We start from the raw sequence: 57671 nt of genomic DNA on the forward strand, positions 1-57671 counted from the left end.
AGGGCCAGGCCAGCCGCAACGATCAATCGGTTCGTGTTGCTTTCCCACCAATGTTCGGTGAACTTCAACAGAGGAAGCACCGCAATCGCTCCTAGCAGCAGCACAAACGGGGCCACAGCCCAAACATGTGGTAGAGGATGACTGCCATGACCACCGTGGGCTTCTGCCGCATGGGGGTCGGCATGTTCATCGTGATGATCCGCAGCGTGCGTCGCATCGTGAGCGGCCTCGGCAGCGGCATGCGAACTGGAGGCGGCCTTAGGCGACGCCGTGAATCCGGCGACCGAAGCCACCGCGTATGCAATCAGAATGACAACGATGCCGATCAGCAAAGGTTTGTCCGAACCTGAGCCGTTTGAGTGATGATCGCTCACCGCCTGGTGCCCTCCGAGAATCCCGTTAATTTCCGTGGATGTGATTCCAGCCTGGCCCATGCTTGGTCACCTTTGATTGCCGTTTAAGGTGTTTCACGATATACCGGTGTCCATTCATGCAATCCAGGCAAACGACGCCAGATTGCGGGCATGGTATGTGTGCCAAACGTTAGGTTATGCTGAAGCGATTTAGGCTATCAGAGCAAGGTTTTCGTGCCAAGGTGGCACGCTGGCGGATACTCGATGCGGATTATCGCGGATTTGCCGTTGATACCGCCAAACGGCCCGATTTGACGATTTGCTGCTTATCTCATCGAATTCATTATTTCCTTAAGAAACAATCAATTGCATGCAATTACTGGTCAGCGTACGTAGCGTCGAAGAAGCCAATCTCGCCGGCAAATTGGGGGTTGATCTTCTTGATCTGAAGGAACCACACCTCGGTTCCCTGGGAGCGACCTCCCCAGGAATTTGGCAGGCCGTCGTTGGCAAGTGGCACACGCAAACCCGGGTCAGCCTGGCCCTGGGAGAACTGCCGCAAGCATCGTCCATCGATCAGGTTCCGCGCAGGACAGATAGCGTAAAGATCGGTCTCGCCGGATGCGGCTGCCTACCTAACTGGCGAGAAAAACTCGCTGCTCTCTTCGATCAGCTTCCCAGTGGGGTACAGCGCGTCGCCGTGCACTACGCCGACACGCACCTGGCGAACTCGCCCCCTTTAGATGATGTAATGCGTGTGGCCCAGGAACTCAATTGCCAAACTTTCTTGGTCGATACCTACGACAAGTCGGCAGGGGATGTTTTCCACCACATGTCCATAACGCAGCTAAAGAATCTGCGGAGTCAACTCACGGTTGCAGGGCTTCAATTTGCGCTTGCTGGTTCTCTCCAAAGTCAACACTTACCAGCAGTGGCGAAAATCCAACCAGACATCGTGGCAGTAAGGGGCGTCGTTTGTCATCGTGATCGAACCGGGGAAATCGATGCGGCGATGCTTCAGACGTTTCGCCAGCAGTTGAAACTCGCTTTCCAACTCGACAGGCACAAAGTTCTTTCCAGCAGCTAAACATTTCGGTGCCCCGCTGGTGGAGGACTTGCCTCAAAAGTCGCGACAAGTTGCTTGACTTTTGCATTTTGGGTTTCGATACTGGCGAATCGTTCTGTGCCGGCTTCTCAGCTTAGTCAGAACGCCGATATGTATTTCGCGCTTCGCTTGCCTTGCAAGGAGAAATCGACCGTGCCAAGTTCCGTTCTCGACGCGATTCGCTTAGGTATTTGGGATTACGAGCCGGAGAAAGTGGAGTCGAATCGATTTGATCCAACGGGTGCACTTCCTGGATCGAACGAAAAGTTAGATATCTTGGCTCGTCGACTTGCAAACGGTCTTCCCTTGTGGCATCCCCAAGATCGTCGCTCCTACGACGACACCGTCAGGGCAGAAGAATAACCTGAGCCGCGTAACTCTTTATCCACGACTTGCATTCCTGGTCTAATTAACGAAGATTGGACTAGTAACATCGCAATTCGACTTCTTTAACGAAGAGATACATCATGCCTGGCTTCAAGGTTGAAGTTCCCCACCCCCTTGGTCAAGAAGAGGCCGCAAATCGCGTCAAAACGCTGTTGGATCACTTGCGGGGTCGCTTCGAGGGACAGATCAAGGATATGCAACAGACCTGGACCGAAGATGACGTGATGCAGTTTTCGTTCAAGACGGCCGGCCTGGTCATCAAAGGCGAGATGGACGTACAGCCCAATTCGGTAATCGTTCACGGCGATTTGCCATTTGCCGCGATGCTTTTCAAAGGCCGCATCGAAAGCTCGATCAAAGACGAACTCGAAAAGTGCCTGAGCCATCCGGCTTAGTTATTCGAGCCAGACCTTCACCTCGCGCTGAGGATCGGCGAGTTCAAACACACTTCCCGGGACGTACCCGCTTCGGCGAACGTCCCTAACAATTTCCACCAGATCGATTCTTTCTTCCTGGATCCGTCGCAGCGTCTCGTCATCGAGAAAGTTTTCCAGGCGATCGATTGCCGCTGCCGCCAACGTAACGCTGGCTTTCAATTGGCCATCTCGCAAGACCTGCACCTTCAAGTGCTTGGCCAACGTGTTGTAGTCTGGCGTCGGCAGATGCGGCGGCCGAAGCTTTTCAATTGCCTGACGATGCTTTGCTACGTGCGATTGCACGGCGCGGTACCACAGCACTTTCGCCTCGAGACCACCAAGATACATAATCATCGCGTGGAATGACCGGAGCAGGTAAATCAAGTTCGGCGGCCCTGCCATGCGGAAGTTCATTCGTTCGGCTCCGAGCAAATCGTTCAATCGTTCGCTCAATCTCCAATGATTGGTGTCGTAAGGATGGTCTACGCAAAAGGGTTCCAGCAACACACGACTGAGTGCCGGCAGACGACTTGCCAGCGGTTCGAGCAGGTCCAGGCGAAACCCAAGCTCGACCAACAAGGGGAGGGGAGATTCGCTTTGGTCTCGCGTTGACTGAATGAATCGCAACAGCGTTGTTCGCTCGGTCATGTTCATATGACAGACCGAACCGAAGTCGTACAGAACAATCTTCGGGCCGTCACTGGTTCGCAGAAAGCGAATGTTTCCCGGGTGCAAATCGGCATGGATTTGTCCATGTTCAAAGAGGCTCTCTAGAAACCAGAAGAGCAATCGTCGTCCCAACTCTGACTTCTCGTCACGACTCCAATGCGACTGAACCTCCTGCCACGAATCGCCATCGACCCACTGAGAGACGAGAACATTTTCGCTGGAAAGTTCTTGATCGACCTGCGGAACGATCACCCATGGGCTTCGCCCAGGTCCGTCAGCAAACGCGACTTGCGAGTTTGCTTCAAGGCGGTAATCAAGTTCGCTCTTCAGCCCTTCGAGGACCGTATTGCGATATCCTTCCAGGTCGAACCCGCTGGACAAGTTGCCGAACGGTTTAGCCAGCCAACCAATCGCCGACAGGTCGGACATCACGGCATCGTGAATACCGGGGTATTGGATCTTGATTGCTAGTTTTCGTCCATCATGGAGCGTTGCGGAGTGCACTTGCCCCAGAGAAGCAGCTTTGCCGTTGGGATCGATCTCTTGAAAGAGGGTGTCGGGATCGACATCCCAAGCTGCCTGTAAGATCGGCCGCATGACAGACCAGGGGAGGGGATCGGCCGACTCATACAGTACGCCGAACGCATCTTGCTTGGCCTGGTCGCGCGAGAAGGCCATCATTTGGCCAACCTTTTGCGGCAGGCCTCGCATACGCCCAAGACGCTCAGCCACAAGTGTTTGGGCTGCCTGCTTCGCTTTATCGTCGTGCGACCAACGAACCTTGGCCGTGTCCTTGGCAAGTTGAGCGTAGTTCCAGGTACGGCGAATCGACTCGACTGGCATGGCAGGCCCCACATTCGGTCATCAGAAGAAAGAGCCTCGCAATAGCGGGCCCTGTCAACTCCATCGTCTCAGCTTCCTGCCTACGTGAGCAAGCAGGAAACAATTCCGATTATGTGGCCAGTGACGACAACTACGTCGCCGTGCGAAGTGTTTTTCGCATCTTCGGATCGGGCACGAACAAGATATTCCAGTTCAACTTTTCGCTACCCTGCAGAAAGGTTGTCTGGCAAATCAATACATCCATGGCCTCTTGGGCCTGCTCCATCAGGGCCTGCTCCAGCACACAGACGCCGTAGTCTTGCAGAAACGTCGGTGGGGAAGGCACAAATTCGCAATTCACCAGGCGAGCAATCGCATTGAAGTATGCACAGCCGAGGATGTTGCCGGTTTCGTTCAAGGCCGAGCGTTCCAGCTCGGACCACTCGGGATCGGTCAAGACTTCTTGCCGGAGCAGCGTCGCAGCCAACCGTCGACCGTTTTCCTCATCGAAGGTAAGGATCATCGTTCCACCGATATCCCCCTCGATCGTCAGTACGACCATCGTTAGCAGGTCCATCCCCAGATCACACTCCTGGGTCACCATTTCTAGTGGCATTTCGCGAACACAATCCAACGAAAGCGAGATCTCTCCGCCTGTCCAGACGCTCATGGCCTGGGAAGCTTCTTCGGTAGCCGCCCCGAGAACGTTCTGGAGCATCTGAAGCTGCTGATCATTGGTGCTAGTAGTCATTTCCATGGGACGAATCCTAACAAACGGTTGCTTCCATTGGGCTGCGGACAGCCAGATCAATCACGGCTGCAGGGTCAAGGATCAGAGCAACTCGGCCGTTACCCAGCACGCATGCGCCGGCAATGCCTTCGACGTTCTGATAGTTCTCGGCCAGCGACTTCACCACGACATCTTCTTCACCCAGAATCCCATCCACCACAAGCCCCATCTCTCGGCTGTCGTTTCGGATGATGATCATGGTGACGTCCCCTTGCGACACAGACCGCTGAGTCGGCTGGCTCCAGTGGAACGTATTGTGCAGTTCAACTACGGAAACAGGGCGACCGCGAACCATCGCAGTTTCTTTGCCATGCACGGTTCGCAGTTCCGTACGTCGCAGGCAAACAATCTCGACGATCGATTCGACCGGAATCGAGAACAAGTCGCCATCGATGCGTGCCATCAGGCTTGGCAGAATCGCCATGGTCAAAGGCAACTTGATCGTAAAGACCGTTCCTTCGCCATGCTTGCTATCGACTTCGACAACACCGTTGATCGATTCGATCTTGGCACGAACGATATCCATCCCCATACCGCGGCCCGAGATCTCGGTAATCGCTTCGGCGGTGCTGAAACCTGGTTCCCAGATTAACTGGTAGATCTGCTGATCGCTCATACGATCGAGATCTTGCTGGGTTACCAGTCCCTTTTCGAGGGCCTTCTTCGAGATCTTATCACGGCTCAAACCCCGACCATCGTCGATGGCTTGAATGACGATGCTGTTGCCGCGATGGAACGCGTTGAGCGTAATGGTGCCACATGGGGCCTTTCCGGTCTTGATTCGATCCTCAGGCGATTCGATGCCATGATCGGCAGAGTTGCGAACCATGTGAATCAGCGGATCCCCTAACTCGTCAATCATGCGTTTGTCGAGTTCGGTTTTTTCGCCATTGATCTCCAGCGTGATCTCTTTCCCGTTGGTTCGCGAAATGTCTCGGACGACGCGACGGAAACGCCCAAACAGGGGCCCAATCGGTACCATGCGTGTATCCATAATCGTTTTCTGGATACCGTCGGTCACGCGATCCAACTGGTGAACGGCATCAAAGAAGCTGGTCATGCCAGTGCGAATGGAGTCCATTCGACGCATTTCCTTGGTAATCGCGGTCAGGTTCTGCTGAATCTTGCGAACCTGAGCGTGGACCTCGGCCAGTTCTTTCGATTCCTTCTTCGATTTGCCTGCGGTATTGCCGAGCAGCTTTTCACACATGAGCTCGGTCGAATCAAGCCATTGCTGACACTGTTTATGCGGCACCGCATCTCGCAGGTTTTCACCCAACTGATTGAAGCGAGCCTTGCTGATCACCAACTGGCCGGCCAGGTTCATCAACTGATCGAGCCGCTCGATATCGACACGCAGTGTTTCGGCAGGCTTGGCATGATTCGCCTCGGCTGGCTTGCCGGCGGACGCGGCAACCGGTTTTGCCTCAGGCACTTTGGCTTCAGAGACCTCAGCGGGCTTGACATCCTGCTTCGCAACCGGTGCTTCCACCTTTTCGGCTTTGACTGCAACCGGAGGAGCTTGGACAGGCGTGGCTTCCACCACTGCTGCAGGAACCTTCGATGTGGCGTTCAAGTCTCGTTTGAGTTGTTGAATGCTTACTTCCCGAACCCCAGACACGTTGACGATACTGTGGATTACAGAATCTTCCAACTTCGTTACAAAGCCGATCAGGACCTCAGACAATTCACTGATGGTATCAAGCTCACTTCGCTTAGGATTCGTCAGCAGAACGGTCCCTTGTCGGGCCAGTTTCTCGCAAAGCAGCTGCGCCTTGAGCCCGACCAGGGGGATATTGCTTGTCAACTGAACCCGGATTAGCAGCAGACGCGAAGCTTCGTCTTCAAAGTGGCTGACCGCAAGTTGCTGAAGCTCTTGTGTATCGAGTGACCGCGGCTGTTCACTTACGACTACCTCTTCTTCGGTCGCAGGCTCTTCGGCCTCTTCGCTGCTCGAGAGGCAGTCCGCTTCGACCGCAAGTAGTTCACTGGCACAGCTTACGAAGTCAACGTCTAGCGTCTCACCACTTCGCAGCCCCTTTAAGTAGACTCGCAGGGCATCGACACATCCCAGTAGAGCGTCGACCAGAAACGGATCCAAGGTCTTCTCAGCATCGCGATGACGCTGAAGTACGTCTTCCATCATATGAGCCAACTTGGCTGGCCGATTCAGACCGATGGAAGCTGCCGATCCCTTGATGCGATGCGACGTGCACATCAGCGTTCGGACCGACTCTATCTGGGTCGCAAGATTTGAATCGAGCAACAGGTCGGTCATCTCATCCAGCGACAGTTCGGTTTCGTCGAGGAAGATCGCCATGTATTTTGCCGGAACTTCCGCTTCGTCGCGAACCTCGGCGAACATTTCCGTGCAGTCAAACGGATCCACGAGCGGCGAATCTTTGGCTGGTTCCACGATTGATTCTTTCTCAGTCTGTGTTGTTGGCTCGGATAGTGCTGGAGACACAGAGCCGCCGAACGCATCGTCGACATCCCCCTGTGCGCCTTGCTCTTTCAAGGCTCCGCCTGCAACGAGCACCTCGGTGATAGCCGCAATTTGCGTTTCACAGTCCAAGTCATCCGACTGCGTATCACGAAGGTGATCGATCAATTCACTCAAACGATCAACCGATGCATAAACAACGCCAACCACATGTCGCTCGATCGTCAACTGACCTCGTCGGGCAGCGTCGAAGACATTCTCGATATTGTGGGTCAATCCATTAATACGGGGCAGGCCGAGCATCGCGGAAAGTCCCTTGATGCTGTGTGCCGAACGAAACATGTCGTTCAACAAAGCCTCGTCGATGACAACTCCAGAGCTGGCTTCATCCTGAACCCACTGCTCCAACTCCATCAGGCGTTCATTGATTCTTTCGATCAGCTGGGTCGATTCATCTAGAAAATCGGCCAGCAAATCGTCCGAACAATCATCTCGCATCGCTGTGCTGTCGCTCATTGTCCTGCCCCAAGTTTGCAAAACCAAGTTTTGCGTCGTTATGAACTCATTAACCTGCTATTTCCGCAGATAGAGCCACGGATGAATTCGCTCGAACCCATCCATCAGGTCGCTAATCCCCTCGGCTGCGCCTGCCACCAGGTAGCTCCCCGGCTTCATCACCTGTTCCACATTCCGCATGACTCGCTTCTTGGAATCAGTATTGAAGTAAATCAATACATTCTTCAAAAACACGAGATCAAACGGCGACTCCGCAAGCCGATCCAGCAGGTTGTGCTGTCGAAACTTTGTCATCGCACGAAGTTTTGCGTTGGGCTCCCAGATCGAAGCTCCACCCATCTGGCTGAAGTACCGACGCTTCAAGTCATCGGGTACCAAACGCATGGCCCGTTCGTTGAACTTTGCGTCATTGGCCTCTTGAACGGCTCCGACACCAATATCGGTACCGACAATCTGAATCCTCGTGGCCGATAGATTGCGAACACCATCGGCAATGCAAGTGGCGATCGAATACGCCTCGTCACCCGTGCTACAAGCTGCCGACCAGACTCGCAGTGAGCTCTTGCCATTCTTCTGAAACTCTGGCAAAAACGTTCCTCGCAGCCACTTCCAATTGGAATCATCGCGAAAAAGATAGGTTTCGTGGGTTGTTACCTCTTGCAGAAACCCATCCCACTCCGCATGCGAAATAGGAAGTTTCTTCAGAAAGTTGTAATATTGCTCGAAGTCAGCAATCCCCGATTCCTTCAAACGTCGTCGAATGCGGTTGGAAAGAAGTTGTTTCTTTGCCAGTGAGATTTCGATTCCGGCAACGTCGTAAATCATTTTCGCATAACGCCGCATCTGGTCGTCGGTGACTTGTGCGGTGACGGCTAGTGAGCTCATTCTCTTTTCCCTTCATCCATCTTTTCTGCCCATGACGGTGTCGCCTCGTCTCGCGGCGTCTTACCGCGAGACGAGTGACCGTATTTACCTGCTCGCTTAGATGCGGAAGCGGCTGACCAACTCGCGAAGCATGGTGGCCTGAGCACCCAATTCTTCGCTGCTGGAAGCCATTTCTTCCGAAGCGGCTGCCGACTGCTCGGTGACACCGGAAACCTGCTGAATTGCTCCAGCGACTTCGTTGGCGTTCTGAGCCTGCTCCACAGTTGCGGTGGCGATTTCCGAGATCTTGTCGGCAGTCGAACTGACTCCGGCGATGATCTTTTCCAGTGCGGCACCCGTTTGAGCACTCAGCGTGGAACCATCTTGGACTCGTTGCGTCGACTCTTTAATGAGCGACGAAATCTCTTTGGCGGCTTCGCTCGAACGTTCGGCCAGCTTGCGAACTTCGTCGGCCACCACGGCAAATCCCAAGCCATGTTCGCCGGCACGGGCAGCTTCGATCGCTGCATTGAGTGCCAACAGATTGGTCTGGCTGGCGATTTCCGAGATCACCTGAATGATTTCGCTAATCTGTTCCGAGGAAGTCTTGATCCGTTCCATCGCTTCGATCGACTTCTGAACGGCGTTACCACCTTCTTCCGCCATCGTGCTGGTGTCGCCAGCCATGCGATTGGCTTCGCTGGCATTGTCTTTGACCGAGTCGATGCTGCGGGTCAGTTCTTCAATCGAAGCACTCATTTCTTCGACCGAAGCACTCTGGGTCTGAGCACCCTGAGCCAGGTTCTGCGAATTTTCGGCAATCACCGAGGCACCTTCAGCGAACTGCATGCCGCTGTCGACAACCTGACCGATGATGTCACGCAGGTCGGCGATCATACGATCGATGCCTTCGGCCAGTTTGCCAATTGCATCGTCACGGTTCAGATCGATACGCTTGGTCAAGTCGCCTTCGGCAGCGGCTTCGACAACTGCCAGGATCTGATCGACGTTGCGGAGAAGTTCGGCCTGCTCTTCGCGTTCGCGTTCCAGACGTGCTTCTTCGGCTTGTTTGGCTTTGACTTGATCGGTAACCAGCGACCAGGCCACCATCGGACCAGTGAAGTGACCTTCTTTGTCATAGATGGCACTGGCCTGCAGATCGAGGTATTCACCTTCGATTTCAATCTGAGTATTGATCGGCAGATTGCTCGGATCGCCCAGCAGACGACGCTGATGAGCAGGATTCTTGTGGAAGATGTCGTACGAAGCACCAACAATCTTGGAAACGGGAACCGGCAAGATGTGCTCGATGCTACGCAGCGTCTTTTCCGAAGCTGGGTTCATGTAGGTGATCGTGCCATTCAGGTCGGCCAACAGGATGTTGATCGGGGCGTTTTCGACGATCGCCGTCTTTTCAGCAGCGGAAGCTTCCAGGCGACGCTTTTCGGTCACGACTTCCCAGGTAACCATCGGGCCGAGGTATTCGCCCGCTTCGTCGTAGGTAGCCGAAACCAGCAAGTCGGCCGTTTGATCGCCGAGTTCGATGTTGGTTCGGACTGGGAGATTTTGAGGATTGCTAAGGATGCGGCGTTGGTAGGCCGGATCTTTGTGGAAGATATCGATCGACTGGCCGACAACGGCTTCCGGCTTACAGGGAATATAAGCAGCCAGGGTACGTAGCGTATCCAAGCTGGCCGGATTAACGTAGGTGATCGTAAGGTTCTTATCGGCCATCATGATATTGATGGGCGAGTTTTCGCTCATGGCTTTCGCTACCGAAAGCTCGTTGCGAAGGTTTTGTACGTTTGCGTTGGCCTGAGATGTTTTATTAGCGGTCATGGTTATATAGCTCGTTAGTTCAATCGTCTTGTAAGTAAAACTGCCCCTCCGGTGAATTCCGCGCGCTCCTGCAAGGTCGGTTATCCGCTTCATCGGGGAAGCCGGACTTTCCTGTTGACATGGTTCCGAGACGCAACTCGGAGGCGGCTTAGCCGATTCGAGCTTCGATTTGCTCGACTTCCGATTTGCCCAGAATCTTGTCGATATCCAGCAAGATCAAAAGACGCTTGTCGAGTTTCACCAAACCGGTGAGATACTCACGCCCGAGACCAGCCACGGTCGGAGGTGGCGAGGAAATCTGATCCTTGGAGATACGCAGGACCTCGCTGACGGCGTCGACAATAATGCCGACCGTCTTGCCACCGACATTCATGACCATAATGCGGGTCTCGTCAGTGGACTCTTGTTCTTGAAGACCAAACCGCAAACGCAAATCCACGATCGGAATGACCGTGTTGCGAAGATTGATCAGGCCTTTGATATAGATAGGGGTCTGAGGCACGCGGGTGATCTCACCCATCAGGATGATTTCCTGAACGCGGGTGATTTCGATTCCGTATTCCTCTTTGGCCAATTGAAAACTGACCAGTTGCATGGAATTGAGCCCTTCTCGACGCTGCGATTCGTGGCTCGAACGCTCTTCCGTCTTTAAATCTTCAGTAGTTACGGACAAAACTCTGTCTCCCGATCAGTGCTGGAACGAATTATCGATCCGCTGCCCCGAGATCCTCGGGCGGGACGGCCATGTCCGCGATTTGTTTTCCTTTACCATCGGATAAACGCTCTGTGCCAGGTGCATCCAGCCCACGCATGCCTGCGGCGTTCACGTATAAAGGTCGGTCAATAAAAACGAAAAAGTTTCGTCCGACTGCACATTTTCACTCATTGTTTGAGACCGCCCCTCTGACCTAGGCGAAACAAACGGAACAACCCCACCTCATTTGGGGAATCCCTAGAGACACGCACCAACCCGCTGAAGTTGCCGACACGTTCTCAGGCGACTAATAACACTCAAATCAGCAATGTCCGCTGGATTGCGGCTGGGCGCGAAAAGGGGAATTTTCTCACTTGCAATTTGACGGTCAGAGAGCGCGACCTATCGTTCGGTAGAAATTTTTAATTTCCCACAAGACCATTCTCCACCGGCCGACTCAGGCCGAGCGGGCAGGCTAAACACAGGAGCATTACAAAAATGTCCACACGCGTACTCGTTGCCGACGACTCCAGCACTATGCGAAAGATCATTCTCCGTTCCCTTCAAGCAGTCGGTGTTCCAAACGCAGTTGAAGCCGCCGATGGAGAAGAAGCTGTTAAGCTCTTCAAGCCAGGCGAGTTCGACCTCGTTCTGACCGACTGGAACATGCCCGGCAAGAGCGGCCTGGAAGTGATTCAAGAGATTCGCAAGGTTGACGCCAACGTGAAGATCATGATGGTCACCACCGAAGCGGAAAAGTCGCGTGTCATGGAAGCCATCCAGGCCGGTGTTTCCGACTACCTGGTCAAGCCATTCACCGCCGATACGCTTCGCGAAAAGCTGGAAAAGCACGGCTGCTAAGTTCCGCGACTTGCAGAACGATATTCAAATCGAATGAGACGACAAAGCCCAAGACGGGCGATGTCGTCTTTTTTTTGCGCCAGAATCGAAGCGACCTCCGTTAGGGCTTCTTCGAGATGACGATCTTCTTCTCTTGAATCTCGTAAGTAAGATCGGTCCCTTCAAATACCGCATCCAGCAAGCCCTGCATGTTGGCAGTCTTCACACTGAAGGAGATTCGCTGCGTCAATGCTTGCTCCATGTCGTCGGGCACCTCAAACTCCATGCCCAGTTGCTGCTCGAGCGCGTTGAGAACCGGTCCCAGCGGAAGCTGCTCGACGTTGAGCGTATAGCGTTTCTCGCCTGGCGTGACTACGGTATTGCGCGCCGTTCCTCCGCGCAACAACTTAGCCACTTGGTCTTGAACTTGCTGCGGCCCAGTCACTGCCAGTTTCCGCTTACCGTCTGACTGGACCTTGGCCTCGGGAAACAGCTGAGTGATCTTTTCGATTGCTTCATCGTGGTTGCCAGCATAAGGATAGACACGCGTCAGCGAGAGTTCATCCGGAATGGGAATCAACTGAAGCTCGACACCGTCGTCGGTCTTGTTAAACCGGTACGACGCATGGTAGCCAGCCAGGACCAGGGAAAGGTATTCGGTCGTTTTCATCGGGGGAAAATCGACCGCCGGCCATAGGTCGTGCTTGATGACGACATCCAGATTATTCCATCGCATGGCATGACTAGCGGCAACGTCGTTCAGAATCTCTTCAGGGGTCGAAAGCTTCGGCCAACCATACTTCTTCCGGTCGAGCAGTTTGACCGCTTCCGGGTATCCACTTGATTTCGCGAACTGTGCTTGAAGTTCGGCCACCGTTGGTAAGCGCCTGGCTGTCTCTTGCGGGCCAAGATAGATGACGTCGCCAACGCGAGCCATGCCAATCCCAAGCTGAGCAGCGATTCGCTGCAGCCCGAGTTCGAGCCGCTCGTCGGAAAACTTCATCTTGATGGGCTGATCAGGATCGACGCGCCGATCCAGGAATATGGCAACCCGCTGCGTTTGCGCCAGTCGCATCAGTCCATCACGAAGAGGGACATCTTCCCAAGTTAAATCGAACGTCGATTGAAGCTGTTTCTCGAGATCTGCTTCGGTTCGCCAGTCGATAGCCTCTTGCGCTTGAGCCAGGCTTCCTAATAGCAAAAACTGGACTGTCAATACTCCCATGAGAAGCTGGGTAAGATTGCGCACTAACGATCGCATGGATTATTTGCTCCGGGGTTACCGCGTGATTACACTCGGACATTGTTCAATGGATTGACCATAATGGATTTTCGATCTCAGGACGAGAGAAATACACTTTGATTGCCGTAAGGCCAACTTGTGAGCCACTCCCCCGAGCGTCATCCCGTACTGCTTTCGATCTTCCAGAAGTACCTTTCGGAAGAAAATACTGCGGCGTTTATTCATCGCGTGGCAGCGGTTTATACGTGCGGTACGCTGGAGCGTCTCTCTCAACACGGTACCGCTGAAGTACGCCGAGCGGCAGTGATGGCCTTGTGCTTTGTCAGCGATTATTCGTCGAACCACACCGTCGGCATGGCCCTGAACGATGCCGACCGGGGGGTTCGCCTGATTGCCGAGAATGGCATTCGTTCTCTCTGGATTCGTGCCGGCACACAAAGCCAGCGGCATCGCTTACGCAAAGTGATGACGCAAATCCAAGGCAACTCATTGGATTCGGCCCTGCAGGAAGCCGACTCGCTGATCGTCGATGCCCCCTGGTACTCGGAAGCCTATAACCAACGCGGGCAGGTTTACTTCAAGCGGCAGAACTTCGAGCGTTCCCTGCGTGATAGTCACCAGGCGTTAGAAATTAATCCCTATCATTTCCCCGCGGCTATCTCGATGGGGCAGTGCTACCTACGCCAGGGCGAAAACGTCATGGCGCTCGATAGCTTCCGCCGCGCCTTGCGACTGAATCCCAACCTCGAATCCATTCGCACGCAGATTAGCTACCTGGAGCGGCAACTCGAAGAGATGTAAGCTACGGGTGCTGGCCTTATCGTTTCGCCACAGCAAGGACTGCGAGCATGGCACAAAATCTCAACCCCGTTCTCATCCTGGGAGCCGGCATCAATGGTGCGGCTCTGGCGCGAGAACTCCTGCTTAATCATGTACCGGTTGTCCTGGTCGACCACGCCGACATTGCCTCAGGCACAACCAGTTGGTCTTCGCGCCTGATTCACGGTGGACTCAGGTATCTCGAGCACGGCGAGGCTTCCCTGGTTTACGAGTCGCTCGCCGAGCGGGAACGCTTTTTGAGCAATTCGCCCGAGCATGTCTCTCCGCTCGAATTGATGATTCCGGTCAAGTCGCAATTCGCAGGACTCATCTCATCGGCTGCGGGATTCTTCAATTTACCATTTCTGAAATCTACCAATCCGTCGCGTGGTTCCTGGGCCATCCGTAGCGGGCTCACCATGTACGACTTTCTGGCCGGAAGCCAGAACCTGGGCTCGCACCGGCGCATGACCGAAAAGCAATGGAAGCCGATCGGTTTCGATGCCAGCTTTGTCGACGTATTCAGTTACTACGATGGGCAGATCGAATTCCCCGAACTGTACGTCTCGACCCTGATTCACGATTGCCAGCTAATCGCCGATCAACACGGTATCCGCTTTACGCTGCGCACTTATCGACGCCCCAAACTGAACGGCAAGCATTTCGAGTTCGAGAACCTTCTCGACTTCGACGCGGCGATCGATCCGCTGGAACCTTCGGCACTTGTCAACGCTTCGGGTCCATCAGGGGATGAAACACTTCAGGAATTAGGCATTCGGTCCAATCGCCTCTTCGGCGGAACGCGTGGGTCACATTTGATCTCGCACAAACCGGCCCTGAAAGAAGCCCTGGGCCCGCGAGGCATCTACGCCGAGGCATTCGACGGCCGACCAGTCTTTATCTTACCGTGGAACGGTGGCGTATTGATCGGCACGACCGACATCCGACACGAAGGCGACCCTGAACAGGCAACCGCCAGCCAGGAAGAAATCGCCTACTTACTGAAGTGCGTTAATTCGGTACTGCCAGGCGTCGAACTTAAGCACGAAGATCTTGCCCAGCATTACAGTGGCGTTCGTCCGCTTCCTTTTGTTCCCGAAGGTTCCACCGCTTCTATCCCGCGCGGCCATTGGCTGCACGAACACAGTTCCACGCCGTGGCCATGCTACACGATCGTCGGGGGCAAGCTGACTACGTGCCGTTCACTGGCCGAACACTCCGCGAAGACAATACTCAAACAACTTGGCCGCGAAGTCGTTGGCGATTCCAAAACTCGCAAGACGTACCAGGGAGATCCTCCCCAGTTCGAGCCAGGGCAGCGTGCTCGGTTTATCTTGCAGCACCTAACCGGCGTCGACCGTGGAGCCGATATCCAAACACTTGCCGCAGCGACGATTACTCAACTTCATGCGAAAACGCTGGCCGATGTTGTCGAACGCCGCTTGATGCTGGTTTTCGATCCTAGTCTTTCGCGTTCGCACCTGAGCGAGGTTGCCGATGCCCTGATTGCCGATGGCAAGCTCGCGATTGACACGAAACAGGAAGCACTGGACGCCTACACCCAAAGATTACAATCGCGTTTCGGAAAGCAGGTCCTTCCTGACTAAACGCCACTTGCAGGACTTCTCACCATGCCTCAGTACATACTAGCCATCGACCAAGGCACCACCTCCAGCCGCTCGCTCTTGTTCGATCACGATGCCCGGATTGTTTCGGTCGCCCAAGAAGAGTTCCGCCAGATCCTGCCGGCACCAGGGCAAGTCGAGCACGACCCAGAAGATATCTGGAACAGCCAACTGAACACCATTCATGGGGCACTGGGCAAAGTTGCCTTGGACGCAGTAGCAGCGATCGGCATCACCAATCAGCGAGAAACGACATTCGTTTGGGATAAACGAACTGGCAATCCGATTCACAACGCCATCGTCTGGCAAAGCCGTGTTTCGAGCTACCTTTGCGATCGACTGCGCAAAGAGGGGCTCGAAGAGACGATCCGCCAAAAAACAGGTCTGGTCCTCGATGCCTATTTCTCCGCGACCAAACTAATGCACTTGCTGGAGACCATCGATGGGGCACGCCGGGCGGCAGAAGAAGGGCATCTCCTGTTCGGCACGGTCGACTGTTACCTGGTCTGGAAGCTAACCGGAGGCAAGCGGCACGTAACCGACGCGAGTAACGCATCGCGCACCATGATGCTGAACTTCGAAACGCTCGACTGGGACGATGAACTTCTGGCCGCTTATAATATCCCTCGCGGTATGCTACCTGAGATCGTCGACTGCAGCGGCAAGTTTGCCGAAACGGATCCTGCGATATTCGGAGCATCGATTCCAATTGCCGGCATGGCCGGTGACCAACAGGCCGCTTCCTTCGGTCAGACCTGCTTTGATCAGGGGATGGTGAAAAACACCTACGGGACAGGGGCGTTCGCGCTGATGAATATCGGCGACAAGCCGGTCCTTTCTCAAAACAACCTACTGACCACCGTCGGTTGGAAGATTGGCGACCAGGTAAGCTATGCCCTCGAAGGCTCGATCTTCGTCGCCGGTGCGGTCGTGCAGTGGCTGCGTGATGGACTGGGTATCATCGAGTGTTCGTCCGAAGTGGAACCTTTGGCAGATACTGTTCCCGATAACGGCGGCGTTTATTTTGTACCTGCATTCGTAGGACTAGGGGCACCTTACTGGGACCCAAATGCCCGGGGAACGATTGTCGGCCTCACGCGCGGAACGACGGGAGGCCACTTGGCCAGGGCAGCTCTCGAGTCGATGGCGTATCAAACACGCGACATGATCGAAGCCATGCAACGTGACGCAGGCGTTCCGCTGCAAGTCTTGCAGGTAGACGGCGGTGCCAGTGTGAACAATGCCTTGATGCAGTTTCAAACCGATCTACTGGGAACGACTGTCCGCCGTCCGAAAGTCAGCGAGACGACGGGCCTGGGGGCGGCATTCTTAGCGGGGCTCGCCGTGGGGTTCTGGGAATCGCAAGAAGAACTTCGCGGGCTCTGGAACCTGGACAAAGAATTCATGCCAGCAACCGATCGCAGCAAAATGGATCAGATGTATGCTCGCTGGAAAGAGGCCGTCGAGCGAAGCCGAAACTGGGAAAGAGCAGGGGAGTGATGGAGCTAGGCGTGTTGATCATGACGATCTTTACCGGACTGTTGGGGATTGGCGGTATCTGGTCCGCCATTCAGGACACACCCGAGGTGTTTCAATCTCGTAAAATCGCGTTTCTGGAAAAGCACATCGGTCGAATCGGTGCCCGTCTTTTCGTTGGCATTGGCGGTCTGCTATTGTTAATCTTAGCGATCAGCTTTGTTGCCCTTCCGCCTGAGTAACTAAAAGCGTTCAGACGTTGCTTCCCAGCAATTAGTACACACATGGACGTCGCGACTCCAAGACCTCAATCGCAGCGGGAAGCTGCTTAGACGGGTGCACGATGATTTTCCCCTACAGCACTGACGCTCCCCTCTATCACCTGCCGATCGTGACCGTGTCGATGATTGTCATCAACACGATCATCTTCTTCTCGTACCCACTTAAGTCTGAGTTCGACCTCTCGGACATCTCCGAGGATCAGTACGTCGAGTTCATGCAAGAAATGCGTGACGAGGGAGTGATAAGCGAAGAAGAATACCAGGAAGCCATGGAGGAAATGGGCGATGCTGACGAGGTAGAAGTCGAAACGGCACCAGCCGACGGCGACCTGCTCACGCTGCAATATGGCAGGGGCCTGCGTCCCTGGCAGTGGATCACCGGGCACTTTCTGCACGCTGACTTCATGCACCTGTTCGGCAATATGGTCTGGCTGTGGACGTTTGGCCTGATCGTCGAGGGAAAGATTGGTTGGCAGAAATTCCTCGCGGTCTACTTCGGCATTGCCGTCGTGGAAGGCTTCATGGAACAAACGCTCATGCTGGGCATGGATCCTGAACCTTGGAACTGCTCGGTTGGGGCATCGTCGATTATCTTTGGAATCATGGCCATGGCCATGATCTGGGCTCCGGCGAATGATGTTCACTGTAACGTCCTTCTATACCCGACGGCGCTGTTTAGCGTTCCCGTTGCAGGCCTCGGCGGCTTCTACATGATGTACAGTGTGATCATCGCCGTCTTCTTCACCTTCAATGGCGAAGCGATCACACCAACCAGCGAGCTACTACATGCCCTGGGTGGAGTTGTTGGACTTGTCGTGGGTATAGGAATGCTGCGCTACGGCATGGTCGATTGCGAGAACTGGGACCTCTTTTCAGTATGGGCGGGACGCAATCGCATGTCTCGCGAAGAGCTCGCGGAGTTGACGTCATCGTCGGCAGACTACCAATCGATGGCGCAAACGCACTTGGAAAAGGGATTAGGTCAAATCCGGGCAATCTTAAAAGAGGAATCGTCTCCTCAATTAGCCTATCGCGCTCACCTTAGCATGACGCAAAAGTACGAACGCTGGTATCTGCCGGACGCAGAGTTCCTGATGATCATCAAACAGCTTTGCGACCAGAAACTATGGGACGATGCAACGCTGGCCATGGGGGAATACCTGAAAACGGCTCGCAGCAAACAGGATCAGGTACGCTTGAAACTATCGTCCGTCCTACTCGATCAACTGGGACGCCCGAGCCAATGCCTGTCGGTCCTCTCGAAAGTCACACAAAGCTCGCTAGGGGAACGAGAGAAAACGATCTATCGAAAGCTGGCCAGCAAAGCGAGTAAGCTCAAAGAAGAGGGTGCCATCGACACCCTGGAGGACTGGTAAGAAGAATCTTTGTAGGGTTCCAATATTACGTGAAATGCGACGAATAAACGATAGCATCCATTCAGCGATCCTTGCATTTCGACACGATGTTCATACCCTGCGGAACCGACGCCCCTCTTTACCACGTGCCTGCCATGACGATCTCGCTGATCGTCATTAACGTTGGCATTTTCTTCGCCGAACCGATCCAGTCTGCCATCGCACCCCAGCAAGGGGACCAACAAACGGCAATTGCCGAATGGATACTCGATGCCGGCAACCATCATCCCAACGCGAACATGCTTCAATTCGGCGAAGGCATTAAGCCCTGGCAAGGCGTGACTGCTTCGTTTCTACATGCCAACTTCCTCCACCTGATTGGCAACATGCTGTTCCTGTTTGTCTTCGGCTTGATCGTCGAAGGAAAGATCGGCTGGTGGAAGTTTCTACTTGTCTACTTCGGAATAGCGCTAGTTTGGGGTCTGTTGCTTCAACTAATCGCAATGACCTTCAACCCCGGGTTTCATGCCACGGCCCTCGGGGCATCCGGCGTCATCTTTGGATTGATGGCGATCGCCGTCATCTGGGCTCCGCTGAACAATGTGGAAGTCATGATCGTCTTCCAACGATTTGGTAACGTCTCGCACAGTATTGAACCGGTCGACGTACCGGTAATGGCGTTGGCTGGGTTCTACTTACTGTTCGACATCGTTATGAGCATTTTCATTGTCCAAGGCCGTTATGGATTTGTCCCCTATACCTGCGTACTGCATGCAACCGGCGGCCTGCTGGGAGGCGCGACAGGATTATGGATGCTTCGATCGAAACTCGTAGACTGTGAACGCTACGATGCGTTTTCCGTTTGGGCCGGTCATCACGAGAAAACTCGCGACCAACTCAACGCAGAAGAACTCACCAACGATGAAAATAAGCTGGTCCAACAAGGCCTTCAGCAGATACGTCAAATCCTTGATGAAGCCGAAAACCCGCAAATGGCCTATCGAGCCCATGTCAGCATGGCCCAGAAGTACGCTTCTTGGCATCTGCCAGAACGTGAATTCCTGACGATCATCAAACAATTGTGCGATCAACAACGAGATCACGACGCGCTGCTCGCCATGGAAGAATACCTGAAAGCCAATCGCCCCAAACAGAATCAGGTTCGCTTGAAACTGGCTTTGCTGCTGACTGGCCCAATGCAGTTACCGGGGCAGGCCCTCAGCACGCTATTGCCAATTCATTACGACAATCTGTCGCAGAAAGAGCAGATGCTCTACAAGAAAATTGCCGCCGAGGCCAAAGCCTTACAGGCCGCCGGGGTCGCCGACACTTGCATGGACGATTGGTAAACGAAAAAAGGCGATCACACATTCGTGCAATCGCCTTTGTATTTCACAGCAATTCAGTTGCGTACTAGCGACGCATGTTCTGCGAAGCCATGGCTTGCTGAACCATCGACGAATATCGCTGTGGATCGTTCCAGAACGTTTGCAGGCTCTGTTCGCTGCTGAACAAGTACAGCGTGCCGCGGTAGGTCAAACCATAGCGGCGATCCCCAGGCACAACCTGCCCGTTGCCCAGGTAAGCAACCGGGTCGATGCCCGACATGACAGGACTGTACTGATTGGGGTTAGCCAAAAACTTCTGCTGTTCGTTCTGCGACGAGAAGAGATAGATCTGGCCTTGGTGCTGAGCACCCCAGCGAGGATCACCCTTCTGCCACTTCATTTGCTCGACCAGCGTCACCGGGCAGTATCCGTCCATGGCGAACTTCGGCTGCTGCGGTTCTGGCTGTTGGGCCGGAGCGGAAGGTGCCGGAGCCGAAGGGGCGGCAGCAGGCTGCTGTTGGGCAAACTGCTGTGCTGGCGGCTGCGAAGGAGCAACGTTTTGGGTTGGAGCGTTGGACGAGAACCGGCTTTGATTTGGTGCCTGAGTTGGCATAACCTGGTCGGGGCTTGGTCCCATCGAAGCAAAACGCGAAGTCGCTGGCTGCTGCGGGGCAACCTGTTGAGTCGGTTGCGATGGAGCAACCTGAGCCGGAGCTGCATTGGCAGGGAAGTTGGAGTAACGCGAACCTGCCGGTTGGCTCGGGGCGACCTGTTGAGGTGCCTGAGGAGCGACCGGGGTGGTATTGGCAGCCTGAGCAATCATGCCGGCAGTTGGAGCAGCGTTAGGATTCAGCTTGGCAGAAACCTGAGCCAGGATACCGGTGTAGCGTTCTTGTTCCTGAGGGCTGATCATGCGGTACACAACCTGACCACTCGGAGCGATCACAACGTCTTGCGGCCAGCGGTCGACACCAAATTCCTTGGCAATCGCAGGCTGCTCACTCGCATTGATCTTGATCGGAATGTAGTTCTGCTCGACTGACTGGGCGAAGCTGGCTTGCGAAAAGACATTCGCTTCCAGACGACGACAAGGTGGGCAGTTATCGGCATAGAAATGAATCAGAACCAGCTGATTCTTAGCAGCCGCTACACGCTTGGCAGTATCCAGATCTGGTGCCCAGCGAACGGCATCTTCAGCAAGAACCATCGTCTGGAATAATGCCAGCAACAGGGCGATAGCAGAGGTACGGATAATTAACGACATGAATGAACGAGCCCCGGTAAGCGAGTTCCAAAATATGGCTTGGTTCGGTTTTCCATTGGTTTCGTATCGGGACGGCCACTTATCGAAATACATCAAAAGTAACGATTTTGAGGAATTTCCTGGCCTAAACTGCCGACCGGGTGGTATCAATCGTACCGATTAGGCAAATCATATGGGCGCTAAGTTCCTTGGTGACAACAACTTGCTTGCGATGCTACTTTTCCGATGCAGAAAATGGAAAACTCTGTCGATTGATTGAGAATGATAGCTTGACACAACCGGTCAAATCCTTATGATGCCAGTAGTTTGATCGCCAGCGGTCTGTTGGCAAAACCGCGTGTTTTGCAGACAAAGCTGGCCATCCTTTCTGCTCAAAGGCGTCGGCCTGAGATCTTCAGCAAGCGTCAAGTTCTTCGGGCAGTTATGGTTTTCTTTGAGACGTCACAGTAAGTAGTGTGACCCGTTTGAGAACCAAGGAAGCTTTCAGTTCTTCAGGGAACTGTTTCGGTTACCACGAGACTTCACTAGGGTAACTAGTCTTGCCAGCGAGGCACTTCAATGGCCGAGGCAAGGGACTTGGGTAACCACCAATTTTCAGTTGTGACTCGTTAGGTAACGGAATTACCTTTCGACCTTCATTAAACACCGAGCAGTTCGCCCTCGGCATCCTGCTCGGCCACTGTTGCCATCCTTAAGGCATCCTCGCTTTCGGTGAATGGCAACCCCGTAACCTCTCACACATCAGGCATTCTCGTGGGATGCCTCGTCCCTTACGTGCGTGAGGTTGAGCTAGATTCAGCACGGTCGTTTTGCCAGTTTCTGGCATCACTTGTGCGAGTTATTCGCTCCCAAGGTACTTAGGAATCTTTTTAACCCCGTTCAGGTAAAAACTCCCACTTAGGGAGAACAACCTCAGGAATCTGTTAATCCGATCCTGTGTTCTTTCTGAAGACACCGGCTCGAACCTGACTTCTGTGATTAGGTAGCTTTCAATGTCAAACAAACGGCAAGCCCGCTCGAAATCTGGTGGTGGGCGACGACGTGGTAACAGCGGTGGTGGTGGTGGCGGCCAGAGTGGCCCCGGCCCTAAGGGGCGCGGTCGTTCCGGTGGAGGTCGACGCCGCTCTTCTCCCCCTAGCTCTAATGTGCCACGCAACAATCTCGAAAATGAAGAATTTGAACCAGGGGAACCCATTCCACTGGAACCTGGCTACGGCCTTCTCGAGATGCACCCTAACGGCTACGGCTTCTTACGCAGCCCAGCCAACAACTACGCTCGCGAACGTACCGATCCATTCGTGCCCGGCACAATGATCGAACGATACGGTCTTCGCGAAGGGGTCATGATTCGCGGTATGATCCAACGCTTTCGTCGCGGACAAGGACCTCGCCTGCGAGATGTCTTCGACGTCGATGGCATGCTGCCAGATGATTACCTGAACGTCAAATCGTTCGACGAGTTGACGCCGGTCAATCCTTCCGAGCACCTGAAGCTGGAATACGACGGTGGCCCACTTACTAACCGTGTCGTCGATCTTTTAACGCCACTGGGCAAAGGCCAACGTGCTTTGATCGTGGCTCCGCCGCGTACCGGCAAGACCATGCTGTTGCAAAATATCAGCCGTGGTATTTCCGCTAACCACCCTAGCGTCAAGCTGGTGGTCCTTCTGATCGACGAACGTCCGGAAGAAGTGACCGAAATGCAGCGTAGCGTAAAGGGCGAAGTGATCGCGAGCAGCCTGGACCGCGACATCGAAAGCCACGTGCGTCTTTCGCAGCTGGTGATCGAACGTTGCAAGCGTCTGGCCGAATCAGGCCAGGACGTCTTCCTGCTGCTGGACTCGATTACTCGCCTGGCTCGTGCGTTCAACAAATGGGTCGGTGACAACCGAGGTAACAGCGCCATCATGTCGGGCGGTATCAACGTCAAGGCGATGGACATCCCTAAGAAGTTGTTCGCCACCGCTCGTTCCTTCGAAGAAGGGGGCTCACTCACCATCGTCGGTACGGCTCTGGTCGACACCGGCAGCAAGATGGACGAAGTGATCTTCCAAGAGTTCAAAGGGACCGGCAACATGGAACTGGTCCTCGATCGCAAGTTGGCCGATCGCCGCGTCTGGCCGGCAATCGACATTTCGCAGTCGGGCACTCGTCGCGAAGAACTGCTGCTTACCGAGGAAGCTCTCAACGCGGTGGTCGCCCTGCGACGCACGCTGACTTCGATGCATCACATCGATGCTATGGAACAGCTAACCAAGCAGTTGGGCAAGTACGAAAATAACGATCAGTTCATCAGCCTGATCGCCAACAGTCGCGATCGTTATCAATAACGATCCAGCCCAACTCAGCAAACTCATTCGGAGCCGCTCGCTATCGAGGGCTCCGTTTTTGTTGCGCTGAGCAGTTTCTGATCTCGCCAGATTAAGAACGCAAACAGCGGAATCGCAGCCAAGGCCGCAAGCTGATAGGCGGTCAGTCCGAGCACAAACGTCGGTTCTGGACGAAGCCACTCGGTAAAGAAGCGATACGTCATGTAGGTAATCAGGTAGATCTTAAACAACTGCCCGGGAAACATCTTCTTGCGCCACAGCACGAAGAACACCACGGCGCACGTCAGGTGAAAGATCGACTCATAGATCTGCGTCGGATGACGAATTAGCTGGCCGCCATCCGGAGCACTGGGAAACGCGACACCCCACGGCAAGCTGCACGCCTGGCCAAAACAACATCCTGCCACAAAGCAGGCCCATCGCCCAATTCCAATCGAGACAGCCACCGGCACAACGAAACTATCACCGGTCTTCGTGCGGATATCGAGAATCCACTTGGCGAGTTCCACGCCAAAGTACCCCCCCAGCAGCCCAGCAATGATCGTCTTCCCGTGGGCAAACCAGGTCGTCCCATCGATCAGCCCCTGCCAGTCGTAGATCGCAAAGGGAAGTTTTGCACCAATCATCGCTCCACAAAAACCACCCAGCGCGATACCGGCCTTCTCCCACCAGGCAAGTTCCAGTTTCTCTTGAAACAGCCGCAGCAAGATGAAGCCGACGAAAATCGCCACCAGCATGATCACCATGTAAGCCAATTGCGTCATCGTGCGCTTTCCACGGCCGTCTTCAAGGGTGGCAGCTCCACGTGACCTTCGCGATACAGAACGTTGTACGCGCAAAACGGCACGACGTGTCCACTGGGCAACAAGTGATGCACGCAGCATTTCATCACGCGTCGAACGTCGAAGTTGTACACATCTAAGAAAGAGGTGATCATGATCCGAAAGACATCCTCCGCACCGAGTTCTTCCCGCATGGCCCTGGTAAAGAAGTCGACGGCCGCCTCGGCATGACGCGGATCGGATGTATTCAACGCTCCAATCAGTTCCTCAAGTGGACTACTGCTACTTAGCACCGGCAGCGACGACTGGCCGGAGGAGGGCGGGGGAGCACAGCTTCCGCCGGGGCAGCATGCTTCACGTACCAGGTAACGTTCCAGCAATTCTTTCACGGCACCTCGCTGAAACGAGATCCCGCCGGAAAGCAGATCCAAGTGTTCGGCCGCTTTGATAAATCGCATCAGCGGAATCAGCTCCCCATTGCGGCGACAAGCATACGACATCTGATGACAATTGGGATGGGCACACGGCAGCGGCATGAAGTCGGCCTCGGTGTACATGCCCGACGTTTGATCGACAATCCCACGAATGACATCCGGAAACGTGATCCGGTTTTCGAGTTCCTCCGGCAGCACGTGACGCCCGGAATAGGTTGCCGGCTGCAAGCTCAGCCCGGTGATCCAAGGCCGCTTCGCGCAGTATCGCACCAGTTCGCCCAGCTCATCATCATTCACGCCTGGCTGCAAGGTCGAAACGAGATTCACGTGCAGCCCAGCCTCGCCACAACGTTCCACCGCTTTGAGCTTGGTCTCGACGAGGGCTTCCCCTCGGAGCTGCAATGATGTCTTGTCGCGAAAACCATCGAACTGCAAATACACCTCGACTCGATCGCGCCGCTCGGCCAGGAATTCGAGCGTCTCCCGATCGTGCGCTAGCCGTATTCCGTTAGTGTTGATCATCACATAGTCGATCGGCTGAGACAGGGCGTACTCGACAATCGCGCGGAAGTCGGGATGAATCGTCGGTTCTCCCCCCGATATCTGCAATACCTCGGGGTGCCCTTCGACCTCGACATAACGATCGATCGTTTGCCGGCACTGCTCGAGCGTCAAATGCTTTCCACCTGGGCCGCTCGACGCGTAACACATCGGGCACGAAAGATTGCAGCTGGAAGTAATCTCCAGCAGGCCGATACACGTGTGCTGTTCGTGTTCGGTGCATAGCCCACAATCCAATGGACACCCTTTGTTCGGCTCGACACCGAACTCGCGAGGAATCTTACCCGGCACATTGAACTGAGCCTGATCGTACCAGGCAACATCCGAGCAAACGTAGTCGTCACGACTGCCGTGGACCTCGCAGCGTTTGCGAAAATAAACACGGTTTCCGCGCGTAATGATCTTCGCCGGGACGATCGCGTGGCATTCGGGACACAGGCTCTGTGTTATGCCGAGAACGGTGTAGTCACGAAACTTGGCCATCCCATATCCCTTCCGCCAACATCAATGGTGGATTAAAGCTTTTGTAAAAGCCACGTTGCAGTAAACAAAGGAGACTATCGCAGCCAGAATACTCAAACCAATGGTGCCTATGCTCATCAGGGTTACGCTTAGTTTCGAGATACGCTCGGCTACTTTAGCATTCCGATTGCGACGCATTTTCCGCAGCAACACGCCACTGATAAGAAGTAGCGGAAATACAAGCACCGCCCAGGTAGCGAACGCCAGCAAGCCGACCCCCAGCATCAACAGGCCGCCACCACCGATAACCACCAACGCGATGACAAACAAACTGGTCGCCCACGCTGCCGCTTCCATCACGGAAGCACGACTGGCAAGCTTTGCGTCTTGTTCTTCACTCGTCGGCTCTCCTGGCCCACCTTCAAAAGGCTCCATTCTCAAAAGCCTCCCGAAGCCGCAAGCACCATGAAGCAAAACGCAATAAGAGCGATAATCGAAGCAATCCCCAACAGCACCATGGCACCAGCAGATACGATCAGTGCTGAAAAACACATCGCGATTCCCCGCAGCCATGGGTTATCACTTTGATTCCCCTTAAGAATCAACACGCCGATCCCAATGCAAAGTGGAGTTACGATGATGAGGTATGGGAGCAAGATGCCGGGCTCGTCGACATACACCCCGAGCCCGACCACAAAGGCCCCCAGTGCTAAAAAGATAAACGCCCAAACCCCGAATATGCGTCCCACACGATCTTGCCGTGGACTGCCAATTGGAGAAACCATCTCCGCTTCGACCAGTTCATCCCCTTCGTAGAGAGGACGACGGCAAATCCAACAGACGTTGGCAAACGTGTTATTCTCGGCACCACATTCTGGGCAATTGATGTGAGGCAAATCGGAACGCGTCATTTCGTCTCCTTTGCCTCGGCCTGAACGAGTCGATCGTGGTACTGCTGAGCAAGCGGCCGGGCCAGACGAACAATCTGCCCAACAACAATCCCGGTCCCACCTAAACAAGCCAGCGCTACTCCTTGTTGCACAAGTGGGACAACATGATTGGCATCGAACCACGTATCGTCCATTACGCCGACGGTTCCCATATAAGCCGCCATTGCACCAAGCGTCGCCAGCCAGACTAGCGGTAAGTCAAATCGCAACCCTGCCATGGCAATCACCAGGTAAAAGGCCCCGGTCAACGAGGTCGCCACGGGTCCGCCTGCGACTCCGACCAACAGTGCAATCGCCAGCAAGTCGACAATCGTGGTCAAATAGGGCAACCAAACCGGCAAGATCCGCTTCAAAACAAGGAGCAGAACAAGCAAGGAAACGACAATCAAGAGTACCGCGGTTCCTGTCGCCACACGCTGAAAAGAAAGATTAGCGGTCTGGCCTGCTTCATCCAGCGATAGATGGTGAGCGATCTGACAACCGTAAAGTACAACGACGGCAATCACCCTTAACAGAAGTACTCGCAGTTCGCTTGCGTACGTCTGCCAGCGCCGCACGATAAACCATTGGCGATCCGCCGTCGGCGAGTCGGGCTGTGAATCAGAGTTCATACGAGCCTATTTCAATTTGCCTGTTCGTGTTGGGTGATGCGCGTCTTAATATAGCGAGCATCACGAATCATGAGCATTAACTTATCGGCTTCGACTTCTCCTCATCAACTCCGGTCGGGGTAGAAATGCTACGCAACGTAAGGCGAAAGCACAGCACGAACGAAATCAGACCGGCGATCAACCCAATCGGTATGCCTCCGTAAAGCATATTGGAGAAGCCATATTCATCCCCCTTGGGGAAAGCGCTGAGCCCAATCATTGCCCCCGCCCAACAGACGGCGGAAAAAGCAATGCCCGTTGCGATCCAAACAGGAATCATGATCAATGCAGAGATTACCAGAGCACTGGCCTGCTGCCATCCCTGGGGCCAGGTGCCGGTCGATTGAAGCTCTTTTCGCATCGCCAGAAACGCGCGCAGATTTGCCGGCACAAGTAACATTGCCGCAATCACCCCAAGGCCAGGGGTAACCAGGAAGAGCCCAAAAGCGATCAGAAACGATACCGCTGCCGCGGCAAGTGCCCCAATCAGAGCGGTCTGGGGCGTTCCCGGATCCGGCTGCGCCCCGCCGCATTCGGCTTCAGGCGACTCGAAGGGATTGGGCTCTTTTTCAGGCTCGGGCATCACCAAAAGCGACTCTCAGTCGAGGAATTTGAGCTCGGGCAAAGCTTGGCCCACGCCCATGATACGCGATAACGGCCCCCATTGCGGTCAAAATCCATGGCCGCTATTCTCTAGATTCTCACGATCAGTTAAGATGCACCGTGAACCAAGAGCCCCCGTCAGGCCTCCCTTAGGGAAGCTTTACGGTGCATCTGACTGGAGGGTAAGCGAATGGTTAGCGGTCACATTGGAAATGTGATGCCCCCTTGTGGGGTTGCGAGTTCGAGTCTCGTGCCCTCCGCTTAAAGCCGTGCTGGTGAATGCCGCACGGCTTTTCTTTTGCGCAAAATTATTCATCGCAAAGCCCCCTTAGCGGCCGGTTAACCCCCTCAAGGGCGTAATCCACGACAACTAAGTTGGATTAAATCTTTTTATTTCTAAAACCCCCGGCTATACTTCACAGATTGCCGAAGATTTTTTGCCCCAAAGGTCGCCTACTCATCAAACGCCTTTGATTCTTCGGCAGGCATTTTTCTTATCTCCATATACTTACTGCCTTCTTTTGTCAGCACGGATGTCGACACGCTTTTCATCTTATTTTTTTCTCTTATGCACCCCGTTTTGTGAGACTAAGTATGTCCCTATCTGTAAGTCCATTTCGACGCTCAGGTTTTACACTGGTCGAACTCCTGGTGGTGATTGCCATCATCGGAGTGTTAATCGCATTGCTTTTGCCCGCTGTTCAGCAAGCGCGTGAAGCAGCCCGTCGCATTGAGTGCAACAACAAGATCAAGCAGCTGGGCTTGGCTCTGCACAACTATCACGACACTTACTTAAAGTTCCCCGCCGGCGCGCAGATGACCGATGGAAAAACACAGACTTGCACCACTTCGGTATCGTCTCCAGCGATAACTCGTGGTGTTCCGTGGACGGTTGCGATTCTCCCGTTCCTGGAACTGACGAACCTGTATGATCAAGTCGATATGTCGGCTGAGTTTGTCTGTTCCAATGCCGAGGCACCAACTTCGGGTGCCAATAAGAACGTCTGGAAGACATCCGTGGCGGCCTATCAATGTCCATCCTTCCCGGCCGAATCAGTAGATAAGAACCATTCCAACTACTATGGAGTCATGGGCGGCGGCCCCACCGGGTCAGGCAACTGCCAATCCAGTGATGCAGGGCGACGCTTCTACATCAACGGCATCCTCTTCCAGAACTCTCGCACGAACTTCGCCAGCATTCAGGATGGCTCGTCGAACACGTTTCTGGTTGGTGAAACCCGTTACCAGCTGCTTGACGGTGGTCGTAGCGATACCCATTGGCTCGGCTGGGCATCAACCAATCGAGGAGGTGGATCAGCCGTTACCGGCACGCTGGCAGCTGCCCAAATCCAAATCAACGCCTGCGATGGCAACTGCCACGGAGACCGTTACGATACGACCTTCGGAAGCGGAACGATCCCCAACAGCCTGGGACAAGGCATTCACCAGCGCACCTTTGGCAGCTTTCACCCCGGCGGATGCATCTTCCTGATGGGCGACGCATCGGCTCACTTCGTAAGTGATACGATCGACCTGACCACGTACCAGAACCTGGCTATCCGCGACGATGGCAACGTGGCATCGCTTTCCAACTAGCCGGGTCTTGCACTAGCAAGTCGTTCCTACAAGTTATTCCTTTCTGAAACACATTGCATGAAACGTTTATCAGCTTTCCTGTTTCACCGCAGATGGGCATTGGCATTTGCGGTACTGCTGACGTCCGGCTGTGGTGACGGGAAGACTTCCGATACGTACTCGGTCTCCGGCAACATCACGTACGACGGCAAGCCCCTTCCTAGGGGAAACATCATGTTTTCGCCAGATGCCTCGGCAAATAACAAAGGTCCAGGCGCGATCGCGGAAATCAAAGATGGCAAGTACCAGACGCTGCCCGAAAAAGGTGTCACTGGCGGATCGTATGTACTGACCATCAACGGCTACGATGGTGTTCCAATCCCTAGTGGCGAAGGCGGAATGAACGAAATGGGAAAACCCTTGTTCCAGTCTTACGACACCAAGGTCGACCTTCCGAAGGAAGATACCCAGCACGATATCGAAGTGCCCAAACAAAAGTAGTCCGTTCCGACTACCCCTCGAAAGCCCAGCAGCAGGTTCCATCCATCGGTGGAATCTGCTTTTTTTGTCGATTCCAATCGCAGGCCTTCCCTTCCACAGAAGACTACAACGAACCTTCGGCTCGAAATTGGTATCCCACAAGCTGGCACTTCCACTGGCAAGCCGAATCACGTAAAACTGGACTCTGAAACGATTTGCCCTCGTAGCTCAGGGGATAGAGCGACGGTTTCCTAAACCGCAGGTCGGAGGTTCGATTCCTCCCGGGGGCACTTCTTCTTCTACCGTCGGGTTTAACCTGGCCAGGGCGTATGGGATCCCTGGATCAGGCTAAATCTTGCTAAGGGCCCAATTGGCCTGACGAGGTCTTTCTACGGCACCTAGCGGCAGTTCTGCTTTATTTCCGTGACCGGTCCTTGGATAACCATCTATTAGGTGGTGAAAGTCTTGCTCGGTTCGGCGAACGGCAGACAAGAAAGAGAAACGCCCCCGGCACACGAAATGTATTCCGTGTACCGGAGGTGTCCTTGGAGTCGGCCCGTTTTTGCCATGAAATATGATGGCTTTACGTTTGCCCTAGCCCACTCGTTTCCCTATCGATCTACGGTACCTGCATCAGAGCAATCGAACAGGAACGCAACCGGCACGACCGAAAGACCCTATTCTTTTGCGCAGCATTGGAAAGTTTTTGAGACTATTTTCTGCGAAACGAAAACTTCAGTGTCTCACTTTCCGCATCTTTTTCGCTTATCTATTTAGGAGCCAAGTGACGGCAAAATTCATGACGGATTCGTTTGCGAATGAATCCGTTAGACAGGATGAGTTTCAGCGGTTCAGAATTTCACATTACGCTTCTCTCTCGGAAACCCATGTGACAGCGAAATACATCGCACAAGAGTTCACTTTTGTAAGCAATCACAAGAGAGCAAAAGCTACCGTTAGCCTAGCCAATACCGGCCCCCACTTGGCAGGTTGTCACCTCAGGTGACCGTGAATACAGTGACACAAACATCGAATATTTACGAAACGTATTCCGCTCGATTGATAATTTGAACAGGAAAGCTTACCAGGAACAATGAATCGAGCTTACGCGTGTAACCGAGATTTCTTGCGTCATCTTCGACTTCGAAACGGATGGACGCAGGCCGATTTGGCCAAACGAGCAGGCTACAGCGAGCGATTAATCAGCAAGGCCGAAGCGGGAGTTCCCATCGCGCGAGATACAATCGTTGACCTCGCCGATGCTTTCAGCGAGTCGAATGAGGAACCGGTCTACTGGGAGGACCTTGCGAGTGATCCCATTCAACTCGCCCAACGTTATCTTGATGCGCTTCATATCCATCAAGAAAACATGTTCGACCATCTTGTCGACTTTATTCATGAAGATGTTGTTTTCAGAATCGCGGGAGATCCCGCTCACATTCCTTTCGCCGGTGAACACACAGGGATCGATGCCGTTCGCCAGGCATTTAATCTCTTTTTTGCCGTTTTGGAAGTTCCCCAAGACCACGACTACAACAAGGGCTATCAAGTCATGGGGCAAGGTCCCAATGCCATCATTTGGGGCGAATCTTGGATTCACCCCAAGGGAAAGCCCATGGATCAGCCCATTCGCGTTTCCAATCTGCTCATGTTTCGACGGGGCAAATTAATATTCCTGGATGACTGCTACGACACGGCAACGGGGGCCGCTCTTTTGCAGGGCTTTCCTTCGCCACCCGGCTAGTCTCCGAGATTCGATGGTCCTCTCGGAATTGCCGTAAACGAATTAAGCTTTAGCCGTACCACCAGGGAATGAGGATCACGCAGGCAATCAGCACCAAGATTGTGAAAGGCGTGCCGATTTTCAAATAGTCGCCGAACTTGTACTCGCCAGGCCCCATCACCAACGTGTTTACTGGCGAAGCAACCGGAGTCATGAATGCGGCCGATGCGGCAATCGCGACGGTCATCACAAAAGGGTAGGGGGAAACATCCAACTGCTTGGCAATACTCATGGCGATAGGTGCCATGAGAATTGCGGTTGCCGTGTTCGAAATTACCAGGCTAAACCCAGTGGTCAGTACAAACAGAACTGCGATTAACACATGTATCCCAGCCCCGTCTAAAGTGTTCATTAAAAACTCGACGGCGAGTTCTATACCGTGGGTTTTCTCGAGCGCTATCGCAAACGGCATCATACCGACGATCAAAAAAACGCTCTGCCATCGGATCGACTTGTAGGCCGTTTCGACATCAACACAGCGGAATAGCCCTAGCATCAGGCAGGCAATCAGGGCGGCAATGGCATTCGGCACAATGCCCGAAACCATCAGCATGATCATTACCGCCAACGACATAAGAGCCCAAGGGGCCTGCGAGATAGCAGGAGCGATATCGTCACTTTCCGCCGGCAATGAAAGCACCAAAAAGTTTCGCTTTTGTGTCCGCAGATTGTGAATCTGCTTCCAAGGTCCAATTACCAGTAAGATATCCCCTGGGCGAAGCTTCTCATCGGCTATGGCCCCAGCAAACGCGTCTCCACCTCGCCTCAGGCCGATCACACTGAGGCCATAAACGGTACGAAACTTTTCGTCCAGAATTGTTCGACCAATCAGGCCAGACTCCGGCACGACTGCAACTTCCGCCATCCCGACATTCTTCGACTGCTGGCTGAAGTAACTCCCTTCGATCGATAGGACAACGAGCCCAAGTTCGTCGACAAACTTTTCCAGATCATTCTCGGGGTGTACCAAGTCCGCCAATAGCACGTCCCCTGGGCGAATTTCGGTCTGCGCGATCGGATTGAGCAGATAGTTCCTTCCGCGTCCGTGGCGCTCGATACCAATCAGGTTCACGCCATTTCGCTGTCGTAAATCAAGCTCGCCGAGGGTTCTCCCGATCAGTTCGGAAGAGTAAGGCACCTGCAAACGAAAAGCTCGATCCTGGAGCTTATACTCTTCGATAAATGACTTCAGTGTTCGCCGACGAGAATTGGTGCCTGTCGTCGTATTTTTCGCCGTCAACCAATGTCTCGCCACCAGCATATAACCAACACTCAGCACGAGAATCGATAACCCCATGGGTGTGAACGAGAAGAAGTTGAAGCCTGGATGTCCTTCGCTTTCCAGAGCACTATCGACAATCATGTTGGGGGGCGTTGCCACAAGGGTCATCATGCCGCTGATCAGCCCAGCAACACTAAGCGGCATCATCATTCGCCCGGGATGTATGTTGAGACGCGAAGTGACATTCAGAACAACCGGGATGAAAATCGCGACGATGCCTGTCGAACTCATCACACTTCCCAGCAGTCCCACGCTCAGCATCAGCAGGACAACGAGCCTCGCCTCACTCCGGCCTGCTTTGAGAGCGAGCCACTGACCGACCTGCAGCGCGATGCCGGTCCGTGTGATACCTTCGCCAATGACAAACAGCGCGGCAATCAAAACCACATTCGGATCCGAGAAGCCCGCGAAGGCTTCCTGCACGCTAATAATGCCCAGCACAGGCAGCGCGACCATAGCCGACAAAGCCACCACATCCATGCGTGGCCAGTCGATAATGAACAGCACGATGCATATCACAAGCAGCCCAAGTACGACCGCCAAGTCCCATGGCATCGCTTTTTACTCCTTCACGCCACCAACAGTCGAAGCTGACGGACTTAGCCTTCTCGTTCGACAGGGTGTCTTTCTTTGTTATTGGTATAGAAATGCACATCTTGTTGCGGGCAAGGAATCGAGCTGCCAGCCTCAGCTCTTTCCTTAACTTTTTCGCTTATTCCAGGGAAGACTTGGCCGCAGTTTCGTCACCGCCTCGTTGGTCTTCTTCACCCCCATCTGCACGGCGGAGATGATCTGCTTCCCCTTGGCAAGTGTGTCAGTGTTCGGGTGCGGCCTCGGGACCTTTCCAGAGTTCTTCTTGCGTTGACAAAAGAGCCGTTATCCACCGGGTATAGGCGAACAGGTAGTCGCTCAACCGATTTGCGTAAGCCAACACCCACGGATCAATCGGTGAAAGTTCGTTCCGGCGAACCAAGACACGTTCCCAGCGACGACAAACAGTCCGTGCGACATGAGCGTGAGCTCCCAGCATGCAATCGCCAGGGATCGTAAAACCATCGATCGCATCGAACATCTCTCGATATCGATCGATACGTTCTTCGAGAAACGTTATCCGGGGATCAGCGGTTGCGTCGTAGGTTTGAGCTTCGGCCACAGGGGGCTTGGCACTAGCCAGGACGGCACCGGCCTCGTAGAGAATATTCTGAACCTTCCGAAAAATCTCATCCGTTTCCGCCGCGATCTTGGCACTGGGGCGCGTGCGAGGATCAGTAGCGTAAGCCCGAACAACTCCTAGAAAACTGATCAATTCGTCCGATTCTCCGTACGATTCGACTTCCAGCGATGACTTAGACACCTGAACCCCACCAGCCAAGGCAGTCGAGCCCTGGTCACCGGCTCGCGTATAGATTCGATGGATGTGAATCGACATGGAGTTGCTCCACGGGTAAAACTGAGAACCTGTTTCTGTCTCCATCATCGCAAATGGGCCGGTCTAAGAAAATGGCGGCCACCAAGGAACTGCTCGCTTGTTCGACCTGCAATCGTTCACGATCGTCAGTATTCTGTTGACCTTGACCCATATTCTGGGGCTGTTCGCTGCGGTCGACGCGATTATGAAATCGCGGACTTCCCAGGGCGCTATCGCCTGGATTCTTTTGCTGGTCTTGGTCCCATACTTTTCTCTTCCCTTCTACTGGATCTTTGGACGCAGCAAGTTTCAGGGGTACGTCAATACGCGTCGCATCCGAGCCAAGGATATTAAAGACAACACGCAGACGTTTCGGGCGGTCAGTCCGGACGTCATTGCCGACTTCCACGACCAGCCAGAAAAGCTCGTCCTGGAACGCCTGGCTGACTTTCCTTATACGCACTCGAATTCCATCCGCCTGTTGGTCAACGGGGAAGCGACCTTCGACGCCACCTACGAGATGATCTCGGAGGCGTCCGAGTATGTTCTGTTTCAGACCTATATCTTTCGAGAGGATGGCGTTGGCAAGCGGTTTGCCGAGCTACTCAAACGCAAAGCGCAGGAAGGGGTTGCGATTTACTTCCTGTACGACGAAATCGGCAGCTACCAGCTCACTCGCAAGTTCCTGCATGAACTGCGCGAAGCCAATATCAACGTGCGGCCGTTCCATACGACGCGCGGCAAAGGAAATCGTTTCCAGTTAAACTTCCGCAACCATCGCAAGATTGTCGTCGTTGATGGAAAAGCGGCAACTGTCGGAGGACTCAACTTTGGCGACGAGTATCTCGGTTTGTCAAAGCGTTTCGGTCCCTGGCGAGACACGCATATCAGAATTGACGGTCCCGCTGTTCAAGCTGTGCAGTGGTCGTTCCTGGAAGACTGGTACTGGGCCTCCGGTGACAATATTAACGTCAACTGGGACGAAGAACCGGCCCAAGACGGAGACGAGATCGCACTGGTCATTCCTATGGGGCCGGCCGATACCATCGAAACCTGCGGGCTGTTCTTCGTTCATGCCATCAACTCTGCCCAAAAGCGGATCTGGATTGCTTCTCCTTACTTTGTTCCCGACAAACAAGTTATCTGCGCCCTGCAGCTAGCAGCTTTGCGTGGATGCGACGTCCGGATCATGCTGCCAGAGCGTCCGGACCATTTGTTGGTTTACTTATCCAGTTTCCATTTCATCTCTGAAACGGCAATCGCTGATCGAATCACGTTCTACCGCTATCAGCCAGGCTTTCTTCACCAGAAGGTCATCCTGATCGACCACGAGATGGCGGCCGTTGGTACGGCCAACCTCGACAACCGTTCGTTTCGTCTCAATTTCGAGATTATGGTTGCCATCGTCAGCGAGAAATTCGCTCACTCTGTCGAAGCGATGCTGCTGGAAGACTTCAAGCAATGCCGTGAAGTCGACCCGCAAGAGATCCAAAAACGCTCGTTCTGGTTTCAGCTTGCCGTGAGTGGTTCGCGTTTGATGTCGCCGATCCAATAGCCTGCTAGCAGCGGCATTAACCGCAACATCGGCAAAGTTTACTTAACCGGAACCTACCTGACGTCCGAAAAACGAGAAGGACGCTTTGTCTTCATCGCACGACAGACAGGGCACACCAATCGTATCTAGTGAAAATGCAGTTAGATTTTGCGGACGGATATCATGCCAGCATCGCTTCGCCCCAACTTGCTCGCGACTCTTACCCTCGCGACCACGGTTAGCATGACCGGATGCATTTTTCCATTCACTCGGTCAAGCGATACCAAGCTGACCGAACTGGTCACTGAAGACTCGCAGCCACAACCCGTTCAGCAGGCCGCTGCTGCACCAAAGCCAGTCGGGGAAAAGAAGATGCCCCCGTTTGCGCGTTTCCTAGGTGGAATGTTCGGTGGTGAAGGGGCCCCTCAGGCCGAAGCCGAGCCAGAACCAGATCCGATCAACACACAAGCTTCCGAACCGGTTCAGCGAGTTGCTACCCTTCCGGCGACGACGCCAGCTCCTCAGCCAAGTGCCATTCAGCCAGCCCAAGACCTGGTAAAGACGAGCCCCCAGACCCCAATCTTCAATCCTAAGACCAACAACATGCCGGTTGTGGTGACACCAGAAACGAACACGATGGCCGACAAGCCAGATGTCGTTTCCTCGTTCACTCAGAAGCCAACTCAACTGGTCGATGCCCCGCGTCCCGAGGTTGTTGTCCAACCGATGCCCACTTCCGAGACGCAACCTCCGCAACAAGCCCCCGCACAGGCTGCACCTGCTCCACAGGTTGCCAAGACGACGCCTGTGAAACTTGAAGAAGATGCGTTGGACGCCCATGCCCGAGCACCTTGGGGCGAAAAGAAATTGCTGCAAAAGGCCATGGCCAATAGTTCGACCAACACCACCACGCTCGAACACTCGCTGGATTTGGCGTTGGAAACCGTACGTCGTGAACGACTGGGCGAGCAACCAGCCCCAGCAGTTGAGGCCACCACGCCCCAACCAGAACTTACGGCTCACGCAGATGTTAAAGCAGAGCCAGCGTTACCTGCCCAAACCCCGGCCACTCAGCAGCCAACCAAGATGGCCGCGAATCCGCTGCGTTCTTACGGCACAAAGACCGACTGGACCGGCAGTTCCTTACGAGACAGCCAGCCACAGATGATCGAGAACAACACACTCACAAAATACCCGCAAACCGACTCGAAGTGGTCGCCCAAGCTTCCCCCCAGTACGCCGGCTCCTGAAGAAGTCGTTAAACAGGAAGAGCCTGCGGCCGAACCACAAGTCACCGTGAATCCCTATGCGAAAACCGTCAGTAAGACGATCGCGGCCACTCCTGCTGCAGCCCCGCAACTTGCCGACAATGCAGTTGCCACTGCGGAACCAACGAACGAGCAGCCGGCTACCACCGACGACATTCACTTTCAATCGTCACTGCTAACCAAATTGCAAGCAGCCAATCGTCAGGCGAAGTGGGACTTCGACAGCCAGCCGCAACCACCAGCACAGAAAGCTGAAATCGCAGCGAAAACCACGAGTGCGATGCCTCAGATCGTGGAAAAGGAAATCGCCAAGCCCACGCTTCCACTTGTCGCTGCGGAAGAGCCGAAGGTTGCTCCAGCGGAGCCAGTTGCCGTACAGCCGAAGACAACCATCAATCCATCGGTCGCTCAGACCGAGCCGAAAGAAGTACCCCAAGTCATCCAGCCATTCATCATCGAGGAACCAGCGCGAGTAGCGCCAGTTCAACGTGGCCTGGTCCGCGCGGCCGAACCTCAACCGCTGGTCATCGATAACCAGCATGGGAAAATGCAGAATGCATCGCCGACAACGGCCCGGCCAATGCCCAAACTCGCTCCTGTCGTGCGAGCCAGCGAATACCAGAAGCCTTTGCCGCAAGCCGGCGGATCAAAGACGTATATCGTCAACTAAAGCTCTGCCCAGTGCACATCGGCACGGGTAAGCAGTCGATCCGCGACCGGAACGTAGTCTGGGCGGTTCTCGATCAGCAGTCTAGCGGCGTCTCGTAACGGAATGTTGCCGCCCGATTCCATCCAGATCACCTTAGGCAGCTTGGTTCCCAGCGGAGAACTGCCAGCCAGATGAGGGGCTGAAGTGGTCACGGTACTGTTATCCGCCACCGATTCTGGCATAAACATCAACCGCGAGACCGTTGGCCCCAACTGCGTCAGGCGACAATTCGACGAAGCAACGCGTTGCTTCCAATCGGGACCTTCCTGCAGAGAACTGAGGAACTGGCTCTCGCTACCTTCTTCGGAAGCATTCCGGCGTGCCAGGTCTTTGCCGCATTCCATCATGACGTCGATCAGCTTGTTGACGCCGTTACGCTCTTCATGCAGCAAGTTACAAAGCCCGCCGTGCTCGGCGTTCAGGACATCATCGATTTGAGTCTCCAGCACCAGGAGCTTCTCAAGGAACTTAGGGTCTTCCGTCAGCGAAGTGTCGTCGAGAGCCATGCGCTCGCGGGCTTTCATCTCAGCCATTTCCAGGCTGATAATTGTGTTTTTGATCCACATGTTGTCTCGCATGATGGCCGTTCTCAGATGCTGAAACACCTGACACGTGGCCAATACGATGACACCGTGAGTACGCAGCAAAGCGTAGTTGAGCCAAAGCGAACGCAGTTCCGGTAGTCCCATCCGATGATCGCCAGCACGGCCGCCACGTTTTGACGCCTGGTGAATGACTGGGAACAGGGCAGTGCGGACCTTTTCAATTTCCTGCTCGGTTCGATCTCCCATCGCACGAACCTTATCTTCCAGTTCGCTCAAACGCTGGTCGACGACGATGGAAAGTTGCTTAACGCCTCGGACACGGAAAGATGGCTCGTTCAGAATCCCGTGAACTTGATCGAGCACTTTCTTCTGATAGTGGGCGGCAATCTGTCGAATGTGCGGGGCGATTTCCGAATGCAACGAAACGGCGATCAACTTGCCCGGCTCGGCTTCCATGTTCGAGGCACCGATCAACTGATCGAGCGAGTCGAGCATTTGAATGGTCATCTCGGCCGAGGTAGGGGGAATTCGCGAGGCACCAATCTCGTTGGCGAAGCGACCAATCGTTTCGCTAAAGTAGTCTTCAGGGCGTCCGCCGATCTCGTCTTCCACGACTTGCGTGACCATATCGATCACGGTCTCCAGACGGAACTCGCTATCCTGAAAGATCTTGGCCGAACGCAGATCGAGCACCCTTTGATAATGATCTGCTCGCGAACTGGCTTGCTGGTCGGTATCGTTCAAATGTGCCAGCTTGCGTTGTTCTTTCTCGCCATGCCCGCTGCCGTGCCAACGACGCAGCAATTCCATGGTGTAGCGAGCCGCGGCCAGATCGAGATGCCCGCTGGAACACAACGCTTTCCCGGCAAAAGCCCAGGCAGAAACTGTCGGCCCCATCTCTTTGTTCGTATCTTCAGAATCACGGCTACGCTGAGCCACGTCGCGGCCTTCGTACACGTTCATGTACAACAAGTCGGCCAGGTCATGGATATCGACCGGCACGTTTCGCGTCTCAGCGGAACTACCCGTTTCGAACAACGTGATCTGTTTCGAGATCTTTTCGGTCCAACGCTGCGGCGGGATCTTGGTGACGGCATCACCGGGATACTCGCCGGTAACCTGAAAGTGAAATAGCTCCCGCAAGCAAGCATACGTATTGCAGCGTGCCAGATCTTGCTGTTCGGTTCCGTTGGGCGTTGCGTGAACCAGCCATAGCGAGACATCGTCGCCGCTGCCGCCAAACTCTTGAATGACTTCCTGGGCGAGCGCGAACGCGTCCCAGGCCATGCCGCTGCCTGTGCCGCCGCTACTGCTCATCACGAGCACAATCCGCGGCTTTTCCTGCCAGGAGAAGTGTTCGCTGCGAGGGTCCATGTTTCCGCGAGCCAAATCCATCGCATCGGCAACGGCATCGCGGATCTGCTCTCGCAAACGACTGGCATGATCGGCAAACGCAAGTCGCCCCAGGGGACGCATGCCTTCGGTTTTCAACGACAGGGGAATGTTATACAGCCAACGCCGGCTCATCGACTTCGTCAAATGACGCGAAAGGTTGCGATACGCTTGAGGACGTCGCAGCGGCATTTCCACGGTCGAAAGCGAAGGCGTTCCAGCCGTGGCACCGAGTTGCCCAGTGCTTTGCACCAGGTCCGTGGTATCTGTATCAATTGCCACGCAGCGGCACCAATGCTGTTCGGCATTGGTACCAACCAGTTCCAGACGTCGATCGACGAAATGACGAATGATTCGGTTTCCTAAGCCACCGATTCCCAGCACCACGCTGGGGCGTAGTTCGCGCTGGGTACGATCGTCGGCCAGCGGTGGCAGAATCTCTTGCTTGCGAGGCGTGATCTCCTCCCAAACATGGCTCGACCGGGCCTGCCACTGCTGACTGTCGCGATCCATGCGGATGGTTTCAGGATCGAAATCACCCGAGCCCTGCTTGGCATCGCTCGACTTCGTGTCGTTGCAGTTGATGGTCTTGGTATCGGTCTTGGAAGACTCGTCGTGGTCGACCGAACCACTACGTACCTGGGGAAGGTGGGCGATGCTATCAGCCTCGATCAAGGCCTTCACCATTTCCGCGCAACTGCGATAGCGTTCGTTGGGCTTTTTCGCGAGTGCCTTGGAAAGGATGTCCCGATCGCGCGGAGGAAGGGTGTTCAGCCGCGGGGGGCTATTGAGATGCTGAGCGGTTAACTGGGCCAGATTGCGACCGGGGAAGGGGAGGGTGCCGGTCAGCATTTCCTGGTACACAATTGCCAGGCTGTATTGATCGCTCTGTCGCGATGGCTGGTCGTTGAACACTTCAGGCGAAGCGTAAAGCGGCGTCAGGCCGGCCATCATCGAGGCCGTCACGTCCTGGATCGACTTGACCAGGCCAAAGTCGGCCACCTTGGCGTGCGTGCCGACGACAAGCAGGTTCTCAGGCTTCACATCCAAATGCTGCAGCGAATGGACCTCGGTCATGTAGTCCAATGCTTCGGCCGAGTCGGCCAGGTATCGCAGCAGTTCGTCGCGGGGGATGCCTGGAAGTCCTTCCTTGCGGCATTCGTCGAAACGATCCTTCAAGCAGCAATCGGCCAGCTCGGTAACGACCACTAACTGCGCATCGATCACTTCGATGCGTTCGAGAGATAGAAGAAATGGATGGCGAAGGTTTTTGATGCGGTTGAGTGCCTTCAGCTCGCGCGAGGCACGAGCTTCGTCGTGGAATCCGAACACCAACTTGACGGCCTTGGAAAGACCACCAGGGGCATCGGCTCGCCAGACTTCGCCGTATCCACCAGCTCCGATTCGTTGTACGAGACGATATCCGTCTACTTCCCGTACGGTTGTACTTGTCTCAATCGACACGATTAGGAACCTTATCTCGGGTCTGCGATTTCAATCATCGCAAAGGAACACCCAGTTGTGTATGTGCACGCATTGCTGCGTTCAGCTTTCGCTAGGAACCTTGCTCCCGAAGAAGCGAGGCTAGTTATCAGGACATCCTGTCCGAGGATCGATCAAACATTGAGTTCAGGCGGGAAAACGCACTACGGCATGGAATCCCATCTGTTCTAAGGCTTGATTGTCCGGTCCGCCGGAACCTGCTTGGGCCAATGCCTGGCAGCCTTTGGACGAAACCTCCTGAATGAATTCGTGAATGCTATTGGCGACCGCCGGACTTCGCGACGTGGCCGACAACGCACTGGCAGCAACTCCGATCATCGAGCAGTGCTCAAGCACTTCCGAGACGATCGGCGGTTTGAATTGATCGATACCGACGACAGCAAACTGCACGCCCATCCCGCGCAAGTCATCGACGAGCACGTTGTCGAATAAGTTGGCTTCCCAAACGTCGATCTTTGCCCCAAGGGCGACCTTCAGCGACGCTCCAAAGGTGGTTCGCATCCAGCCCACGGTTTCCTGCAGGTCTTGCCGCTGGAAGTCGGTTTGATCGAGTTCCAACATCAGGAAACTGCCCGTTTCCTGGCGTTCCTGCAGGGCGAACATGGCCGACACATGTTGCAATAGTCGAAGTGGGTTCTCTAAAACGAGCGAGTCTTTCAACAGGCGAGTTTCATCGTGACTTTGATACGCCTTGCGAAACAGCGGGCACCAGTGGCCAACGGTCTTTTGATCGCGAATGGATTGAACGGAAGTCAGTCCCGGATCGATACGATTGAGCCCCGACCATTGATTGACGGTTCGCAGGGCCTGGATCAACAAGTGCGGATCTTGAGCGGGCTTTTCGGCTTGGATACGGTCTTCCATCGCCAACGTAACGGTCTGGCGCGTCGTCGCAGCCGCAGGGCAGTGAAAGTCGAATTCAAAATCGGCGATCGAAACGGTATCGCCATCCACCAGCAGATGCTCTTCGATCTGCTCGCCGTTGATATAAACGCCGTTGGTGCTGCGCAAATCACGAATCAGGTAGCCTGTTCCATGCCGCACGACTTCCGCATGCTCGCGCGAAACACGCCCCGACTCCACCGTTAAGTTGCAGGTTGCGTTACGCCCGATGATGAAGGGAAACTCATCGATCACCGTCTTGGTCGACCGTCCATTGGCTTGATCGAGGTACTCGAGGTAAATCGAGTCGGTTCCGATTTGTGGAAGCAGCTGCGTCTGCATTCGTCCTACCCTAATGCTGGCGTCTACTCGAAAACCGACGTTTGGATCCGTAATATCCGCGTCGATCGGGAAAAGTCTGAGGAAAAGCTGCCGCGTTGCGCTGATTGATTCACTTCGCGGAGATTGGGGGCAATGTCACGCCCAAAACAAACATAGGTCACGATTGCTCGGTGTGACTGCGAATTCTCTTTCGGCGAGTGGCAAAATTTCTTACGGCCCTTTCGCGTACCACCATAAAAAACAATTTCCGCAACGGATTTGGCCATTTCCCAGACGGATATGAACTATGTTTTTCATAGCCGCGCGGGTCCCTCCATGCGCCGCGACCTTTCCTTTTCTCTTATCTGGGTAGCAGGTAGTTCTATGGTTACACGCGCACTGCGAATCGTCGTTGTCTCTGAGGACCGTCAGCACCTTCGCGATTGCTTCGACTTCTTTGTCGCTTGCGGATATGAGGTCGAAACTCGCTGCGATTCCATCTACCGCGAGTCCGATTCGCCTGAGAAAAAGGATGTCCTGATCTACGACTACGATGGTAGCCAAACGACCATCAGCCATAACAACCTATTCAAAATTGCCGTCATTCCGGCAGAAAAGCCAGATCTAGTGCAGAAGGCCATTTCGGAAGCGGCCGACGACGTCGTTCTCAAGCCAGTTACACCTGCCAAGCTGCTCGTTCGCGTCCGAGCTGCCGCCGCGATCCTCGAAGCACGAGTCGCCGTTTCCCAGCAATACGGTCGCAATCCGCGCAATGCGTATCCCAGCGAGGGGGCCTTCCTGGGCACCTTACAATACACCATCGAGCAGATCGCCGTTCATGGCCATTGCGTCTGCACAACACTTTTCGCCGTCTCGAACACCAAGTCTGAACGTTACCGGGAATGGCTTGCCAGTCTCGAGGCGACAGCCCTTCCTGATTCGCGCATCTTCGAGTTGTCCGGCAATCGTGTGGCCGTGGTCACCCCGGCGTCTTCGCCAGATCAGGTAACCCTGTGGGCCGCTGATCAAATGGCGCAAGCATCGGTCCGCGATACCTCGCACGCCGATGTTTCTCCGCTCAGCATTTCGGGAAGCTTCGTCAGTACCCGAAACGAATCTTCCACCAGCGAGCAGGTTTCGTTGCTGCTAACCGATCGGCTGAATTTAGCCCAAAGTCTCGGCGAAGGGCTGCTTGTCGATGATTCGCTGGAAAATCAGTGGCTGCCACCGCAACCAACGGGAAGCATTTTCGAAGGCATGACCGCCCAAGATATCATGCAGCCGACGACGGTCCGCCTGAACGCATCCGACAGCGTGCAGAATGCCCTGGAAAACATGCGACTATGGAACGCCGAAATTGCCCCGGTCTTCCAAGCCGATGATACGCCGTGTGGTCTCATCCGAACGGACGACCTCGTTGAAATCGAGGATAAGCACCAGGCCATTGGCCGGTACTGCCTGCCGAATATCCCACAGGTTCGCTGCGATTCGACGTTCGATGAATTTGTGGCCCTGTTCTCCTCGCACGACTCTTCGTGGCTCCAGGTCTTTCGTGACGGCACGCCGGTGGGCGTTATTCACTGCGACGACCTGACCTCGATGAATACGCCGGTGATGGTCTCGCTGCCGTAACGAAATGGCTTGCAACGCATTCATCGTGACGATCAAACCGTGATCGTCACGCCTGGAAAGTCGGCCATCAGTTGCCACCCAACAACTCTCTGCTGAAGAGCAAGCCGAATACTTCGCTTGCGATCCTAGTCAGGCCAGCCTCATCGAAACCAATTTCGACGAGTAATCATTCACCGCATGACGAGCCGCTGCTTAGTCGTTGCCGGCCACAACCGTGAAGTAGCTTCCCACAACCAGGTCAAAGTACTCTGGCCGCATCTCCATCGGAAAGCCTTTATAGACGCAATAATTGCGGATTTGCGTCAGAAGGTCACGCGGCTGGCAGCGTCGTAGAGGACGCTTGGTTGGCGTGTAATGCTTATCGATCAGATGCGTTACCGAATCTTCGTCATAGCGACAACCGAATTGCTTTGTGAAGATCTGAAACAGCTTGTGGAACTCTTCTTGCGAAGCATCTTCGATTTCGATCTTGTACGGAATACGACGCAGGAAGGCATCGTCGGTCAGGTCCGATGGCTCCAGGTTGGTCGAGAAGATAATTAACTGCTCGAACGGCACCTGTATCTTTTTACCATTAGGCAATGCCAGGTAGTCGACTCGGTTTTCCAGCGGAACAATCCAGCGATTCAACAGTTCCTGCGGCTGCATACGCTGACGTCCAAAGTCGTCGATCAGCAGGCTGCCACAATTGCTTTTCATCTGCAGCGGAGCCTCGCAGATGTTGTTGATCGGGTCGAACCGGATTTCGAGGCTATCCATGGTGAGTTCACCACCGACAACCACCGTCGGGCGCTGAATCTTGATCCAGCGATGGTCGAAGTTGTCGTTCTTGATGATGCTGTTTTCCTGCTGATCGACCGTCTCGTGGAACGCGGCATCAAACAGCTTGATGTACTGGCCATCTTCCACAACGGTCCGCGGAATCCAGATCTCTTGCCCGTAACAGGCCGTAATCCGCTTGGCCAGCGTCGTTTTGCCGTTGCCTGGGGCACCGTATAGGAAAAGACCAGCCCCGGAATTCACAGCCGGTCCCAATCGATCGAACATGCCTGGCTCGACGGAAAGCCCCTCGAACGCACGACGCAGGTCTTCCTCTTTCGGGGTCTCGTTACGTACCGACTGGGCTTCGACCGAGGTGATATAGTCGTCCAGCGATACCGGGGCCGGGCCGAAGTAGGCACACGAATGCATGTAGGTTTGAGCCCGGGAACGCCCCTGGTCGGTCAGGGTATAGGTGTAGTCATTCAGCGGAGCCGAGCCGCAGTGGGTGATCAACTGCCGCGTCCGAAGCGAGGTCAGCAAACCCTCGACAATGCCAAACGGCAGGCAGATATGCTCGGCCGTCTTCCGGCCGCTCAGCGATCCAATGTTCAGATACAGCTTGAGGATGATCGACTCAATCAGTGTCGGGGATAACTGAGTGTCCTCTAAGGTCTTGGGTTCTTCAGGACGAAATCCATCATCCGCTAGCAAAGCCGCAAGAAGACCTGACTTAAGTTCGGTACCGGACATAGTTATGACTTCTGCAATGTTTGATGGCGACTGAAAGATTCGCGCATAGGGGCGCACGACACTGAAAAAGTGTAGGATGCGAGGCACAATCGGCCCCGAATTACTGAGTTTTTTCGGTCAATTTCTAAAAAGTTGAAAATGCCAATCACCCGCTAGCGCCCTGGCATTTTTACGCCTCATAACAATATCCCAAGCCAAACTTCGCGCTAGCAATCAACATGTGGTGTCTTATGACCTAGACTTTCTCGTGTGACGATAATAATAGGTGCAACAGACGCGCAGGTTCATATTTCTTGCCGAGCCCATTCATGGTAGGTTCTGCAAATCACTAACTCACGCGAGTCAAAAGCCATGGCCAACGAAAAAGCCAAACTGCTGTTAGAGAATTCGAGCGATTACTTCGAGCGAATTTCCGCCATCCAATCTGCCCTGCAATTGGGGATGCCGATGGAGGAGATCGAAGACTACCTCGACTGGCTGCGACTACTTCGCGCCGAGAAGTGCGAGATGGCAGCCGCTGGTTCCACGAGCACGTCGGGAATCTAGTCGACCGGGGGCTGGAGAGAAACGGCCCTCAGAAAAAATCCTTCTGCCACATGCCTGGCTGGCTACTGCCCCAGCTTCTTTAGCATCTCGATTGCTTGTCGAGCATTCTGCATCCCGCCAATCCGCTGAATGAACAATTGAACTCCCAGCAGTTCACTCGGTGATAGCAGGTCTTGCCCATATTCCATCAGGATTTCAAGCTCATGGGCAGGCAGGTTTTCGATCTCGACTCTTGAAAGCATGAATGTATCCGATCCGTATCCAAATCCTTAGCAGCAACTAACGTGATGTATCGGAACGAAACTGCTCGGTGGTTAGTACTGGGACACCCGCTTCGCCCCTGAAACATCAGATTCTCAAGGGTTGATGGCCACTTATCGGACTGATCGGTAAAACCTGTGCTTCCTGATAGCACGCCTGCAAAGCGTGGGAGCATTCCAGGCCCCTTGCATTCGCTCTTTACCGCTTTTGTGGTCTGTCCTGCATCGTTGAATTAACCACTCCAACCCTACCATATCCACCTTGCGGTGCCTGGGCCGGGCCACTACGATTGCCGCCCGCTGATTCTCTCCGTTCTGAAAGGATGCTGTCGACGTGAGTTCCCCTGAAGTCTTAGGCCAGTTTATTCCGCTGCACTATCACTATGACATGCTTCGCGACAACTACCGCATGACCTCGTTTCAGCAGGCCATTGCAGAAACGGTTCGTCCCGGCATGACCGTCGTCGACCTGGGAGGAGGCACCGGCGTTCTATCCTATTTCGCCGCCATGGAAGGGGCCAAGGTTTACTACGTCGAGCGAAATCCCGAGCTCGTCGAAGTGGCTCGCCGGTTTCTGCGGATGAACAAAGTCGAAGATCGCGTAACCATCGTCCATCAAGATGCTGCCACGTTTGTCCCCCCGGAACCGGTCGACGTGGTGACCTGCGAGATGCTGCACGTCGGTCTGGTGCGCGAGAAGCAAACGGCCGTGATCGAGGCTTTCAAGCAGAATTACACCCAAAAACACGGTTCCAAGCTGCCTCGCTTCATTCCCGAAGCTACCATTCTGGCGATTCAGCCGGTGATGCAGGCCTATCAGTTTGCTGGCTTCCACGCTCCGGTTCCACTGTTTCAGCCCCCCTCGGCCGAGGTCGCCGGCACCCAGGAACTCGGTTTGCCAGCCGTCTACCAGACAGTAATCTATGACGAAACCTATGCACACGAGGTCTCCTGGCAGGGGATCCTGACGATGCAACACGCCGGCACGCTCAATGCCTGGCGATTGGTCACCAAGAACGTGCTATCAGTACTGATCGAAAAGCAATCCGAAGTTTGCTGGCACAATCAGTACCTCGTCGTGCCGCTGCTCGAACCGATCGAGGTCGAGCCAGGCGATCGGGTCGAAGTACAGATTCAGTACGCTTACTGCACGGAACTGTCTGATCTCTGGAGTGGCATTTCTCAGCATGTCGCTCCCCAAACAATGGTTCGACGAGTTTCGGCCTAGTCCCAAGTTCGCCTGGTATCGATTATTTCGATTATGAAGGGGACACGCATCGCTCGATGTAACGATGCGTCAATGGACATCGTGTTGATCTGACCTAGGGTTTCTTAGCTTTCCCGCTTCGCGGATGGTCCTGAACTGCGCATCAGGCATGCCGAAGCGATGGATTAGAGCCGCAACCCTTTCAGATCGACGTATACAATGACCGCGAATCGACCGGGGATATTCGCCCTCTTTACCTGGTTATGCCCCATCGTATTGGGACTAACGCTGGTAGCCATATCGACTGCAACCATCCTGGATCAGGCCGGAGCATCGCTTCCCGTGATCCTGGCTCTTGTTGGCGTTGCGATTGCAATGGTTGTGAGCATCGCTCAAAGAGCATCGTACCGGCAGCTCTCTCAGAACCTGTACATTCAGTTGGAAAAGCTGTCCGCCATGTCAACCGATGACCTGGACCCCGAGCGTTTCCAGCAACAGCTCCGCCAGGCGAATCTCTCGGACCGTGCCCAGCGGATTCTAACCGAGATCTATCAGTCGATTGACCAAGACCGCGAAAAGATCTACGAGTTCCAGCAGAAATCTGCCAGCAGTGAAGTCAGAGCACATCTGGCCGAAACCCGTACCGCACAAATCAATTGGGTTATCGAAGGGCTGACCGAGCCTGTTTTGATGGTCAATCAATACGGTGAAATCACCCTGAAGAACTCCGCCGCAATCAAGCTACTGGGGCTGAAGGATGTTGCCGAGGGAACGCCCCTGGAAAAAGGGCTCCACTGCGAATCGCTCGTGCAGCTATTGCATGAAACCCGTCGTCGCAAGCTGAAATCGACCCGCCTGGCTGAGATCGAGCTGGAAGATCCCGACAATGAAAAACACTGGTACCGCGTCACGGTGAACACCGTCTCCGAAGGCGAGCACGAAGGGGCCTCGGAATCAGGCTTCGGGGCCGTCGCCGTCATGCGAGACATCAGCGGCTACAAAGCCATCCAGCGCCGCAACGCCGAGTTCGTCTCGGCCGTCAGTCACGAAATGAAGACCCCGCTCGCCGGTATCAAGGCCTACACCGAGCTTCTCGCCGATGGAGAAGCGGAAGACGAAGAAACGCGAGACGAGTTCCTCGGCGTGATCAGCGGCCAGGCCGATCGCCTGCAGCGACTGATCGACAACCTATTGAACCTGGCTCGCATCGAAGCTGGCGTAGTGAGCGTCAGCAAGAAGCCACGTTCGCTCAACGACCTGCTCGACGAAGCCGCGGCCATCGTTCAGCCAACCGCCGAACAGAAGCATATCACCCTCAAGGTCGAACTCAGCCCGATGTACCTGGGCGTGCTGGCCGATCGCGATATGATCCTGCAAGCCGCGATCAACCTCCTTTCCAATGCCATCAAATACACGCCCGATGGCGGTAACGTCACGCTCCGCAGCCGCATGTCAGACCGTGAAGTTCACTTCGAGGTCGAAGACACCGGCGTCGGTCTGAGCCCGGAAGACTGCGAAATGGTCTTCGAGAAGTTCTACCGCGTGAAGAAAGACCAGAAGATGGCCTCAGGCACCGGCCTGGGACTTCCGCTGGCCAAGCACATTGTCGAAGACGTCCATAGTGGAACGCTCACCGTCAAAAGCGAACTGGGCAAGGGAAGCACGTTCATGATTGCCCTCCCCACCGTTCAAGTGATCGAACACGCGAGCTAATCGCGAAACAACATCGAAGAAAGGAAGAGCCGTACCCATGCCCGTCAAAGTTCTGATTGCCGACGACGAGATGCACATCCTGCGTGCCGCTGAGTTCAAACTGAAACGCAGTGGCTTCGACGTGACCTGTGTGGAAGATGGCCAGGAAGCCTGGGAGGCCATTCAGCAGGAACGGCCTGATATCTTGATCACCGACTTTCACATGCCGCGGATGGATGGCCTGGCACTGTGCCGCACGATTCGCTCCCATAGCGAAACGGCCGACCTGCCGATCATCATGCTAACGGCCAAAGGCTACGATCTTTCCGGCGACGATGGAACTTCCGAACTGAACATCGCGGCCGTTTTGGCCAAACCCTTCAGCCCCCGCGGCCTGGTGCAGTGCATTCAAGAGATCCTGGAAACCGGCAAGTTCGTACCCGGCGTCGCTACCTTTTAGCAGTACAAACAGCTTATGAAACTGTCGACTGAAATCTTTGGCGCTGTCATGGTGGTCCACACCCCGGAAGAACTCGGCGAGGACCAGGCCGACAACGTGCGCGCGTTTCTCGAATCACGTGAACGCAACAAGCTGATCGTCGATCTCGATGGCACCGAAACGATCGACAGTGTCGGCCTCGAAATACTACTCGACGTGCAGGATACCCTGCGCGAGAAAGGGGGCGATCTGCGAATCGCGACCACCAACTACGCCAATCGCAAGATCCTGGAAGTCACCCGGCTCGATTCGATGCTGGAAGTCTTCGATAGCGTTATCGATGCCGTTAAGAGCTTCGCCTAAGCGGAAAGAAAGGATGCCATGGAATCGATGATGAACCCCACGACCAGCGCCCCGCCTCGGCTTGGCAATCTCTTGATCCGCCGCGGGTACGTGACGGTCGAACAGCTCGAACAAGCACTCGCCTATCAGAAATTGCGAGGGCAAGGCAAACTGCTGGGTGAAATCCTGGTCGAGCTCGAGTTTTGCTCCGAAGATCACGTCATCGAGTGCCTGGCTACCGAATACGGCGTACCCCATGCGCGTCTGGAAGCTCGCCTGTACGACCCCAAGGTGGTCGACTTGCTGCCGCGCGAGTACATCGAAAAGCACGGCATCTTTCCGCTGTTCAAGATTCGCGGGGTGCTGAGTGTTGCCCTGTCGGAACTGTCGAACCTGTTCTTGATCGAAGAGATCAAGACACAAACCCGACTCCAGGTGCAAATCGTCGCGGCGTCGTCCAAAGACATTCGCCGCATGATCTCGCAGTTGCCGGACTCGCGGGTCTTCGTCATCGACGACATCATCGAAGACAACAACGAGACCGAAGTCACGCTGATCGAAGACGCGATCGAAGATATTGGCGACGTCGAAGAAATCGCCGGCCAGTCTCCGGTGATCCGCCTGGTAAACTACGTCGTTTACAACGCGGTCAAGGAAGGGGCAAGCGATATTCACATCGAGCCAGCCGAACGCTGCATGCGGGTTCGCTACCGTATCGACGGCAAGCTGCATAAGTCGCTCGAGGTGCCGATTCACTTGCTCAACGCGGTGAGCAGCCGTATCAAGATTATGGCCGGACTCGACATCAGCGAACGCCGCTTGCCGCAAGACGGCCGCGTGAACGTGATGCTCGACTCGCGCAAGATCGACCTTCGTGTGAGCACCTTCCCCGGCAATCGGGGCGAAAAGACGGTGATTCGTGTTCTCGACACGAAGAAAGTCACGCTCGTTCTCAAGAACCTCGGTTTCGCCGAAGACATTCTCACGCGGCTCTCGGCCAACGTGCATGCTCCTAACGGGATCGTCCTGGTTACCGGCCCGACCGGTAGCGGTAAGTCGACGACCCTGTACGCGGCGCTCAACGAGATCGCCACCATGGAGAACAACATCTGCACGGTCGAAGACCCAATCGAATACCACCTGCCGCTGATCAACCAGTTTCAAGTGCAGGAACGCGTCGGCCTGACGTTCTCGGTCGCTTTGCGAACGCTTCTGCGACAAGATCCCGACGTGATCATGGTGGGTGAAATCCGCGACGAAGAGACCGGCCGAACCGCCATTCAAGCGGCCCTTACCGGTCACTTGGTGCTTAGCACGCTGCACACCAACAATGCGTTGTCGGCCGTGACGCGGCTAGTGAACATGGGTGTCGAGCCTTACCTGATTGGTGCCGCGCTCAACATGGTGCTTGCCCAGCGTCTGGTCCGCCGCATCTGCCCGAAGTGCAGCGAGTCGTACGAACCCGACCGGAACCTCCGCCGAGCCTTGGAACGCATGGGGTACGAGATCGACTCGTTCCGCCGCGGTGTCGGTTGCCGCGCATGCCGCAACACCGGGTACAGCGGACGTATCGGCGTTCATGAACTGCTGACCATTTCGGACGAACTACGCGACGCGATCGTCAATGGTGCTTCGCTGGCCGAGATGCGGAGGATCGCTCAAAACAATAACTCGCTGATCGGAATGCAACTGGACGGCTACCGCAAGGTGAAAGAAGGGATCACGACCGTCGAAGAAGTGATCCATGCCACCGGGGACATCGTCTATTAAAAAGTCGTAAGCCATGCAAACGTTCGCCTATCAAGCCAAAGACAAGCTCGGGAACATTCACGACAGCTCCATCGATGCCGACAGCATGGAGGAAGCTCGTAGCGTACTCGCTAGCGATGGCTTACAGTTGCTCTCTATCGAAGAAGAGTCATCCGGCGGGTTCTCGTTCGGCGGCAGTCGCATCACCAAGCACGACATCATCTACATGACCAGTCAGTTGTCGGTGATGATCGAAACAGGCATCAACCTTTCCACGGCGCTCGATGGCATCGCCTCGCAGGAAAAGAACGACGCGCTCAAGAAGTTGATTCTTGGCCTGAAGAAAGAGGTCGAAGGAGGCGAAGACTTCTCGTCGGTGCTGGCCAAATACCCGAAATACTTCGACCAAACGTACATCGCCTTGATTCGTGCCAGCGAACAAACTGGTCTCATGGGCGAAATGCTCGAAAAGGTCGCCGTCTACCTTCGCAAGGAAGCCGAAACCAAGGGAAAGATCCGCGCGGCACTCGCCTATCCCGCTGTCATGATCCTGCTGGCATGTGGTGTGACGATCTTCCTGCTGACCTTTGTGCTGCCCAAGTTCGAGCCGCTGTTCAACCGCAAAGGGGTGAAACTGCCTGGGCCGACCGTCTTCATGATGACCGCGTCCGACTTTCTGTTGAACTATTGGATGTACTGGATTCCCGCGCTCGTCGCATCCATCGTGGCCTTCTTCTTATTCAAACGAAGTGAAACGGGAAAAAAAGTCATCGATACTGTGAAGTTGAACGTCCCGATCATCGGACCGATGGTTCGCAAGGTGACCATTGCTCGAAGTCTCAATACGCTCGGCACACTGGTCCGCAGCGATGTTCCCATGCTACAGTCGTTGGAGTTGACCTCGCAGGTTTGCAACAACGCGAACTATTCGCAGCTATGGCGAAATGTGATCGATGCCGTGACTTCCGGCAGTCAGATTCACGAAAGCTTGCGCAAGAGCCAGCTCTTCCCCGCCACGATCGTGCAAATGATTGCCGCCGGCGAAGAAACGGGCCGCCTGGATGACGTGCTCGAGAAAGTGAGCACGCACTACGAACACGACGTCGATCTTTCGATCAAAACCACCACCAGCCTGATCGAGCCGATCATGATCGCCGTGATGGGGGTCGTCGTGGGTGGGATCGCCCTGGCGCTGCTCATGCCGATCTTCTCGCTGAGCCGCAACGTCTAACCCGACAAGCCCTCGAACAATCCGTTGGTGGGGGCTCCACTGCTGTCAGGCAAGCGAAGAGATCACGTGACCGGCACAGCTTAACATTTTGGGCGACCTGCCAGCATCGCAGGGGCCATTTCGTCGTTCAGATCGTCCCGGCCGCTTCCGATTCTTCTACGGTCGAATCTCTTTCCTGGCTCAGGACACCCTCATGAGTACTTCCGCTCGCATCGCTAATATTGTCGACGAACTTTGTCGACGCCAGGATCAAGTTCTGAAAGAGCTGGACACCCTCGACCAGCAGATCGAGCAAGTGCTGAAGTCCCTTGCTCCCAAGCCAGAACCCGCCGCGATTCCCGTCGTCGTTCCATCCGATCGAAAAGCGGCCTAGCGTTTACTCTCGATCCAGCTTGCCAGAGCGATTGATCGCCATCACCAGGCGAAAGCCGATCGCAAAGCTGATCACCAGCCCGACCGCCCCGGGGATCGAGATATCTTGCATCTGCAGCCACGCTTCATCTTTGAAGAGCAGGGGAGGCACGTCCGAGCTAAGCATCTGGGACGACCCCATGAACAGCGCTGCCGTCATAATCCCCATCACCATACGGTTGACCGATGGTTCGAGCCGGCGGTGATCGAGGTGAATGTCAAACTTGCCCACCCGCACCAGTTCGAGAATCTCGCTGATTCGGCGCGGCATCACTTCGGCCAGGCGTTCCAGTTCGTTGTACATCCGCCATAGCTTCCGCAGTCTTCGCGACGGCGAAAAACGCTTCATCATGATACGGCGACGATGCTTATGCAGTAGTTCACTCAAACTGAATTGCGGATTCAGCATGCGTCCGGTGCCGTCCAGCATCATCATCGTCTTCAGTAGCATCACCACCTGGGGAGGCAGCTGAATGCGGTAGTTCCGCACGATCTTGAACATCTCGTTGACCGCGTCGGCGAAGTTCAGCCCCTCGAGTTGTTGATTCGCGAAGTCCGAAACGTAGTCGTTCGCGTCGCGGCGTAATGCCCGTTCGTCCAGGTCCGGCGGAGTCGATCCGATACGAACGATCGTCGCCGTCAGCAGTTCGGCGTCTCGCCCGGTGATCCCCATCAAAAGATCTTCAATATCTTCTCGCAGGCGGTCATCGATTCGTCCGATCATGCCGAAATCGAGCAAACCGATCACGTCCCCCGGCAGCAGCACCAGGTTGCCCGGATGTGGGTCTGCATGGTAGAAGCCGGAATCGAAGATCATGTCCATGTACAGCTCAGCGCCACGCCGGGCCACTTCGCTCAGGTCGATCCCTTCGGCAACCAGCCGCTCGTGATCGTTCAGCTTGATCCCGTCGATGTATTCCATCGTCAGGACCCGCGGCGTGCACAAGTCGGGGTAGACCTTCGGAATCTCAACCGTGTCGTTGTGCTCGAAGGCCGCTTCAAACTGCAGAATGTTGCGTTCCTCGCGTCCGAAATCGAGTTCACGGCGCAGTGCCCGCTGGAACTCGGCAACGGTGGCCTTGGGGTGGTAGTCGCGGAATTCCGGCACGTTCTCTGCCAGTGCGGCCAGCCCGCTTAAGATGTCGAGATCTTCAGAGACCTTCTTCTCGATGCCGTGATGCTGAACCTTAACGACGACCTTCTCGCCGGTAAACAGCCGAGCCAGATGTACCTGGCCAATCGATGCCGAGGCGAGTGCGGTGTCTTCGAATGTCGAGAACAACTGATCGATCGGCTGACCGAGCTCTTCTTCAATCAGCTTGCGAACCTGCTCCGGAGGATCGGCCGGGACATTGGCCTGGAGCTGCTTCAACTCTTCCGCTTGATCGACGCCGACAATATCAGGGCGGGTACTCAGGATCTGTCCGAGCTTGATGAACGTGGGGCCTAAGTCCTCTAACGCCATGCGAACGCGGGCTTCGCGCGTATATTTCGCCAGGACCTCCCCATCGCGATCTTTGAGGAATCCTTTGGCGAAGTCGAACTGAAAACGCTGAATCCAATCCGCCAGCCCATACCGGCTGAGCACCGACAGTATCTCGGTCCAGCGGTTTACGTTGCGATAAAGCTGGGGAATATTGGTGAGTCTCATGAATCTTCTCAAAGGAGGTCGACACCCCTTTCCTATTAATTCAAGCATCTACGACCAGGCTGAGACGTAGGAAGTCTTGACCGCCTCAGCATAATGCCGCAAACTTTCCCTGTCCGCACTTCTCGGGCCAAATTTAGGCAGTCCGGGGCAAAGCAGGGCCGTTTCGTCCGATTTTTCGGTCGATTACCCCGTATAATGCGGCATTCCTCCGAAGCCTGACCCGTTGTCCTCCGACGGAAACCACCTCATGAAAAGTACCATTCCCGCCGTTCTCCTGCTTGTCACTACCATTGTTTCGTCCGCGACCGCCGAAAATTGGCCCTCGTGGCGTGGTCCGGAAAACCAGGGGATCAGTTCTGAAAAGAACGTCCCCACCCAATGGAGTGCCGACAAGAATATCGCCTGGCGTTTGCCCATGCCAGGGGCAGCCGGCTCAACACCGGTCGTGTGGGATGATCATATCTTCGTGACTTCTGTTGCCGACGACGACCTCATCTTGATGTGTATCGGAACCGACGGCGTCGAGAAGTGGCGACGAAAGATGGGGAGCGGTAACAAGGAAGTCCGCGGCGACGAAGGCAACTCGGCCGCACCATCACCTTCAACCGACGGCAAGCACGTCTGGGCATTCTTCACCAGCGGTGCGCTCGCCTGCTTCGACTTCGCAGGCAACGAAGTCTGGCAGTTCAACGTGCAAGACAAGTACGGCAAGTTCGATATCCAGTTCGGTTTGACCAGCACACCCGTTCTGCACAACGACAAGATCTACCTGCAATTGATCCACAGCGGCGGAGCCAAGGTTGTGGCGCTTGACAAAGCCACCGGCAAAGAAGCCTGGGTGACCGATCGCACCAGCGATGCTCGCCAGGAATGCGAACACAGCTATGCCTCGCCGATCGTGTACGACGGCCAGGAAGCCAAGTTCCTGTTGACCCACGGTGCCGACTACTCGATTGCCTACGACCTGGAAACGGGCAAAGAGATCTGGCGCGTCGGCGGCCTGCATCCTCCCGGGCAGTACGACGTTACCCTGCGTTTTGTTTCCTCGCCGGTCGCGAAGGATGGGATGGTCGTCGTTCCCTCGGCTAAAAAAGGTATCACCGCCGCCGTGAAGACCACCGGCAAGGGCAACATCACCGACAAGAAAGACCTCTACTACTGGACGTTCGAGATCACGCCGGACGTACCTTCGCCCCTGATCGTGGACGACCTGGTCTATCTGTGCCGCGAAAACGGCAACCTGATCGTCCTGGAAAAGGAATCAGGCAAGCAGCTTTACGAGGAACGCACCAACCGCATTCGCCATCGTGCATCCCCCGTGTATGCCGACGGAAAGATCTATCTCACCGGTCGCGACGGCATGGTAACCGTCGTGCAAGCAGGCCGCGAGTTCAAGATCCTCGCCCAGAACGAAATCGGGGAAGCGATTGCCGCGTCGCCGGTTATCAGCAACGGAAAGATCTACCTGCGCACGTTCGATGCCCTGTGGGCGATCGGAAGCGAGTAGTTTCCGCCACTGTTCCCCCAGGTCGGTATTTCCTGAATAATCGCTACTCTTGAGCCGATAAGAGCCCTAAGAGGTTGCCCGATTGGTACGGACTACCACCAATGCCACCAGCTAGCAAAACCGATAGTGCCATGCGTATTTGCTTTGCTTTCGTACTCGCGTTTTCCTGTCTTACCGCCTCGGTTGTCTGGGCTCAGAACCCGGTCGTGCCGGGGCAAGGCCAGCGCATCTGGATCGATGACCTGGAAGACGAAAACTGGGAATACATCGACAATCACCCCAAGTCGAGCCACGAACAAGACAACAACGTTCGCCTGCCTGGTGGGATGTCGAAGAACAAGCTGTGGGGCGAAAGCAGCAAGCGTGGTCATCCCGACTACATTCGCCGCGTCGAAACGCCAGAAGGTGGCATCCCTGGCAGCAAAGGTGCCTTGTTGATGATGACGCTGCAGTCCAACATCCCGTTCCGCGCCAGCAACGAACTGGGACAAGACGACTTCATTTGCCGCGTCCCCGGCAGCTACTCGGTTCGTCAGTTCCCCAGCGCCGTGACGCGGGTATACCTGCCGCCGTTCGACAAGTGGGAACAATACAAGGGTGCCGCCACGTTCGGTTTCCGCACGACCTGCGTCGGTAGCCGCTCGAAGAAGAAGGGTGCCGGCCTGTTCAGCTACACCTCGAATGAGACCGAAGAAAACTGGCCAGGCATATTCATCGAATTCCAACCTGCCAAGCAAGGCAGCGAACAAGAATCGAAAGCCCAATGGATCATCCGCGGTGCCCCGCATGGCGACGTGCGAGGTCCGATGATCAGCGTCGATCAACTCGGCTGGTGGACGATCGGTATGTCGTTCACGCCGGATGGCCGCTGCCACTACTTCATCTCGGAAGGTGCCGACGACCTGACTT

At 54.9% G+C, this 57671-nt stretch carries 49 protein-coding genes and 2 tRNA genes (2 of these 51 cut by a window edge); 29 read left to right on the forward strand and 22 right to left on the reverse strand.

Translation table 11 applies throughout. The features are described 5' to 3' along the window. Positions 1-434, reverse strand: the 5' portion of a protein-coding gene (locus C5Y96_RS20980; protein WP_105357471.1) for a sodium:proton antiporter. Its footprint begins 1201 nt before the window's first position; the window shows 434 of its 1635 coding nt (coding positions 1-434); its start codon is at positions 432-434; its stop codon lies beyond the left edge, outside the window. Positions 435-723: 289 nt separating this feature from the next. On the opposite strand from C5Y96_RS20980, the gene C5Y96_RS20985 reads away from it, so the two are divergent. The 3 genes from C5Y96_RS20985 (at position 724) to C5Y96_RS20995 (ending at position 2240) form a co-directional block, all read left to right on the forward strand. Then, positions 724-1440, forward strand: a complete 717-nt coding sequence (locus tag C5Y96_RS20985; protein ID WP_105357474.1) for a (5-formylfuran-3-yl)methyl phosphate synthase — start codon at positions 724-726, stop codon at positions 1438-1440. Between the two features lie 171 nt (positions 1441-1611). Continuing rightward, on the forward strand, positions 1612-1821 hold the full coding sequence (locus tag C5Y96_RS20990) for a hypothetical protein (RefSeq protein ID WP_105358106.1): 210 nt from the start codon (positions 1612-1614) through the stop codon (positions 1819-1821). A gap of 104 nt (positions 1822-1925) precedes the next feature. Next, the gene (locus C5Y96_RS20995) at positions 1926-2240 is read left to right on the forward strand and encodes a polyhydroxyalkanoic acid system family protein (protein ID WP_105357476.1); all 315 of its coding nucleotides are present in this window, start codon (positions 1926-1928) and stop codon (positions 2238-2240) included. On the opposite strand, the gene C5Y96_RS21000 is transcribed toward C5Y96_RS20995, so the two are convergent. The 6 genes from C5Y96_RS21000 to C5Y96_RS21025 all read right to left on the reverse strand — a co-directional run bounded on the left by C5Y96_RS21000 (position 2241) and on the right by C5Y96_RS21025 (position 10877). Further along, on the reverse strand, positions 2241-3773 hold the full coding sequence (locus C5Y96_RS21000; RefSeq protein ID WP_105357478.1) for an ABC1 kinase family protein: 1533 nt from the start codon (positions 3771-3773) through the stop codon (positions 2241-2243). Positions 3774-3903: 130 nt separating this feature from the next. Continuing rightward, positions 3904-4509, reverse strand: a complete 606-nt coding sequence (locus tag C5Y96_RS21005; protein ID WP_233199042.1) for a chemotaxis protein CheC — start codon at positions 4507-4509, stop codon at positions 3904-3906. Positions 4510-4519: 10 nt separating this feature from the next. Then, positions 4520-7501 (reverse strand): chemotaxis protein CheA, encoded by a 2982-nt coding sequence (locus C5Y96_RS21010; RefSeq protein WP_105357481.1) that lies wholly within the window; start codon positions 7499-7501, stop codon positions 4520-4522. 57 nt (positions 7502-7558) lie between these two features. Then, the gene (locus tag C5Y96_RS21015) at positions 7559-8386 is read right to left on the reverse strand and encodes a CheR family methyltransferase (RefSeq protein ID WP_105357483.1); all 828 of its coding nucleotides are present in this window, start codon (positions 8384-8386) and stop codon (positions 7559-7561) included. 96 nt (positions 8387-8482) lie between these two features. Continuing rightward, positions 8483-10204 carry a methyl-accepting chemotaxis protein gene (locus tag C5Y96_RS21020; protein ID WP_105357486.1) on the reverse strand — a complete coding sequence of 574 codons (1722 nt, stop codon included), beginning with the start codon at positions 10202-10204 and terminating at the stop codon, positions 8483-8485. A 148-nt stretch (positions 10205-10352) separates the two neighbouring features. Then, on the reverse strand, positions 10353-10877 hold the full coding sequence (locus C5Y96_RS21025) for a chemotaxis protein CheW (RefSeq protein WP_105357489.1): 525 nt from the start codon (positions 10875-10877) through the stop codon (positions 10353-10355). Between the two features lie 519 nt (positions 10878-11396). On the opposite strand from C5Y96_RS21025, the gene C5Y96_RS21030 reads away from it, so the two are divergent. Then, a complete protein-coding gene (locus C5Y96_RS21030) occupies positions 11397-11759 on the forward strand; it encodes a response regulator (protein ID WP_105357491.1) in 363 nt (120 codons plus the stop codon). 100 nt (positions 11760-11859) lie between these two features. Here C5Y96_RS21030 and C5Y96_RS21035 read toward each other — a convergent pair whose 3' ends face one another. Further along, positions 11860-12999, reverse strand: a complete 1140-nt coding sequence (locus tag C5Y96_RS21035) for an STN domain-containing protein (protein ID WP_105357494.1) — start codon at positions 12997-12999, stop codon at positions 11860-11862. A 120-nt stretch (positions 13000-13119) separates the two neighbouring features. On the opposite strand from C5Y96_RS21035, the gene C5Y96_RS21040 reads away from it, so the two are divergent. From C5Y96_RS21040 to C5Y96_RS21065, 6 genes are all read left to right on the forward strand, one after another. After that, positions 13120-13782: a tetratricopeptide repeat protein gene (locus C5Y96_RS21040; RefSeq protein WP_105357497.1), complete on the forward strand. Its 663-nt coding sequence runs from the start codon at positions 13120-13122 to the stop codon at positions 13780-13782. 47 nt (positions 13783-13829) lie between these two features. Next, entirely contained in the window at positions 13830-15407 is a 1578-nt protein-coding gene (locus tag C5Y96_RS21045; protein ID WP_105357499.1) for a glycerol-3-phosphate dehydrogenase/oxidase, read from the forward strand. A 24-nt stretch (positions 15408-15431) separates the two neighbouring features. Further along, the gene (gene glpK, locus C5Y96_RS21050; RefSeq protein WP_105357502.1) at positions 15432-16925 is read left to right on the forward strand and encodes a glycerol kinase GlpK; all 1494 of its coding nucleotides are present in this window, start codon (positions 15432-15434) and stop codon (positions 16923-16925) included. Continuing rightward, entirely contained in the window at positions 16922-17143 is a 222-nt protein-coding gene (locus C5Y96_RS21055) for a hypothetical protein (RefSeq protein ID WP_146115756.1), read from the forward strand. The genes glpK and C5Y96_RS21055 overlap by 4 nt, the downstream gene beginning before the upstream one ends. Positions 17144-17244: 101 nt before the next feature. After that, complete coding sequence (locus C5Y96_RS21060; protein WP_105357507.1) at positions 17245-18558, forward strand: rhomboid family intramembrane serine protease; 1314 nt, start codon at positions 17245-17247, stop codon at positions 18556-18558. A gap of 86 nt (positions 18559-18644) precedes the next feature. Beyond that, the gene (locus C5Y96_RS21065; protein ID WP_105357509.1) at positions 18645-19886 is read left to right on the forward strand and encodes a rhomboid family intramembrane serine protease; all 1242 of its coding nucleotides are present in this window, start codon (positions 18645-18647) and stop codon (positions 19884-19886) included. Between the two features lie 64 nt (positions 19887-19950). Here C5Y96_RS21065 and C5Y96_RS21070 read toward each other — a convergent pair whose 3' ends face one another. Continuing rightward, positions 19951-21129, reverse strand: a complete 1179-nt coding sequence (locus C5Y96_RS21070; protein WP_158261347.1) for a thioredoxin domain-containing protein — start codon at positions 21127-21129, stop codon at positions 19951-19953. Between the two features lie 992 nt (positions 21130-22121). On the opposite strand from C5Y96_RS21070, the gene rho reads away from it, so the two are divergent. Then, complete coding sequence (rho, locus tag C5Y96_RS21075) at positions 22122-23459, forward strand: transcription termination factor Rho (RefSeq protein ID WP_105357513.1); 1338 nt, start codon at positions 22122-22124, stop codon at positions 23457-23459. Positions 23460-23482: 23 nt separating this feature from the next. Here rho and C5Y96_RS21080 read toward each other — a convergent pair whose 3' ends face one another. From C5Y96_RS21080 to C5Y96_RS21105, 6 genes are all read right to left on the reverse strand, one after another. Continuing rightward, positions 23483-24223: a prolipoprotein diacylglyceryl transferase gene (locus tag C5Y96_RS21080; RefSeq protein WP_105357516.1), complete on the reverse strand. Its 741-nt coding sequence runs from the start codon at positions 24221-24223 to the stop codon at positions 23483-23485. Continuing rightward, positions 24220-25719: a radical SAM protein gene (locus tag C5Y96_RS21085; protein ID WP_105357518.1), complete on the reverse strand. Its 1500-nt coding sequence runs from the start codon at positions 25717-25719 to the stop codon at positions 24220-24222. The genes C5Y96_RS21080 and C5Y96_RS21085 overlap by 4 nt, the downstream gene beginning before the upstream one ends. A gap of 21 nt (positions 25720-25740) precedes the next feature. Beyond that, positions 25741-26133, reverse strand: coding sequence for a hypothetical protein (locus C5Y96_RS21090; protein WP_105357520.1), 393 nt, complete (start codon positions 26131-26133; stop codon positions 25741-25743). A gap of 2 nt (positions 26134-26135) precedes the next feature. Further along, on the reverse strand, positions 26136-26609 hold the full coding sequence (locus tag C5Y96_RS21095) for a hypothetical protein (protein ID WP_105357522.1): 474 nt from the start codon (positions 26607-26609) through the stop codon (positions 26136-26138). Further along, positions 26606-27259 carry a hypothetical protein gene (locus C5Y96_RS21100; protein ID WP_105357524.1) on the reverse strand — a complete coding sequence of 218 codons (654 nt, stop codon included), beginning with the start codon at positions 27257-27259 and terminating at the stop codon, positions 26606-26608. Before C5Y96_RS21100 ends, C5Y96_RS21095 begins: the two co-directional genes overlap by 4 nt. Before the next feature lie 76 nt (positions 27260-27335). Next, complete coding sequence (locus tag C5Y96_RS21105) at positions 27336-27881, reverse strand: hypothetical protein (protein ID WP_105357527.1); 546 nt, start codon at positions 27879-27881, stop codon at positions 27336-27338. 197 nt (positions 27882-28078) lie between these two features. Here C5Y96_RS21105 and C5Y96_RS27485 point away from each other — a divergent pair. From C5Y96_RS27485 to C5Y96_RS21130, 5 genes are all read left to right on the forward strand, one after another. Further along, positions 28079-28161: transfer RNA gene (locus C5Y96_RS27485), tRNA-Ser, on the forward strand. 334 nt (positions 28162-28495) lie between these two features. Then, the gene (locus C5Y96_RS21110; RefSeq protein WP_105357530.1) at positions 28496-29497 is read left to right on the forward strand and encodes a DUF1559 domain-containing protein; all 1002 of its coding nucleotides are present in this window, start codon (positions 28496-28498) and stop codon (positions 29495-29497) included. Between the two features lie 57 nt (positions 29498-29554). Then, positions 29555-29977 carry a hypothetical protein gene (locus tag C5Y96_RS27150; RefSeq protein WP_146115757.1) on the forward strand — a complete coding sequence of 141 codons (423 nt, stop codon included), beginning with the start codon at positions 29555-29557 and terminating at the stop codon, positions 29975-29977. Positions 29978-30173: 196 nt separating this feature from the next. Then, positions 30174-30246, forward strand: a tRNA-Arg gene (locus tag C5Y96_RS21120). A gap of 836 nt (positions 30247-31082) precedes the next feature. Further along, a complete protein-coding gene (locus C5Y96_RS21130; RefSeq protein WP_158261348.1) occupies positions 31083-31700 on the forward strand; it encodes a helix-turn-helix domain-containing protein in 618 nt (205 codons plus the stop codon). 49 nt (positions 31701-31749) lie between these two features. Here C5Y96_RS21130 and C5Y96_RS21135 read toward each other — a convergent pair whose 3' ends face one another. Both C5Y96_RS21135 and C5Y96_RS21140 read right to left on the reverse strand, forming a co-directional pair. Beyond that, positions 31750-33576, reverse strand: coding sequence for an SLC13 family permease (locus C5Y96_RS21135; RefSeq protein ID WP_105357538.1), 1827 nt, complete (start codon positions 33574-33576; stop codon positions 31750-31752). Between the two features lie 259 nt (positions 33577-33835). After that, entirely contained in the window at positions 33836-34450 is a 615-nt protein-coding gene (locus C5Y96_RS21140) for a cob(I)yrinic acid a,c-diamide adenosyltransferase (protein ID WP_158261349.1), read from the reverse strand. A gap of 97 nt (positions 34451-34547) precedes the next feature. On the opposite strand from C5Y96_RS21140, the gene cls reads away from it, so the two are divergent. Next, entirely contained in the window at positions 34548-35984 is a 1437-nt protein-coding gene (gene cls, locus C5Y96_RS21145) for a cardiolipin synthase (protein ID WP_233199043.1), read from the forward strand. A 162-nt stretch (positions 35985-36146) separates the two neighbouring features. Next, positions 36147-37901, forward strand: a complete 1755-nt coding sequence (locus C5Y96_RS21150) for a hypothetical protein (protein ID WP_105357543.1) — start codon at positions 36147-36149, stop codon at positions 37899-37901. Here C5Y96_RS21150 and C5Y96_RS21155 read toward each other — a convergent pair. Next, positions 37898-41341 carry a protein kinase domain-containing protein gene (locus C5Y96_RS21155; RefSeq protein WP_105357545.1) on the reverse strand — a complete coding sequence of 1148 codons (3444 nt, stop codon included), beginning with the start codon at positions 41339-41341 and terminating at the stop codon, positions 37898-37900. The two genes, C5Y96_RS21150 and C5Y96_RS21155, sit on opposite strands and share 4 nt — an antisense overlap. Positions 41342-41506: 165 nt before the next feature. Further along, positions 41507-42604 carry an FHA domain-containing protein gene (locus C5Y96_RS21160; protein ID WP_105357547.1) on the reverse strand — a complete coding sequence of 366 codons (1098 nt, stop codon included), beginning with the start codon at positions 42602-42604 and terminating at the stop codon, positions 41507-41509. A gap of 363 nt (positions 42605-42967) precedes the next feature. On the opposite strand from C5Y96_RS21160, the gene C5Y96_RS21165 reads away from it, so the two are divergent. Continuing rightward, on the forward strand, positions 42968-44215 hold the full coding sequence (locus tag C5Y96_RS21165) for a CBS domain-containing protein (RefSeq protein WP_105357550.1): 1248 nt from the start codon (positions 42968-42970) through the stop codon (positions 44213-44215). Between the two features lie 192 nt (positions 44216-44407). Here the strand turns inward: C5Y96_RS21165 and C5Y96_RS21170 are convergent, their stop codons facing one another. Next, positions 44408-45727: an AAA family ATPase gene (locus C5Y96_RS21170; RefSeq protein ID WP_105357552.1), complete on the reverse strand. Its 1320-nt coding sequence runs from the start codon at positions 45725-45727 to the stop codon at positions 44408-44410. Between the two features lie 351 nt (positions 45728-46078). Between C5Y96_RS21170 and C5Y96_RS21175 the strand changes: the two genes are divergently transcribed. Continuing rightward, positions 46079-46273 carry a hypothetical protein gene (locus C5Y96_RS21175; RefSeq protein WP_105357554.1) on the forward strand — a complete coding sequence of 65 codons (195 nt, stop codon included), beginning with the start codon at positions 46079-46081 and terminating at the stop codon, positions 46271-46273. Positions 46274-46335: 62 nt separating this feature from the next. On the opposite strand, the gene C5Y96_RS21180 is transcribed toward C5Y96_RS21175, so the two are convergent. Further along, positions 46336-46515 (reverse strand): hypothetical protein, encoded by a 180-nt coding sequence (locus tag C5Y96_RS21180; RefSeq protein WP_105357556.1) that lies wholly within the window; start codon positions 46513-46515, stop codon positions 46336-46338. Positions 46516-46867: 352 nt separating this feature from the next. On the opposite strand from C5Y96_RS21180, the gene C5Y96_RS21185 reads away from it, so the two are divergent. From C5Y96_RS21185 to C5Y96_RS27155, 7 genes are all read left to right on the forward strand, one after another. Then, positions 46868-47761: a methyltransferase domain-containing protein gene (locus tag C5Y96_RS21185; RefSeq protein ID WP_105357558.1), complete on the forward strand. Its 894-nt coding sequence runs from the start codon at positions 46868-46870 to the stop codon at positions 47759-47761. A gap of 198 nt (positions 47762-47959) precedes the next feature. Further along, on the forward strand, positions 47960-49453 hold the full coding sequence (locus C5Y96_RS21190; RefSeq protein WP_105357560.1) for a sensor histidine kinase: 1494 nt from the start codon (positions 47960-47962) through the stop codon (positions 49451-49453). Between the two features lie 37 nt (positions 49454-49490). Continuing rightward, positions 49491-49892, forward strand: a complete 402-nt coding sequence (locus C5Y96_RS21195; RefSeq protein WP_105357562.1) for a response regulator — start codon at positions 49491-49493, stop codon at positions 49890-49892. Between the two features lie 15 nt (positions 49893-49907). Further along, positions 49908-50234: an STAS domain-containing protein gene (locus C5Y96_RS21200; protein ID WP_105357564.1), complete on the forward strand. Its 327-nt coding sequence runs from the start codon at positions 49908-49910 to the stop codon at positions 50232-50234. Positions 50235-50252: 18 nt separating this feature from the next. Further along, the gene (locus C5Y96_RS21205; RefSeq protein WP_233199044.1) at positions 50253-51983 is read left to right on the forward strand and encodes a GspE/PulE family protein; all 1731 of its coding nucleotides are present in this window, start codon (positions 50253-50255) and stop codon (positions 51981-51983) included. Positions 51984-51996: 13 nt separating this feature from the next. Beyond that, the gene (locus C5Y96_RS21210; RefSeq protein WP_105357566.1) at positions 51997-53193 is read left to right on the forward strand and encodes a type II secretion system F family protein; all 1197 of its coding nucleotides are present in this window, start codon (positions 51997-51999) and stop codon (positions 53191-53193) included. 193 nt (positions 53194-53386) lie between these two features. Next, a complete protein-coding gene (locus C5Y96_RS27155; RefSeq protein ID WP_146115758.1) occupies positions 53387-53566 on the forward strand; it encodes a hypothetical protein in 180 nt (59 codons plus the stop codon). A gap of 3 nt (positions 53567-53569) precedes the next feature. Here C5Y96_RS27155 and C5Y96_RS21220 read toward each other — a convergent pair whose 3' ends face one another. Continuing rightward, positions 53570-55255 carry an ABC1 kinase family protein gene (locus C5Y96_RS21220; RefSeq protein ID WP_105357570.1) on the reverse strand — a complete coding sequence of 562 codons (1686 nt, stop codon included), beginning with the start codon at positions 55253-55255 and terminating at the stop codon, positions 53570-53572. Between the two features lie 247 nt (positions 55256-55502). Between C5Y96_RS21220 and C5Y96_RS21225 the strand changes: the two genes are divergently transcribed. After that, complete coding sequence (locus tag C5Y96_RS21225) at positions 55503-56762, forward strand: PQQ-binding-like beta-propeller repeat protein (RefSeq protein ID WP_105357573.1); 1260 nt, start codon at positions 55503-55505, stop codon at positions 56760-56762. Positions 56763-56863: 101 nt separating this feature from the next. Next, positions 56864-57671: the 5' portion of a hypothetical protein gene (locus C5Y96_RS21230; protein WP_105357575.1), read on the forward strand. The gene runs 152 nt beyond the window's last position; only the first 808 of its 960 coding nucleotides appear in the window; it begins with the start codon at positions 56864-56866; the stop codon falls past the right edge of the window.

The sequence above is a fragment of the Blastopirellula marina genome, from assembly GCF_002967715.1.
Lineage (GTDB): Bacteria > Planctomycetota > Planctomycetia > Pirellulales > Pirellulaceae > Bremerella > Bremerella marina_B.

What these genes read in the sequence shown, in the direction of transcription:
- C5Y96_RS21220 (WP_105357570.1), bottom strand. Translation starts at nt 55,255, where the DNA reads ATGAGACTCACCAATATTCCCCAGCTTTATCGCAACGTAAACCGCTGG.
- glpK (WP_105357502.1), top strand. Translation starts at nt 15,432, where the DNA reads ATGCCTCAGTACATACTAGCCATCGACCAAGGCACCACCTCCAGCCGC.
- C5Y96_RS21020 (WP_105357486.1), bottom strand. Translation starts at nt 10,204, where the DNA reads ATGACCGCTAATAAAACATCTCAGGCCAACGCAAACGTACAAAACCTT.
- C5Y96_RS21035 (WP_105357494.1), bottom strand. Translation starts at nt 12,999, where the DNA reads ATGCGATCGTTAGTGCGCAATCTTACCCAGCTTCTCATGGGAGTATTG.
- C5Y96_RS20995 (WP_105357476.1), top strand. Translation starts at nt 1,926, where the DNA reads ATGCCTGGCTTCAAGGTTGAAGTTCCCCACCCCCTTGGTCAAGAAGAG.
- C5Y96_RS21060 (WP_105357507.1), top strand. Translation starts at nt 17,245, where the DNA reads ATGATTTTCCCCTACAGCACTGACGCTCCCCTCTATCACCTGCCGATC.
- C5Y96_RS21005 (WP_233199042.1), bottom strand. Translation starts at nt 4,509, where the DNA reads ATGGAAATGACTACTAGCACCAATGATCAGCAGCTTCAGATGCTCCAG.
- C5Y96_RS21105 (WP_105357527.1), bottom strand. Translation starts at nt 27,881, where the DNA reads ATGCCCGAGCCTGAAAAAGAGCCCAATCCCTTCGAGTCGCCTGAAGCC.
- C5Y96_RS21180 (WP_105357556.1), bottom strand. Translation starts at nt 46,515, where the DNA reads ATGCTTTCAAGAGTCGAGATCGAAAACCTGCCTGCCCATGAGCTTGAA.
- C5Y96_RS21030 (WP_105357491.1), top strand. Translation starts at nt 11,397, where the DNA reads ATGTCCACACGCGTACTCGTTGCCGACGACTCCAGCACTATGCGAAAG.
- C5Y96_RS21080 (WP_105357516.1), bottom strand. Translation starts at nt 24,223, where the DNA reads ATGACGCAATTGGCTTACATGGTGATCATGCTGGTGGCGATTTTCGTC.
- C5Y96_RS21170 (WP_105357552.1), bottom strand. Translation starts at nt 45,727, where the DNA reads ATGTCCGGTACCGAACTTAAGTCAGGTCTTCTTGCGGCTTTGCTAGCG.
- C5Y96_RS21160 (WP_105357547.1), bottom strand. Translation starts at nt 42,604, where the DNA reads ATGCAGACGCAGCTGCTTCCACAAATCGGAACCGACTCGATTTACCTC.
- rho (WP_105357513.1), top strand. Translation starts at nt 22,122, where the DNA reads ATGTCAAACAAACGGCAAGCCCGCTCGAAATCTGGTGGTGGGCGACGA.
- C5Y96_RS21070 (WP_158261347.1), bottom strand. Translation starts at nt 21,129, where the DNA reads ATGTCGTTAATTATCCGTACCTCTGCTATCGCCCTGTTGCTGGCATTA.
- C5Y96_RS21175 (WP_105357554.1), top strand. Translation starts at nt 46,079, where the DNA reads ATGGCCAACGAAAAAGCCAAACTGCTGTTAGAGAATTCGAGCGATTAC.
- C5Y96_RS21225 (WP_105357573.1), top strand. Translation starts at nt 55,503, where the DNA reads ATGAAAAGTACCATTCCCGCCGTTCTCCTGCTTGTCACTACCATTGTT.
- C5Y96_RS21200 (WP_105357564.1), top strand. Translation starts at nt 49,908, where the DNA reads ATGAAACTGTCGACTGAAATCTTTGGCGCTGTCATGGTGGTCCACACC.
- C5Y96_RS21150 (WP_105357543.1), top strand. Translation starts at nt 36,147, where the DNA reads ATGCCAGCATCGCTTCGCCCCAACTTGCTCGCGACTCTTACCCTCGCG.
- C5Y96_RS21190 (WP_105357560.1), top strand. Translation starts at nt 47,960, where the DNA reads ATGACCGCGAATCGACCGGGGATATTCGCCCTCTTTACCTGGTTATGC.
- C5Y96_RS21165 (WP_105357550.1), top strand. Translation starts at nt 42,968, where the DNA reads ATGGTTACACGCGCACTGCGAATCGTCGTTGTCTCTGAGGACCGTCAG.
- C5Y96_RS27150 (WP_146115757.1), top strand. Translation starts at nt 29,555, where the DNA reads ATGAAACGTTTATCAGCTTTCCTGTTTCACCGCAGATGGGCATTGGCA.
- C5Y96_RS20985 (WP_105357474.1), top strand. Translation starts at nt 724, where the DNA reads ATGCAATTACTGGTCAGCGTACGTAGCGTCGAAGAAGCCAATCTCGCC.
- C5Y96_RS21195 (WP_105357562.1), top strand. Translation starts at nt 49,491, where the DNA reads ATGCCCGTCAAAGTTCTGATTGCCGACGACGAGATGCACATCCTGCGT.
- C5Y96_RS21085 (WP_105357518.1), bottom strand. Translation starts at nt 25,719, where the DNA reads ATGGCCAAGTTTCGTGACTACACCGTTCTCGGCATAACACAGAGCCTG.
- C5Y96_RS21045 (WP_105357499.1), top strand. Translation starts at nt 13,830, where the DNA reads ATGGCACAAAATCTCAACCCCGTTCTCATCCTGGGAGCCGGCATCAAT.
- C5Y96_RS21110 (WP_105357530.1), top strand. Translation starts at nt 28,496, where the DNA reads ATGTCCCTATCTGTAAGTCCATTTCGACGCTCAGGTTTTACACTGGTC.
- C5Y96_RS21140 (WP_158261349.1), bottom strand. Translation starts at nt 34,450, where the DNA reads ATGTCGATTCACATCCATCGAATCTATACGCGAGCCGGTGACCAGGGC.
- C5Y96_RS27155 (WP_146115758.1), top strand. Translation starts at nt 53,387, where the DNA reads ATGAGTACTTCCGCTCGCATCGCTAATATTGTCGACGAACTTTGTCGA.
- C5Y96_RS21015 (WP_105357483.1), bottom strand. Translation starts at nt 8,386, where the DNA reads ATGAGCTCACTAGCCGTCACCGCACAAGTCACCGACGACCAGATGCGG.
- C5Y96_RS21010 (WP_105357481.1), bottom strand. Translation starts at nt 7,501, where the DNA reads ATGAGCGACAGCACAGCGATGCGAGATGATTGTTCGGACGATTTGCTG.
- C5Y96_RS21090 (WP_105357520.1), bottom strand. Translation starts at nt 26,133, where the DNA reads ATGGAGCCTTTTGAAGGTGGGCCAGGAGAGCCGACGAGTGAAGAACAA.
- C5Y96_RS21100 (WP_105357524.1), bottom strand. Translation starts at nt 27,259, where the DNA reads ATGAACTCTGATTCACAGCCCGACTCGCCGACGGCGGATCGCCAATGG.
- C5Y96_RS21205 (WP_233199044.1), top strand. Translation starts at nt 50,253, where the DNA reads ATGGAATCGATGATGAACCCCACGACCAGCGCCCCGCCTCGGCTTGGC.
- C5Y96_RS21065 (WP_105357509.1), top strand. Translation starts at nt 18,645, where the DNA reads ATGTTCATACCCTGCGGAACCGACGCCCCTCTTTACCACGTGCCTGCC.
- C5Y96_RS21135 (WP_105357538.1), bottom strand. Translation starts at nt 33,576, where the DNA reads ATGCCATGGGACTTGGCGGTCGTACTTGGGCTGCTTGTGATATGCATC.
- C5Y96_RS21000 (WP_105357478.1), bottom strand. Translation starts at nt 3,773, where the DNA reads ATGCCAGTCGAGTCGATTCGCCGTACCTGGAACTACGCTCAACTTGCC.
- C5Y96_RS21210 (WP_105357566.1), top strand. Translation starts at nt 51,997, where the DNA reads ATGCAAACGTTCGCCTATCAAGCCAAAGACAAGCTCGGGAACATTCAC.
- C5Y96_RS21095 (WP_105357522.1), bottom strand. Translation starts at nt 26,609, where the DNA reads ATGACGCGTTCCGATTTGCCTCACATCAATTGCCCAGAATGTGGTGCC.